The 45,719-nt window shown below is 71.2% G+C and carries 35 protein-coding genes and 1 tRNA gene; 15 read left to right on the top strand and 21 right to left on the bottom strand.

The window, feature by feature from the left end:
* Positions 1-115: 115 nt before the first annotated feature.
* The 4 genes from VGD70_RS03740 to VGD70_RS03725 all read right to left on the bottom strand — a co-directional run bounded on the left by VGD70_RS03740 (position 116) and on the right by VGD70_RS03725 (position 3,502).
* Entirely contained in the window at positions 116-703 is a 588-nt protein-coding gene (locus tag VGD70_RS03740; RefSeq protein ID WP_331078114.1) for an NUDIX hydrolase, read from the bottom strand.
* A 96-nt stretch (positions 704-799) separates the two neighbouring features.
* On the bottom strand, positions 800-1,594 hold the full coding sequence (locus VGD70_RS03735; RefSeq protein WP_331078112.1) for a hypothetical protein: 795 nt from the start codon (positions 1,592-1,594) through the stop codon (positions 800-802).
* Positions 1,595-1,772: 178 nt separating this feature from the next.
* Complete coding sequence (locus VGD70_RS03730; RefSeq protein ID WP_331078110.1) at positions 1,773-3,347, bottom strand: tyrosine-type recombinase/integrase; 1,575 nt, start codon at positions 3,345-3,347, stop codon at positions 1,773-1,775.
* A gap of 78 nt (positions 3,348-3,425) precedes the next feature.
* Positions 3,426-3,502: transfer RNA gene (locus VGD70_RS03725), tRNA-Thr, on the bottom strand.
* A 114-nt stretch (positions 3,503-3,616) separates the two neighbouring features.
* On the opposite strand from VGD70_RS03725, the gene VGD70_RS03720 reads away from it, so the two are divergent.
* Positions 3,617-5,623 carry a hypothetical protein gene (locus VGD70_RS03720; RefSeq protein WP_331078109.1) on the top strand — a complete coding sequence of 669 codons (2,007 nt, stop codon included), beginning with the start codon at positions 3,617-3,619 and terminating at the stop codon, positions 5,621-5,623.
* A gap of 208 nt (positions 5,624-5,831) precedes the next feature.
* Here the strand turns inward: VGD70_RS03720 and VGD70_RS03715 are convergent, their stop codons facing one another.
* From VGD70_RS03715 to VGD70_RS03685, 7 genes are all read right to left on the bottom strand, one after another.
* A complete protein-coding gene (locus tag VGD70_RS03715) occupies positions 5,832-7,025 on the bottom strand; it encodes a DNA polymerase III subunit delta' (protein WP_331078107.1) in 1,194 nt (397 codons plus the stop codon).
* 23 nt (positions 7,026-7,048) lie between these two features.
* Positions 7,049-9,166 carry a bifunctional MFS transporter/dTMP kinase gene (locus VGD70_RS03710; protein WP_414637883.1) on the bottom strand — a complete coding sequence of 706 codons (2,118 nt, stop codon included), beginning with the start codon at positions 9,164-9,166 and terminating at the stop codon, positions 7,049-7,051.
* A 108-nt stretch (positions 9,167-9,274) separates the two neighbouring features.
* A complete protein-coding gene (locus tag VGD70_RS03705; RefSeq protein WP_331078103.1) occupies positions 9,275-9,931 on the bottom strand; it encodes a hypothetical protein in 657 nt (218 codons plus the stop codon).
* Positions 9,932-9,975: 44 nt separating this feature from the next.
* On the bottom strand, positions 9,976-11,253 hold the full coding sequence (locus tag VGD70_RS03700; RefSeq protein WP_331078101.1) for a hypothetical protein: 1,278 nt from the start codon (positions 11,251-11,253) through the stop codon (positions 9,976-9,978).
* A gap of 19 nt (positions 11,254-11,272) precedes the next feature.
* Positions 11,273-13,996: a type I DNA topoisomerase gene (topA, locus tag VGD70_RS03695; protein ID WP_414637882.1), complete on the bottom strand. Its 2,724-nt coding sequence runs from the start codon at positions 13,994-13,996 to the stop codon at positions 11,273-11,275.
* A gap of 195 nt (positions 13,997-14,191) precedes the next feature.
* Entirely contained in the window at positions 14,192-14,788 is a 597-nt protein-coding gene (locus VGD70_RS03690; RefSeq protein WP_331078097.1) for a hypothetical protein, read from the bottom strand.
* 113 nt (positions 14,789-14,901) lie between these two features.
* Entirely contained in the window at positions 14,902-17,241 is a 2,340-nt protein-coding gene (locus VGD70_RS03685; RefSeq protein WP_331078095.1) for a sodium-translocating pyrophosphatase, read from the bottom strand.
* A 268-nt stretch (positions 17,242-17,509) separates the two neighbouring features.
* Between VGD70_RS03685 and VGD70_RS03680 the strand changes: the two genes are divergently transcribed.
* Positions 17,510-19,873, top strand: a complete 2,364-nt coding sequence (locus VGD70_RS03680; protein WP_331078093.1) for a DEAD/DEAH box helicase — start codon at positions 17,510-17,512, stop codon at positions 19,871-19,873.
* A gap of 615 nt (positions 19,874-20,488) precedes the next feature.
* Here the strand turns inward: VGD70_RS03680 and VGD70_RS03675 are convergent.
* From VGD70_RS03675 to ssd, 8 genes are all read right to left on the bottom strand, one after another.
* A complete protein-coding gene (locus tag VGD70_RS03675; RefSeq protein WP_331078091.1) occupies positions 20,489-21,118 on the bottom strand; it encodes a bifunctional DNA primase/polymerase in 630 nt (209 codons plus the stop codon).
* 199 nt (positions 21,119-21,317) lie between these two features.
* Positions 21,318-21,683 carry an Rv3654c family TadE-like protein gene (locus VGD70_RS03670; RefSeq protein WP_331078090.1) on the bottom strand — a complete coding sequence of 122 codons (366 nt, stop codon included), beginning with the start codon at positions 21,681-21,683 and terminating at the stop codon, positions 21,318-21,320.
* Between the two features lie 68 nt (positions 21,684-21,751).
* Positions 21,752-22,126 carry a TadE family protein gene (locus VGD70_RS03665; RefSeq protein ID WP_331078088.1) on the bottom strand — a complete coding sequence of 125 codons (375 nt, stop codon included), beginning with the start codon at positions 22,124-22,126 and terminating at the stop codon, positions 21,752-21,754.
* A complete protein-coding gene (locus VGD70_RS03660) occupies positions 22,126-22,329 on the bottom strand; it encodes a DUF4244 domain-containing protein (protein ID WP_331078086.1) in 204 nt (67 codons plus the stop codon). Before VGD70_RS03660 ends, VGD70_RS03665 begins: the two co-directional genes overlap by 1 nt.
* A gap of 40 nt (positions 22,330-22,369) precedes the next feature.
* Positions 22,370-23,083, bottom strand: a complete 714-nt coding sequence (locus VGD70_RS03655; protein ID WP_331078084.1) for a type II secretion system F family protein — start codon at positions 23,081-23,083, stop codon at positions 22,370-22,372.
* Entirely contained in the window at positions 23,080-23,877 is a 798-nt protein-coding gene (locus VGD70_RS03650; RefSeq protein WP_331078082.1) for a type II secretion system F family protein, read from the bottom strand. Before VGD70_RS03650 ends, VGD70_RS03655 begins: the two co-directional genes overlap by 4 nt.
* A complete protein-coding gene (locus VGD70_RS03645; RefSeq protein ID WP_331078081.1) occupies positions 23,871-25,022 on the bottom strand; it encodes a TadA family conjugal transfer-associated ATPase in 1,152 nt (383 codons plus the stop codon). The genes VGD70_RS03650 and VGD70_RS03645 overlap by 7 nt, the downstream gene beginning before the upstream one ends.
* Positions 25,023-25,910: 888 nt before the next feature.
* Positions 25,911-27,107: a septum site-determining protein Ssd gene (gene ssd / locus VGD70_RS03640; RefSeq protein WP_331078079.1), complete on the bottom strand. Its 1,197-nt coding sequence runs from the start codon at positions 27,105-27,107 to the stop codon at positions 25,911-25,913.
* Positions 27,108-27,445: 338 nt separating this feature from the next.
* Between ssd and VGD70_RS03635 the strand changes: the two genes are divergently transcribed.
* The 7 genes from VGD70_RS03635 to VGD70_RS03605 all read left to right on the top strand — a co-directional run bounded on the left by VGD70_RS03635 (position 27,446) and on the right by VGD70_RS03605 (position 36,964).
* Positions 27,446-28,279: an HAD-IB family hydrolase gene (locus VGD70_RS03635; protein ID WP_331078077.1), complete on the top strand. Its 834-nt coding sequence runs from the start codon at positions 27,446-27,448 to the stop codon at positions 28,277-28,279.
* 999 nt (positions 28,280-29,278) lie between these two features.
* Positions 29,279-31,048, top strand: coding sequence for a glycoside hydrolase family 3 protein (locus tag VGD70_RS03630; protein ID WP_414637881.1), 1,770 nt, complete (start codon positions 29,279-29,281; stop codon positions 31,046-31,048).
* A 5-nt stretch (positions 31,049-31,053) separates the two neighbouring features.
* On the top strand, positions 31,054-32,325 hold the full coding sequence (locus VGD70_RS03625) for a DUF1343 domain-containing protein (RefSeq protein ID WP_331078121.1): 1,272 nt from the start codon (positions 31,054-31,056) through the stop codon (positions 32,323-32,325).
* 16 nt (positions 32,326-32,341) lie between these two features.
* Complete coding sequence (locus tag VGD70_RS03620) at positions 32,342-34,114, top strand: serine hydrolase domain-containing protein (protein ID WP_414637880.1); 1,773 nt, start codon at positions 32,342-32,344, stop codon at positions 34,112-34,114.
* Positions 34,115-34,292: 178 nt separating this feature from the next.
* On the top strand, positions 34,293-35,210 hold the full coding sequence (locus VGD70_RS03615; RefSeq protein ID WP_331078075.1) for a MurR/RpiR family transcriptional regulator: 918 nt from the start codon (positions 34,293-34,295) through the stop codon (positions 35,208-35,210).
* Positions 35,211-35,227: 17 nt separating this feature from the next.
* Entirely contained in the window at positions 35,228-36,151 is a 924-nt protein-coding gene (locus VGD70_RS03610) for an N-acetylmuramic acid 6-phosphate etherase (protein WP_331078072.1), read from the top strand.
* A gap of 75 nt (positions 36,152-36,226) precedes the next feature.
* Complete coding sequence (locus VGD70_RS03605; protein ID WP_331078070.1) at positions 36,227-36,964, top strand: alpha/beta hydrolase; 738 nt, start codon at positions 36,227-36,229, stop codon at positions 36,962-36,964.
* A gap of 158 nt (positions 36,965-37,122) precedes the next feature.
* Here VGD70_RS03605 and VGD70_RS03600 read toward each other — a convergent pair whose 3' ends face one another.
* Positions 37,123-37,857: an oxidoreductase gene (locus VGD70_RS03600; RefSeq protein ID WP_331078068.1), complete on the bottom strand. Its 735-nt coding sequence runs from the start codon at positions 37,855-37,857 to the stop codon at positions 37,123-37,125.
* Positions 37,858-37,990: 133 nt separating this feature from the next.
* Here VGD70_RS03600 and acs point away from each other — a divergent pair, with 133 nt between their 5' ends.
* Entirely contained in the window at positions 37,991-39,979 is a 1,989-nt protein-coding gene (acs, locus tag VGD70_RS03595) for an acetate--CoA ligase (RefSeq protein ID WP_331078066.1), read from the top strand.
* A gap of 48 nt (positions 39,980-40,027) precedes the next feature.
* On the opposite strand, the gene VGD70_RS03590 is transcribed toward acs, so the two are convergent.
* Positions 40,028-40,732, bottom strand: coding sequence for a hypothetical protein (locus VGD70_RS03590; protein ID WP_331078064.1), 705 nt, complete (start codon positions 40,730-40,732; stop codon positions 40,028-40,030).
* Positions 40,733-40,803: 71 nt separating this feature from the next.
* Between VGD70_RS03590 and VGD70_RS03585 the strand changes: the two genes are divergently transcribed.
* The 5 genes from VGD70_RS03585 to VGD70_RS03565 all read left to right on the top strand — a co-directional run.
* Positions 40,804-41,538 (top strand): VIT family protein, encoded by a 735-nt coding sequence (locus tag VGD70_RS03585; RefSeq protein WP_331078062.1) that lies wholly within the window; start codon positions 40,804-40,806, stop codon positions 41,536-41,538.
* Positions 41,535-42,734: a Na+/H+ antiporter NhaA gene (nhaA, locus tag VGD70_RS03580; protein WP_331078060.1), complete on the top strand. Its 1,200-nt coding sequence runs from the start codon at positions 41,535-41,537 to the stop codon at positions 42,732-42,734. Before VGD70_RS03585 ends, nhaA begins: the two co-directional genes overlap by 4 nt.
* 37 nt (positions 42,735-42,771) lie before the next feature.
* Complete coding sequence (locus tag VGD70_RS03575; protein ID WP_331078058.1) at positions 42,772-43,308, top strand: phage holin family protein; 537 nt, start codon at positions 42,772-42,774, stop codon at positions 43,306-43,308.
* A 30-nt stretch (positions 43,309-43,338) separates the two neighbouring features.
* Positions 43,339-44,283: an alpha/beta hydrolase gene (locus VGD70_RS03570; RefSeq protein ID WP_331078117.1), complete on the top strand. Its 945-nt coding sequence runs from the start codon at positions 43,339-43,341 to the stop codon at positions 44,281-44,283.
* Positions 44,284-44,379: 96 nt separating this feature from the next.
* Positions 44,380-45,719 (top strand): alpha/beta hydrolase (locus VGD70_RS03565; RefSeq protein WP_331078056.1); only part of this gene is annotated, 1,340 nt, incomplete at its 3' end.

Genomic DNA, 45,719 nt, shown 5'->3' with positions numbered 1-45,719 from the left:
CGTGATGATGGTCGATCTCGCGTTCGCCTATGCCGCTGCTGGCGACCGCGACGCGGCGTTGGAGCACGCGCGGCAGGCCAAGCGCCTCGCCGCGCAGATCAAGTCCGACCGCCAGCTACGCCGGCTCGGTCGGCTCATCCTGCCCGCTGGCGTCGCCGGAGCCGCGTGAGGCTAGGTAGTACAGCAACGGCACCAGCGCGCCGGAGCCAAGCAACTCCTGCCGCTTGGCCAACTCCAGGACGCGGCTCAACGGCACCCACTCCAACCGGCCAACCTCCTCGGTGTCGGTCGGCTCGCCAACCTTCTCCGCCTTGCGCCACAGGTACACGTCGGTGCCCGCCGTGACCTGCCCAGGCAGTGGCTCGAAGCTGATCAGGTGCTCGGGCTCGCCAACCGGCCGCCAGCCGGTCTCCTCCTCGACCTCGCGCCTCGCCGTGTCAGCCGGTTGCTCGCCCTCCTCGACCAGACCGCCCAGCAACTCATAGCCCCACTGGTCAGTCGGGAACCGATATCGCCACAGCATCAGCACCCGGTCACGCTCATCCACGATCAAGCCGATAGCGATCCGGGCTAAGTGGACGACGTGATACTCCCACCGTTCACCGTTGGGAGCCTCCACATCGGCGAGCCCTAGTTTCACCCATCGGTTGTCATAGACCAGCCGCTCACCGTACGTCTTCCACGACCCATGCTCCTCAGTCACGTTCGGCAGCCTACGGAAGCAGCACGTTGCAGCCCAAGTTAGGTCGTTGCCGTTGCTACACCTTTAAGCCGAGTGCAAGAATTGGTCGTCAGCAACTTAGACCTGTTCATCGAGTAGCTTTAGAACAGACGATATGAGCATTATAGCGACTACAGCATTAATTCGAGAATATTGACGCTTTGAAACAGCGTGGGCGCTTGCATGTCGAGTAAACGAATAAGGAACGCGATCACCCTTATCAAGCCAATACTCTGCATAACCGCGCCAAACTGGCGCCATCGTCAGACCAAGCCGAGCCGAAAAACTATCGATATCGAGCCTATTGCCATTCTTGTGGTTCGTCACCTGTTTACGAAGACTCGCATTGAGATGCTTGCGCAGAACACTGTCGAGAAGATTGGCGGATAGCGCCTGCGAGGCAGCTGCATAGCCCCCTTGCAGCGATGCAACAGCCTGTCTCCCTAGAATTACATCACTAGCGAACCGATCATGAACGATCTCGGTTAGAACCTGCTCGCAGTCAGTCGCGACATCCTTCCAACGTCGACCGAGAATACTGCGCCGAGCACGAGCGTCCCTTGCAGCAACAAGCGCTTGCAGGATGCTTGCTCGCGGAACCCACATCAACGGAATTCCTTCATCCATTACGATAGGTAAAACGACAGATAGTCGCACGCCTTGAACACCCACCCAATTGACGGGAAAGATTCGCGTCGATACGTCGGGAAGTTTCGAAACAACTGGCACGATGAATCGCTGTATCAACTGCTGCCGGAAGCCGTCCAAGGGCTGGTGTAGCGAAGCTGCGGTTCTGCCGGTATCAACGAGCGACCTGTAATAATGCCCAATAAATCCGCTGAAACCGGAGTTAATCGTCGGTGACGCTTGCATCGAGAGCCTGACGATGGCTTCTGATAGCCCCGCAGGAACGGACGATAGCCCACTATCGGCCTCAGCGGCCTCTCCTCTCGGCGGATCGGCATCCTCAGAGCTTGTGGACGATGGCTCATGCACATCCCAATAGTGCCTCACCAGCATCAGCCGTCAAGCCGTTGCCGTATCGATCCTTCTACGTCGCTCGCCTTCGCGTTTGTAGGCTGACGACGTCGCTCTGTGCACGGCGGGTGTCCGGACTAGCGACGACTGCTCGTCGACCTCGACTGACGGTGACCAAGCCGTCCGATTTCAGTACCTTTACAGCGCGTTGCGCGGTGTTAAATGCCACGCCGTAACGGCTGGCCAGTTCCGCGAAAGGTGGGAGCGTGTCGCCTGGCTTGAGCGCGCCGCACACGATCGCGCCTCGAAGATCGGCGGCTATGCGCTTGTATTGTGTGTCCTCGGCAGCCTGGACCGTTGACTTGAGCGCGCCTGCGGGGTCGAGCGCCACGGGTAGTTCCGGCAGGCGCGTAGAGAGCGTCCCGGCCGCGCGTTGGTCGGCCTCGGATACCCAGGCGCTGTAGAAGCGCAACGTCGTCGAGCCTCCGCCGCCGTGGCCCAGCCGACCGCCGACCGTCGTGACATCCACGCCAGCGGAGATGAGTTCGGTGGCCGAGTAGTGGCGAAGCTGGTGGATGTTCATGTCCCATTCGAGAGGCTTGCGGGCGCACATGCGCGCGTAGCGCTGGCTCACAGAGTCCGGCTTGAGCCATCTGCTTCCGTCCGGGGAGTTCGAGAAGATCCGGGCGTCGCCCGGCATCTCTTCGCCAAGGCCGGCACGTTGGGCGCAACGGCGTTGGTAGGCCGCGAGCAGGCCCACAGTCGCGTCATCGATCGTGATGCGGCGCTGTTGGTGGGTCTTGGTGTCCTTCTCCCACGTCCGGCCGCCTCGCTGCGCAATGCTGGACCGGATCTCCAGCACGCCGGCACCTGGCTTGAGGGTGACGCGATCCCAGGCCAGCGCGCACAGCTCACCTCGGCGTGCGCCGGTCACCATGGCCAGCCACACGAGCATGCCCCAATCCAGGTCCTTCCAGGCTTGTGTGGCGATTTTCGCGGCCTGGTCGGCAGTCGGGGGCTTCGGATGCGGCCGGGCGGCTGGGAGCGGATCTGCCTGGCCGAACGGGTTCACGCCTAGCCAGCCCCAGCGGACGGCCCGCTTGCCGGCACCCGAGAGAACAGCGTGGATCTTCCGCAGCGAGCCGTCAGCGAGGCCCTTGCACTTGTGAGGCCCGCACTTCTCGTCGCACTTGTGGGGCCGGTCAGTGCGGTGCTCGATGTACTTGCGGCCCTGGCAGCGCGCTCGACATTTGCGGAGCACGTTGTAGAACGAATCGAGCGTCTCGCCGTTAATCTTGGCCAGGGAGACATCGCCGAGTAGGGGCCGGATATGCAGCCGGGCTAGCGACTCGTAGTTCTCCTTGGTGGTCTGCTCAACGCGCGTGAGGGCGAAATACCTGTCGAGGAGCTGGTTGACCGTCGCGCGGGTGCGGGCGTTGCGCTGCTCGTCGCGCTGGGAGAGGAGGCGGGTCAGCGCTCTCTCGGCATCGTCCTCGGCGTTTGGGCCGGCCGGAACGATCTCCTCGAGGCGGTGCCGCTTGCCGGTCACCGGGTCTGTCCCCGCGTAGATCCTCACCCTGAGTGAGCCGCTGGGGAGACGTTCGATCTCCCCGCGGCCCTTGCGCTTGGACCTAGAAGTGCTGGTCATGGGACCAGCGTAAAACACCGATAGCCCCAGATCCTGCCCCACGAATGGGGTGGATCGGGGGCTATCAGGCTCCTGACCTGGAGCCGCCTAAGGGAATCGAACCCTTGACCTGCTCATTACGAGTGAGCCGCTCTGGCCGACTGAGCTAAGGCGGCGAAGCGGGTTCAGTGTAGCGGGCGGTTGGGCGTCACCTGCGGGGTGGCGGGCTCGTTAGGAGAGCGGACACAGGTCGGGGACCGGTGACTCGGGTATCAAGGAGGCCCCTGCCGATGCGCGGACGCTCTCTCGTCGCCACGGCGTTGCCGCTCGCGGCTGTCGTGCTGGCGTTCTCGGCCGCGCCGGCGCTCGCGGCGCCGGTCACGACGCCGGTGCCGACGCCGACCGATCCGAAGTCGCCTCCTATGTCGGCGCCTGTCGGGCCCACGCCGACGGGGCACGCGGTCGGTGACTCGGGCACCGGGCTCGGCATCATCCGGGTGCTGCCGAACTCCGCCCCCACGAACGCGATCGTGTCTGGTGCGTCGGACAAGCTGCCCAAGCAGTCGGCCGCGGAACTGGGCTTCGGGCTGGCCAGCGCGCAGGCGAACTCCGAGGCCTACATCTCCTTCGAGCGGTCCGTCGCGGAGGCGGCGCCGGGCGGCATCGCCGTCCAGGGCGCCAGCCCGCAGGCACCGGGCGCGCTGGCGCAGACCGCGCCGCCGAACAATCCGCAACCCACGCACAGCGGGCTGTCGCTGCCGTCGACGCCGCTGGACTCGCTGATCACCGCCAGCGCGCTGAGCGGCCAGGTGCACGCGCGGTGGGACGACGTGCTCGGCCCGTGCGTCGGCACGATCTCCGACGCGTCCACCGAGGTCGGCAGCCTCTCGCTGGTCAACGCGATCCCGACGCTGCCGAGCGTCACCGACCTCACCGGCGTGTTCGACGCGCCGAAGCTGACCGCGCAGCAGGACCAGGCGGTCGTCAACGGCCTCAAGCAGCTGACCGGTCCGCTGAGCACGCTGGGCGGCGTGCTGTCCGGCGGCGCCAGCCCGAGGGCGGACGGCAAGGGCGCACTGCTGAGCCTGCCGAACACGCTGTCCGCGCGGTCGACGGTGCGGCTCGTGGACATCCCGGGCTCGAAGAACAAGGCCGTGCAGTCGACGTCGACGCTGCGGGTGGCGGCGCTCAAGCTGCTCGCGGGCACGCCGTTCGCGATCGAGATCCGGGTGGTCAGCCAGCCGACGCTGCAGGTGACGTCCACGGGTGACGCGAGGACGTCGACCGTGAAGTACACCGCGCCGGTGCTGGAGATCTGGCAGGGCGGCCGCCGGCTGGGCGGGCTCGACGCGGCGCACCCGTCGCTCGACATCCCGATCGGCATCCCGCTGCCGGGCGTGCCGGGCGCGGAGAAGCTGCCGATCATCGGTGACCTGCTGGCCAACGGGCAGAAGGTGGCCGACGCGGTCAGCAAGGGCCTGCAGAAGCTCGACCTCGGCGTGCTGCGGCTGGGTGTCGCGCAGCTGGACGAGCGCAGCATGCCGATGACCGACCCGTTCAAGGGCTTCCAGCTGGGCGCGACCGCGCGGATGCTGGACCTGCAGGTGCTGCCGACGACCGCGCTGGGCCTGCCGAACCTGCCGTCGGCGCTGGTGCAGGTGTCGCTGGGTGAGCAGGTGGCCCGCGCGTACGCGCCGACGGGTGGGGTGGTGTGCCTGCCGTCGGACCAGCCGGTGCCGCCGCCGACGCCGCGGCCGCAGGGCATGAAGCCACCTGGCCTCGCGTACACGACGATGGCCTACCAGACGATCCCGATGTTCTGGACCGGCACGGCGATGCTGCTGGTGGGCGTGGTTCTGGTGGCGGCCGTGCCGACGCTGCGGAACCCACGCGGCTTCGCGCCGTTGGGCGGCTTCCCGCCGCCCGACCCACCGGCCGACCCGCCCACCGACGCCGAGCCGGAGACAGCTGAGGCTCCCGAAGCAGGGCTCGCGACCGGCGAGGCGGCGGCCACAGAGAAGGTAGCGGCGCCAGAGGCCGAAGCTGACGCACCGGTAGCGGCGCCTGAGACCGAGACGCCCGACGCCGAGGCAGGTGCGGCACCAGAGGCGACGACTCCCGCGGCCGACGCGGCGGAGACCGAGGCCCCCGAAGCTGCGGCAGAAACCGAAACTGCCGAGACCGAAGGTCCGGTGGCTGTGGTGTCACCGGTGGCACGGGTGACGCCGAGCGAGGCGGCTCGGCGGCGCAGGCGGCTGCGCAAGGCCCGGTCCCGGAACCCCCGGCGACGCCGGTGACCGAAGGCGGCGCCGCGGTCAGCCGTGGCGCCGCAGGGTGACGCGAGAGGGAGACGGCTCAGACCCGGGCCCAGACTCGAGAATTCCCCACGACGCCAGACACCACAGCAACCCCACCGTCAGCCGTGGCGCCATTCGTGAGCAGGACGACGCGGCTCGTCGCCGCGGGCGGGGCCGGTCGCGGCGTTAGAGGTGGCCGCAGGCGCGGTCAGCCGTGGTGGAGGGCGGTCAGCATGGCCTCGATCGCGATGCGGGGCTTCACGTTCAGCTCCAGCGCCTCTCGACACGCGAGCACCGCCTCCAGGCGGCGCAGCGTCGACTCGGGGGACCACGACCCAGCCGCCTGGCGGGCGTCGGGCTCGCGGTCGGGGTGGTTCAGGGTCGCGGTGGCGGTGCTGGTCACCACGAGCACATCACGGTAGAAGCCGGCCAGGTCGACCAGCGCGAGGTCGATCGCGTCGCGCTGGGTTCGGGTGGCTCGGCTCTTCTGGCGGCGCTCGAGCTCCTTGATCGCCGCGGCGCTGCCTCGGGTCGCGGAGGCCGTGCCCTTGCCGGTGCCGCCGTGGCCCATCGCGGTCTTCAGCGCGTCCTTCTCGGCCTCGTCGCGGGTGCCGCTCACCTCGGTGGCGTCGGCCTCGGCGGAGCGCACCAGGTCGTCGGCGCAGGTGAACACATCCGACAGGCGGTGCAAGCTCAGCGGGATCCGCAGGACCGACTCGCGACGGTTGCGTGCCGCCTCGTCCGTGGCCAGCCGCCGGGCCCGGCCCACGTGGCCGCCGCACACCGACGCGGCCCACTGGGCGATGTCGGCCGAGATGCCGTCCCGGGTGCTGAGGACCTCGGCGATCGCCGACGCCGCCGGGGTGCGCAGGCCGAGATGGCGGCACCTGGACCGGATGGTCACGGGGACGTCGTCGGGGTGGTCGGACGGGGCGCACAGCAGGAACACCGTCCGCTCGGGCGGCTCCTCCACCGACTTCAGCAACGCGTTCGCCGCGCCCTCGGTGAGCCGGTCGGCGTCGGTGATGATCACGACCTGCCAGCGGGCGCCGGTGGGCCGGCGCGCGGAGATCTGGACCAGCGCGCGCATCTCGGCCACGGAGATCGACAGGCCCTCCGGCACGACCACGCGCACATCCGCGTGCGTGCCGGCCATCGACGTGCGGCAGCCGGGGCACTCGCCACAGCCGACGCCCTTCTCGCACTGCAACGCCGCCGCGAACGCCCGCGCCGCCACCGAGCGGCCCGAGCCGGGCGGGCCGGTGAACAGCCACGCGTGCGGCACCGCCGAGGCCGAGCCGGAGAAGGTGCCGTCGACCATCGACGCGGCAACCGCCGCCGACGCGGTGAGCACCGCGACGGCCTCGGGCTGCCCGACGACCTGGGACCAGACTGTGCCCATCACCCGCTCCGTCACGCCGACACTCACGTGCTCTCGACCTTCTGCGCCGAGTTCGCCGAGGTGACCACCGGCACCGGGGCCAGGCTGTCGCTCGGCACAAGGCTCGCCAGCCGCCGGCCGGCCAGCGCGGTCTGCACCGCGACCCGCACCCGCACGGCCACCTGCTGGGGCGTGCCGTCCGCGTCGACCACGACGTAGCGGTCGGGGTCGGCCGACGCCATCTCCGTGAGGACCCGCTGCACGTGCCAATGATGCTCGGTGGACCGGCTGCGCGTCTCCTGCAGGGTGCTCGGGTTGCGGTCCAGCAGGATCGTCACGTCCGGCCGCAGCCGCGCGGTGGCCCAGTCGGCCAGGCCCTCGAGCTCGGCCGGGTCCAGGCCCGCCGCCACCGACAGGTGCGCCAGCGGGCTGTCGACGAACCGCTCCATCACGACCAGGGCGCCGCGCTCGAGCGCCGGCCGGATCTGCCGCTCCACGATGTCGGCCCGCACCGCGGCGGCCACGAGCGCCTGGGCCCGCGCGCCCGCCAGCTGGGCGCCGGACAGCACCGCCTGCAGCCGCTCGTCGTCCAGCGCGGGGTCGTTGGCCAGCAGCACCTCCTTGGTGCCCGGCCTGCGCAGCCAGTCCGCGAGGAGGTTCGCCTGCATCGCGGTGTCGTCGACGGTGTCGCCCTCCATCGCGATCAGCAGGCCCGTCGACCGCCGCGGCTTGCGGCGGATGGCGGCCAGCAGGTCGGCGAGGATCGGCTCGCTGCGCCGGTCGTCCATCTGCCGGTAGGCGATGACGCCGACGAGCGCGGCCAGCAGCCCGGCCGCCAGCAGGACCGGGCGGGTGCCGTCGATGGTCATCGGCCGGCCCCACACGATGACGTTGCGCGGCTGCACCAGGCCGACCAGCAGCGGCGTGAGCGCCATCGCGGCAGCGAGGATGATCTTCATCAGCGACTGGTAGATCGCGTTGATCCGGCCGCGGATGGCGTCCTCGATCTGCGTGCCGATGATCGTGACACCGGTGAGGAACGCCGCGCCCGCGCAGGCGCCGACCATCATCACGGTGATCAGCGAGACGGCCAGGTGCGGCGACAGCGCGACCAGGCACAGCACGGCGCCGGCGAGCACGATCGCGATGCCAAACAGCCGGTTGTGCGGCAGCCGCCGGGCGAGCTTGGGCGCGCCGGCCATGCCGGCCGCGAGGCCGATGAACATCGCGACGAACAGCAGGCCGAACGTGGACTCGCCACCGCGGAGGCTGTTGGCGTAGAGCTTGGCCGAGCCGATCAGCGCGCCCGCGGCGGCGAACGCGCCGATCATGCCGACGAGGAGCCCGCGCACGAGCGGGGTGCTGCGGACGAACTGGGCGGCGTCGCGGGCCATCGCGACGAAGCCGAGCTTGTCCTCCTTGCCCACGCCGCGGACCGCGGGCGCCGTGTCACGGCGGGACAGCTCGGGGATCCGGGTGGCCACGATGATGGCGCTGGCCAGGTAGAGCAGGCCGTTGATCATCAGGATGATCTTGGCGATGCCGAGCCCGCCGGGGTCGGGCTGCACGTTGAGGTTGGTGGTGATGCCGGTGATGGCCGCGTACAGGCCGGCGCCGCTGATGACCGCGATGCCGTAGGTCATGACCATGCCGAGCTGGCTCGCGGTCTCGACCTGGTCCGGGCGGCGCAGCAGGTTGGGCACGGCCGCGTCCTTGGACGGGATCCACATCATCGCGCAGCAGCCGATGAGGAAGTTACCGATGAACAGCCACACCGTGGAGCCGACGACGGCGATGGAGATGAACAACGCGCAGCGCAGCACGTCGCAGATCACCATGATCTTGCGGCGGTCGAAGCGGTCCGCGAGCACCCCGCCGAGCGGCGCGAACAGCAGGCCGGGCAGCAGCTGGGTGAGGACGACGCCGGCAAAGGCGAAGCTCTGCGCCTGGTAGCCCTCGGTGAGCTTGGTGACGAGACCGGTCAACGCGAGCAGCGACAGCCAGTCGCCGATGCTGCACAGGTAAGTGACGCCCCACAACCGGCGGAAACCGCGGATGGCCAGCACGCTGCGCACGCGGTGGGTGATGGACGCGTTCGACTCGGTCGGCACCCCGGCGCCGCCGCGTCGATCTGTACTAGCGCCCCCGCTGATACCCGCCACCCCATCTCCACGCAGCCCGCGAAACCAGCGTAGCCGGGTCACGAGCACGTCCGGATGATCGAACGGTAGTAGGTGACCGGGCGCACCGTACGCCCGGGTACGCGCCGGTCAGCCGAATATCGAGGAGATCGTGTCGATGAAGCTCGCGACGAACACGATCGCGATCACGGCGATCACCAGGAGCAACAACATGATGAGCGCGACACCCGCGGCGGAGGACCTGTCCCTCGGTCCCGGCACCGGCTTGAGCCGCCGGCGCGCGAGCCCGCGCGGCACCCGGATGCGGCGGGTCCGCTCCGCCAGGCCCGCGGCCGGCAGCACCCGGGCCGGCATGATGGCGCGCGGCGGGCCGGACCGCTGCGCCGGGATGCCCGCCGGCGGCGTGACGCGGGTGACCTGCACCTGCGTGGGCACCCGGGTGACCGGCACCTTCGCCACGGGAATGCCCACCGGCGGGGTGGGTGCCGGCTCGGCGGCCGGCGGCGGGGCCTGCGCGGGGATCTCGCCGGCGGGCGGGCCGGGCCGCTCGGTCTCCCGGTCCGCCGACGAGTCCGGCCACGGCACCATCGCGTCGAGGTTGAGCTCGGAGTCGTCGTCGAGCATGCCGGCCATGGCCTCGCGTACCGCGGAGATGTCCGGCTTCGGCGGCTCGACCACCCGCACCCGCAGCGGCTCCGCCTCGTAGCGGTCGCCGGTCACGAGGCCGGCGAGCGGGTCGGCCAGAACCGGAGGCGGACCGGGGTCCTGGGTGCCGTCGTTCGTCATGCGCAAACTCCCTGAGCTACCTGGACGTCACTCCGTGTACCAGGTTAGGCCTCTGCGGCCCGCCGAGCGAGATAGACCTGGCGAACCGCGAGGCTGACTCGAACGTCGGCGATCAGTGGATCGAAGAACGCCTTGCGGTAGTGCGGGTCGGTGGCGGCCGACGCGGTGAAGTACAGCCCGGAGAACACGGCGAGGAAAATCGAGACCTGGACCAGGGCCTTCGGGACCGGCAGCTGCAGGCCGAAAAGCGTTCCCCGGTCGAAGAACTTGTCCGGCCCGAGCCACGTGGCCACGACCGACTTGTCCACCGCCAGCGCGCCAAGCCCGACGAACAGGCAGAACACGAGCGCGGCCAGCACGGCGATCTGCAGTGCCTGGGCCACGAACAGCACCAGCGTGACGTTGGCCCGCTCGGCCCGCGACAGCGGCTGCGGCAGGGCCGGCTCGTCGCCTGTCTCAGCTCTGCCGGCCAGGCCCTCCAGCGGCGTGCCGCGCAGCTGCTCGGCGAGGTCGGGCACCCGGCCGGTGCTGGCCCGGTCGGCCATCGTGCGCAGCTCCTCGCCGAGCATCGCGGCCATGAACAGCACCGCGAGCGCGGCGAGGAGGCCGACGACGAGCCACAGCCGCCAGCGCGGGAGGGCCTCGGCGATCTGCCACATCTCGGTGGAGAAGAACGCGAACAGCACGACGAGCACCAGCAGCGGCAGCGCCCGGGTGGCCATCGTGCCGACGGCGCCGAGCTGGTACAGCGCGTTGCGCAGGCCCCAGCTGAGGATCGACCCGGCGCCGACGTAGACGGCGAAGAGGATGAGCAGCGTGCCGCTGATGTTGATCGTGAGGTCGAGCCACAGCGGCGACCGCAGGCCCGTCGCCCACTCGACCACCGGCAGCACCACCGTCGTCAGCACGAGCACCGTGCCGGCCAGCAGGAACCGGGCGTTGCGGCTCATCGTCCGCATCCACCGCCCCACGAGCCAGCCGGCCACGAACGGCGCGACCAGCGCGGCGATGGTGATCGCGAACAGGAGGAACACGTAGGCGGGGTTGCTCACCTGCCGCTCGAACTCCTTCGGCGGCACGCTGAGCAGCCTGGTGAGCAGCGAGGCCAGCGGGTCGTTGACCAGCAGGAAGATCAGCGCGGGAGTGGCCCGCTGCAGGAGCGCGGAGCCACGCAGGTCGCGCCGCACCACCAGCGGCAGGCCGCGGCGCCGGAACCACGCCTCGACCGCGCGCCGGTCGATCTCGGGCGTCCGGTGGGGCGGCTCGGTCCGCTCCGCGCGAACGGCCGCCGCGTACCGCGCGACGTGGTCCTCCCCCTGCATGGGGAGGACCGTAGCGCGCTCAGGACTTGGTCTTGGCCGTGGACCTCTTCGCGGGTGCCTTGCCGCCCGCCTTGGCCGGGGCCTTGCGGCGGGTGGTGGTCGTGCGCTTGGGCGCCGGGCCCTTCGCGCGCTTCTCCGCCAGCAGCTCGGCCGCCCGCTCGTCGGTGAGCGTCTCGACGCTGTCGGACTTGCGCAGCGACGCGTTGAACTCGCCGTCGGTGACATACGGGCCGAACCGGCCGTCCTTGACCACCATCGGCTTGCCCGACACCGGGTCGTTGCCGAGCTCCTTGAGCGACGGCGCGGACGCGGCGGCCTGCCGGCCCCGGCGCTTGGGCTCGGCGTAGAGCTTGAGCGCGTCGTCGAGGGTGACCGTGAAGAGGTCCTCCTCGTTGGCCAGCGACCGGGAGTCGGTGCCCTTCTTCAGGTACGGGCCGTAGCGGCCGTTCTGCGCGGTGATCTCCTCGCCGCTGGTGGGGTCGTTGCCGACCACCCGGGGCAGCGAGAGCAGCTTGAGCGCGTCGTCGAGCGAGACGTCCTCGATGGACATCGACTTGAACAGCGAGCCGCTGCGCGGCTTGGGCTTCTTGGCCTTGCTCGTGCCCTCGTCGTCGGACTCCGGCAGGACCTCGGTGACGTAGGGCCCGAAGCGGCCCTCCTTGGCCACGATCTCGTGGCCGGTGACCGGGTCGGTGCCGAGCGTGCGGCCCTCGACCGGGGTGGCGAACAGCTTCTCGGCGAGCTCGACGGTGAGCTCGTCCGGCGGCAGGTCCTCGGGCAGGTTGGCGCGCTGCGGCTCGCCGTTCTCGCCGTCGCGCTCGAGGTAGGGGCCGTACCGGCCGACCCGGACCACGACGGGGCGCCCGGTGCCGTCGTTGAACAGCGGGATCGAGTTGATCTCGCGCGCGTCGATGGTGTCGACCCCGGACCCGACGAGCTTCTTGAGCCCGCCGGAGCGGCCCACCGAGCCCACGGCGCCGATGTCGCCGCCGAAGTAGAACCCAGTGAGCCACTGGGTGCGCTGCTGCTCGCCGGCCGCGATGCGGTCCAGCTCGTCCTCCATGGCGGCGGTGAAGTCGTAGTCCACGAGCCGGCCGAAGTGCCGCTCGAGCAGACCCACCACGGAGAACGCGATCCAGGACGGCACGAGCGCGGAGCCCTTTTTCCACACGTAGCCGCGGTCCTGGATGGTGTTGATGATCGACGCGTAGGTGGACGGGCGGCCGATGCCCAGCTCCTCCAGCGTCTTCACCAGGCTCGCCTCGGTGTAGCGCGGCCGTGGGCTGGTGGTGTGGCCGTCGGGGTCGAGCTCGGTGGCGGTGACGCCCTGGCCCTTGGTGAGCTGCGGCAGCCGGCGCTCGGCGTCGTCGGCCTCGCCGCCCTCCTCGGAGTCGACGGCCTCGACGTAGGCGCGCAGGAAGCCGGCGAAGGTGATGGTGCGGCCCGACGCGGCGAACGTGCACTCCTCGCCGCTGGCCGCGGTGCCGGTGATCCGCACGCTCATCGTGGTGCCGCGGGCGTCGGCCATCTGCGAGGCGACCGTGCGCTGCCAGATGAGCTCGTAGAGGCGGAACTCGTCGGACTCGAGCTCGCCGGCGACCTGGCCGGGGGTGCGGAACTCCTCGCCGGCCGGGCGGATGGCCTCGTGCGCCTCCTGGGCGTTCTTGACCTTGCGGGTGTACTGGCGCGGCTGCGGGGAGACGTAGGCGTCGCCGTACAGCTCACGGGCCTGCGTCCGGGCCGCCGCGATCGCCGTCTCGGACAGCGTCGTGGAGTCGGTACGCATGTAGGTGATGTAGCCGTTCTCGTACAGCCGCTGGGCGATGCGCATCGCCCGCTCGGCCGAGAAGCGGAGCTTGCGGCCGGCCTCCTGCTGGAGCGTGGAGGTCATGAACGGCGCGTACGGCCGGCGGGTGTAGGGCTTCTCCTCGACGCTGGAGACCGTCAGCGCGGCGCCGGTGAGCGCCCCTGCCAGGCGCCGGGCCTCGGCCTCGTCGAGGCGCAGGACGGTGGACTCGGACTTGAGCCGGCCGTCCTGGTTGAAGTCGCGGCCGGTGGCCAGGCGGGTGCCGTCGACCGACAGGAGACGCGCGCCGAAGTTGCGTGGCTCGGCCTCGGCGCCTGCGTCGAGCTTGGCGGAGATGTCCCAGTACGAGGCCGGGACGAACTTCATCCGCTCGCGCTCGCGGTCGACGACGATGCGGGTGGCCACGGACTGCACGCGGCCCGCGGACAGGCCCCGGGTGATCTTCTTCCACAGGACCGGGCTGACCTCGTAGCCGTAGAGGCGGTCGAGGATGCGCCGGGTCTCCTGGGCGTCGACGAGGTCCTGGTCCAGCGGGCGGGTGTTCTGCGCTGCGGCGCGGATCGCCGACTCGGTGATCTCGTGGAACACCATCCGGCTCACCGGCACCTTGGGCTTGAGCGCCTCGAGCAGGTGCCACGCGATGGCCTCGCCCTCGCGGTCACCGTCCGTCGCGAGGTAGAGCTCGTCGACGGTCTTGAGCGCTTCCTTGAGCTCGGTGACCGTGGACTTCTTGTCGGGCGTGACGATGTAGATCGGCTCGAAGTCGTTGTCGACGTTGACGCCGAGGTTGGACCAGGACTCGCCCTTGTACTTGGCGGGCACCTCGGCCGCCTTGCGGGGGAGGTCCCGGATGTGCCCACGGGAGGACTCCACGACGAAGTTCCGGCCGAGGTACGAGGCGATCTTGCGCGCCTTGGCCGGTGACTCGACAATCACCAGCCGCCGCGGCTCCGACCCGTTCGTCCCGCCGCTTCTCGTCGACTTGGTAGTCCCTGCCACGCTTGTCCCGCTCTCTTGTCAAGCTCACTCTCAGCTCGACAGTGTGCACGTTGCTCACCGTGATACCTACCCCCAGGTGCTTGGCAGCACACTTTGCGGCGGCGGTATGCCCCTATTACCTGGGTAGCACGCTCACGCCGGCTGCCGCACACCGGATACCGCCGGCCAGTGCGATTCGGCGGCCACAGATGGTGGCCGGCCGACCAGTTCGGCGAGCCGCGCGAGCCGCCGTCGGCCGGATATTCGCAGGCCAAGCCCCCCGTCCTCAGGAGCGTAGACGACCGAGGGCAGCCCGCAGCGGGCGACCGCGGAATTCAGTGGCTCGTGCGTGTCGACAGCCCGCGGGTCGAGCCGGAGAAAGTAACTTCCGTCGATCCAGAAACCGGCGGCGAGTACCCAGAGTCGCAACGCGGCGCCGGCGAGGACGAGCCCTGCCGGGCACGCCTTGGCCTCCGCGCTCGTCCACACGGCCGCGAGACCGCTGAGGTCACGGCGGAACGCGGTGCGCACCAGGAGGCCGTCCTCGCAGGCGTAGAGGGTGGCGTCGACGCCACGCTCGGCGAGTGCCTTCTTGAGCTCCCGGCCGCGCCAGGTCTCGGGGACGGGCACGGAGAGCCGCGCGGTGACCCCGCCGAAGCTCACGAGCTGGGAAGGGCCGCACAGCAGCCCGACGAGGTCGCCCCGGGCCGGCGGGTTCGCCTCGGCGGAGTAGAACGACAACTGCGCCACCTGGCAAAGGATAGAACACCAGTTCGATCCTTGGGAACCGGTGGATCATGACGGAATCGGACGGGCCCACCACGCGCGGTGGCGTGGCGGGCCCGTCCGGGATTTCGCCTCGATCAGGAGACGCCGTTGGTGACCGGCTTCTCCGGGGCGGTCGCGTCCGCCGGGCCCGCCGTGTCGGACGGGTCGTCGGCGATCGCGGTGCCGCGCCGCTTGGACACGAACACGGCGGCCACGATGAGCACCAGCGCCACGACGGCGATGGTGATCCGCAGGCCGGTGTTGGCGTCGGCGCCGATCGAGAAGGTCACGACGGCGGGCGCGATCAGCAGCGAGACCAGGTTCATCACCTTGATCAGCGGGTTGATCGCCGGGCCGGCGGTGTCCTTGAACGGGTCGCCCACGGTGTCGCCGATGACCGTGGCCGCGTGGGCATCGGAGCCCTTGCCGCCGTGGTTGCCGTCCTCGACCAGCTTCTTGGCGTTGTCCCACGCGCCACCGGAGTTGGCCAGGAAGACCGCCATCAGCGTGCCGGTGGCGATGGCGCCGGCCAGGTAGCCGGCCAGCGGGCCGGTGCCGAGACCGAAGCCGACCGCGATCGGCGCGAGCACCGCGAGCAGGCCCGGGGTGGCGAGCTCCCGCAGTGAGTCGCGGGTGCAGATGTCCACGACGCGGCCGTACTCCGGGCGGACCGTGCCGTCCATGATGCCGGGGTTCTCGTGGAACTGGCGGCGCACCTCGTAGACGACCGCGCCCGCGGCCCGGGACACGGCGTTGACCGCGAGCCCGGAGAACATGAACACGACCGCGGCGCCGATGCCGATGCCGACGAGCACGTTCGGGCTGAACACCTCGAAGGAGAACGAGCTCGGTAGCGCGTTGAGCGACGAGCCGACCTTCGCGACCGCGTCCTGGATGGCTGTCAGGTACGAGCCGAACAGCGCTGTCGCGGCCAGCACCGCCGTCGCGATCGCGATGCCCTTGGTGATCGCCTTGGTGGTGTTGCCGACCGCGTCGAGCTCGGTGAGGATCTGCGCGCCCTCGCCCTCGACGTCGCCGGACATCTCGGCGATGCCCTGCGCGTTGTCCGAGACCGGGCCGAAGGTGTCCATCGCGACGATGACGCCGACGGTGGTGAGCAGACCACAGCCGGCCAGCGCCACCGCGAACAGCGACACGAACAGCGAGCCGGACAGCAGGAACGCGCCGTACACGGAGGCGCCGATGACCAGCGCGGTGTAGACGGCGGACTCGAAGCCGACCGAGATGCCGGACAGGATCACCGTGGCGGCACCGGTGAGCGAGCTCTTGCCGACGTCCTTGACCGGCTTGTAGTCCGTGCCGGTGAAGTAGCCGGTGAGCCACAGGATGACGCCCGCGAGCACGATGCCGATGATCACCGCGACGGCCGCGATGAGGGCCGGGCTGCCGCCCTCGCTGGCGTTCGTGGAGCCGGTGAGCTCGGAGAACGAGGTCGGCAGGAACACGAACGCGGCGACGGTGCACAGCAGCGCCGAGATCAGCGCGGAGATGTAGAACGACCGGTTGATCGCGGTCAGGCCGCTCTCGCCGACCTTGGCACGGGTGATGTAGACGCCGATGACCGCGGTGATGACGCCGAGCGCCGGCACGATGAGCGGGAACAGCAGGCCCTGCGAACCGAACGCCGTGGAGCCGAGGATCAGCGCGGCGACCAGGGTCACGGCGTAGGACTCGAAGAGGTCGGCGGCCATGCCGGCGCAGTCACCCACGTTGTCGCCGACGTTGTCGGCGATGGTGGCGGCGTTGCGCGGGTCGTCCTCGGGGATGCCCTGCTCGACCTTGCCGACCAGGTCCGCGCCGACGTCGGCGGCCTTGGTGAAGATGCCGCCGCCGACCCGCATGAACATCGCGATCAGCGCGGCGCCGAAGCCGAAGCCCTCGAGCACCTTGGGTGCGTCCCCGGCGTAGACCAGGACGACGAGCGCGGCACCGAACAGGCCCAGGCCCACGGTCGACATGCCGACCACGCCACCGGTGCGGAACGCGACCCGCATGGCGACCTCGCGGCCCCCCTGCTCGCGGGCCGCGGCGGCGACGCGGAGGTTGGCCTGGGTGGCCAGCCACATGCCGAGATAGCCGATGGAGAACGAGAACACCGCGCCGACCACGAAGAACAGCGAGCGGCCGATCCGCTCACCCCAGCCGTTGGCGGGTAGGAAGAAGAGCAGGACGAATACGATCACACCGAAGACGAGCAGCGTGTTGCGCTGCCGCTTCAGGTATGCCCCCGCGCCCTCCTGCACTGCCTTGGCGATCTCCTGCATCTTCGAGGTGCCCTGGCCAGCGGCCAGCACCTCCTTGAGCAGCACGTAGCCAACGGCGAGGGCAGCGAGAGCGATCACGGCCACCACGACGACGACGCCGCGGTCACCGCCGGTCAGCGGCGGGCCTTCCGCTAGGTACTGCCAGGACATCGGTCCTCCAGGTACTTCTGCCTGATATGGGCGCGGACACCGGGCGCCGGTACTGGGCCACGGCATCGTCCCTGATCGGGACGGGTGCGCCACCAGGTGTTGATGGGACGTCGGCGGAGTCTATTGGTTGGACTTCCGCGCTCCGCGAGGCATCCCGCCAACTGCGATTTCGGCAACGTCGCAGGCTGCGCGCATGATCGATTAAGAGTATCGATCCAGTCGGTTCGCTTCGACGGCCCCGACCCGGCGTCGCGGGGTTGTCGGTGCCATGTGCGAAGCTCGGTTCGTGGGTACGCAGGCAGGTGCACAGCGTGGCCGTCGGCTGCTCGACAGGGTGCTCGCCGGCGTGCCGAGGGGTGAGAGCCCGCTGCGGCACGTGCGCGAGTTGCCGGAGCGCCCGGAGACGTCGGTGCCGTGGCCCGACTGGGTGTCCGCCGGCCTGCGTGCCGCGTTCGCGGAGTGCGGGGTGTCCTCGCCGTGGGCGCATCAGGTCGAGGCCGCCACGCACGCCCGCGAGGGCCGGCATGTCGTCATCGCCACGGGCACGGCGTCGGGCAAGTCGCTCGCCTACCAGGTGCCGGTGCTCACCGCGCTGGCCGCCAACCCGCGCGCCACCGCCCTGTACCTGTCCCCCACCAAGGCGTTGGGCGCCGACCAGCTGCGGTCCGTCGCCGCACTCGCCGTGCCCGAGGTGCGCGCGGCGAGCTTCGACGGCGACACGCCGCTGCCGGAGCGCGACTGGGTGCGGGCGCACTCGCGGTGGGTGTTCACCAACCCGGACATGCTCCACCGCGGGATCCTGCCCACGCACGCCAAGTGGGCGCACTTCTTCCGCCGGCTGTCCTATGTGGTCGTCGACGAGTGCCACGGGTACCGCGGGGTGTTCGGCTCGCACGTGGCGCTGCTGCTGCGGCGGCTGCGGCGGGTGGCGCAGCGGTACGGGTCGGACCCGGTGTTCGTGCTCGCGTCGGCCACGGTGTCGGCCCCGGAGGCGTCGGCCACGCTGCTGTCCGGGGTCCCCTGCGTCGCGGTCACGGCGGACCGGTCGCCGCAGGGCGCGCGGACGGTGGCGCTGTGGGAGCCGCCGCTGCTCGAGGAGCTGGCCGGCGAGAACGGCGCGCCGGTCCGGCGGTCGGCCGGGGCCGAGACCGCGCGGATCCTCACCGATCTCGTCGTGGAGGGCGCACGGACGCTGGCGTTCGTCCGGTCGCGCCGCGGCGCCGAGCTCACCGCGCTGTCGGCCCGGCACGCACTGTCCGAAGTGGACTCTTCACTGCCCGCCCGGGTGGCCGCGTACCGGGCGGGGTTCCTGCCGGAGGAGCGGCGCGCATTGGAGAAGTCGCTCGCCGACGGCTCGCTCCTCGGCGTCGCGAGCACCAACGCGCTCGAGCTCGGCGTCGACATCGCGGGCCTGGACGCCGTGGTCGTGGCCGGATACCCGGGCACGCTGGCGTCGTTCTGGCAGCAGGCCGGGCGCGCCGGGCGGGCGGGTGACAGCGCGCTGGTCGTGTTCGTGGCGCAGGACAACCCGCTCGACACCTATCTCGTGCACCACCCGGCGGCCATGCTGGACAAGCCCATCGAGGCCACCGTCATCGACCCCTCCAACCCCTACGTCCTCGCCCCCCAGCTCGCGTGCGCGGCCACGGAGCTGCCGCTCACCGACGCATGCCTGTCGGCGTTCGGCGGCGCAGTGGCCCGGAGGGTGGTCGACGACCTGGTGGCCGACGGCGTGCTGCGCCGCCGGCCCACCGGCTGGTTCTGGACCTCCCGCGAGCGGCCGCACTCCGCGGTGGACATCCGGGGCTCGGGCGGCGAGCAGATCGCGGTCGTCGAGACCGACTCCGGCCGGATGCTGGGCACGGTCAACCCCGGTTCGGCGTGCGCCACGGTCCATCCGGGTGCGGTGTACCTGCACCAGGGGACGTCCTATGTGGTCGACGATCTCGACCTGGAGTCCGGTCTGGCCATGGTCCACCGCGAGGACCCGGAGTGGTCCACCACCCCGCGCGAGCAGGTCGATATCTCGATTCTGTCCACTGTGGAGAGCCGGTCCTTCGGGGGTGCGGTCACGGTGAACCTGGGCGAGGTCGCGGTCACGGCGCATGTGGTCGGCTACCTCCGCCGGTTGCCGTCCGGGCAGGTGCTCGACCAGATCCCGCTGGACCTGCCCGAGCAGACGCTGCACACGCGGGCCGTCTGGTACACCCTCAGCGAGCCCCTGCTGGCGGAGGCCGGCGTGGCGCACCGGGACGTCCCCGGCGCCCTGCACGCGGCCGAACACGCGGCGATCGGCCTGCTCCCCCTCTTCGCGACGTGCGACCGCTGGGACATCGGCGGCGTGTCCACGGCCCTGCATCAGGACACCGGCGAGGCCACCGTCTTCGTCCACGACGGCCACCCGGGTGGCGCGGGCTTCGCCGACCGCGGCCACGCGGCCCTCGTCCCCTGGCTCACGGCGACCCGGGACGCGATCGCGGCCTGCGAGTGCCCGGCCGGGTGCCCGTCGTGCGTTCAGTCCCCCAAGTGCGGCAACGGGAACGAGCCCCTGAACAAGCCCGCCGCGGTCTCCGTCCTGGACGCGGTCCTCGGCGCCCTCACCGCACGCAAGGGCGAAAGCCCCGCCGCCTGACCGCTGTGTCCGGCACCGAGCGCTCCACTGAGGAGTGTCGCCGGTTTCGCTCGAGTGCGAGCACCCGTGCGGGCGTCAACTCGTTGTGCCGGGTTGGTGATGGGTGAGTCGGGTGCCGTAACGGCGAGCGCATCGATTCTGGCGATCCGCTGCTGACGAACCTTCGCTCTCTGGATGGAAAGGGCAACGCGCCGGGGGCCGGAGATCCGGCAGCCCCGGCGCGTCGCGTAACGCCAGGCGCGCGAGGAGCGGTCTGCTACCGCTCGGGTCGACGCGCGGTCAGTGTTCGGGCATCGGCTGGGTGTCCGTCGCTCGTGAGGGTTACGGGGAGGCGGAGCCCTCCTCGTGCGACGGCCATCCCTGGGGCCAGGTTCTCGCCGATGTTCCGATGCTGGCCGCGCCGCGGGAGATCGTCTCCTCCAGCGAGCGCCCGGCATGCTGCCCGTCCCAAGTTCGGCCGCCTGGTTGCGGGAGCGGCGCCGAACAGCGGGACGGGTTGGGTGCGGTGGAGCGGCATTTCTGCGGAACGCCCACCGCGGGCGGGCCGGGAGGGTGCTCCCGACGAGGCTTGCTGCACGGGTACCGCTGAGCGCATCCCACTCATCCCTTGGCGTGTCAGTTCGCGGCGGCGAGGCCGGTGGACCGCGAGTAACTCGCCTCGGTGGCGAGCGCGTCGATCAGTGCGTCCTGCACGGTGTTCGACTGGGGCATCTGCCAACCGCAGACCTCCGGGCGAACCCGCCAGTGGACGACGCCGTGCTGCAGCGGGGTCGGCGGGAGGGCGACGTAGCCGCCCTCGGCGTGGAGAACGACCTCACCCTGCTCGGCGAGCGGGCGGGCCAGCTTCTGTCCGGTGTGGACCAGGAAGGTCCAGCGGTCGTCCGGTGTCGCGATGATCGGCACCGGCAGGCCCACGGTGCGCAGGACCCGTGCGGCGCCGCGGCCCAGGTGCCCGGGAACCTCGATGGCGTCCAGGGTGACGCCGGTGGCGAGCAGAACGCTGTACGGCCGGCCGCTCCACCAGGTGGCGACCTGCTCCGGCTTGGTGCCGATGCGCTCCTGCCAGTCCTGGTGCACGGGATGCGGGCCGGTCTGCTCGATGCCCTCGCGGCCCGCCCAGTGCGAGCCCGCCGGATAGGTGCCCGGCAACACCGGCCAACCGCGCCACGCGAGGCCGATGGCCGTAGCGCGCAGTTCGACGCGGAACGCCCTGCGCCAACTATCCGACCAATCCATTTCCAACATGTCGGGTGCTTGCCTCCTTGTACCTCGGGCACCCGCTTTCCGCGAGGTGCCCTGCGTCTCATGTAACGGCACGACGGCTGCCGGACGAAACTTGCAGTCGACAACTGGTCGTTGTGGCACGGTGAACGAATAACGGGATAGGCACGACTGAAGCTCGATTTGCCGGTCATCGGCGGCCCCCCACACCGGGAAACGCCGTTTACCGTGTGCGGACGACCGTTCGCCCTCCGTTGACGTGCTGTTCAACGGGCCCGGCCCTGGCCCGGGCTTTTGCCGGGCCGAAACCGCTCAGCACGCCGGACGGCACCGCGACGACCTCTATTCGCGCGTCCCATCCGTCGAGCCGACAGCTACGTAGCTCGACCCCCATGCGGTCGCTGACCCAGCGGGCCTTCTCGCATGCCACCCGCTCCCCCTCGACGGCCGCGCCGGCGGCCGCGAGGGCGGCGAGGTCGGCCGCACTCTCGGCCCGGTGCCGGGTGGCGGCGGCCGCGCCGATCGACACGACGAGCATCGTGAGCACGAGGATGGCCGCGATGGCGCCGGCCGCCCAGATCGTGGCCACGCCCCGGTCCCGGTCTCGGCCGTTCGGCGGTCGGGGCAGCGTTGCCACCCTGGCAACACCTGGTCGGGTCATGAGTCGTCCTGGGTGGGCTCACTGATGGCGTAGGCCTGACCGTGGAGCTGGAGGCCGGGCAGCAGGCCGTTGACCGGAGCGGCCCGGACGTCGACCTGGATGGTGTCGTCCTCCACGGTGATGGCCACCGCCGCGTTGCGCGGGGCGATCTCCGTGGCCACCGCCCGGGCGCGGTCGGGTTCGCCCCGCGCGACCAGGCGGGCCGCCTCTCGGGCCGCGTCGATGCATCTGAGCTGGTCGATGGCCGCCGAGATGGCACCCAGCGCCAGCGCGAGCACCGCCACGAAACCGGCGAGCGCGATGGCCGCCTCGACGGTGACCGCACCCCCGTCCCGGTCGGGTTTTCGGCGGCCGCGCCTGGTCGGGGGCATCAGATGTCCACCGCGAGGGCTCGCTGGACGATCGCTGTCACGCCGGCGGCCACGTCCGCGCCGGTGACGATGGCGAACAACACCATCGCGAAGGCGGCCGCGGCCACCAGGCCAACGCAGTACTCGACGGTGGTGAGCCCGTCGTCGCCGAGCAGGAAGTCCCGGCGTGGGTGGAACGGGAGCGGAGTCGGGTGGGGGAACATTCGGTCTTCTCCTTATCTAGGTCGGCTATCTCTCTCGGGGTCAGAGCGACAGGTGGCTCGCCAGGCCGATGGCGATCGGCACGATGCCGAGGCAGACGAACGCGGGTAAGAAGCACAGTCCGAGCGGCGCGGCGATCAGCACGCCGGCTCGCTGCGCCCTGGCCTCTGCGGCGTCGCTCGCGGTGTCGCGGACGGTGGTGGCGAGGGTGCCGACGACGTCCGCGAGCGCGGTGCCGGAACGCGCGGTGTGCCGGGCGCCGCGGGCGAGCGCGGCCGTGTGCACGCAGGACATCGCCGGCGCCCAGGCGTCGACCGGGTCTGCGCCCATGGCCAGCAGGTCGGCGGTCGCGCGCAGGGCGCGGGTGGCGTCGGCCGGCAGGTCGTCGGCGACGGCGGTGACCGCGGTGGGGACCGGGAGGCCGGCGCGGAGGCAGGCGGCGAGGAGGTCCCAGGTGGCGGCCAGCGTGAGCGGATCGGGCGGGACCGTCTGGCCGCGAGTGAAACGGCGGGCCAGCCACCAGGCGGCGGCCGCGACCAGTGCGCCGACGAGCAGGCCCTTGGGCGGGCCCGTCGCCACGGCGGACAGGGCGCCGAGCGAGGCGGACAAGGCGAGGCGCAGTGCCTTCGGGCCTGGGCTGGGCCAGGTGCGCCGGGTGCCGTCGAGCCTGGTGAGCCGCGCTTTGGGGAGCGTGGCGCGGGACCAGAGCAGGACCGCTGTGGCCAGCAGGAGCAGCGCGATGCTGTTGGGGTTCATCGCGGCACCACCTGACCGGTGAGCCGCCCGCACCAGCTGACACCTGCGCACAGCAGCGCGACGCCGACGACGAGCAGCAGCTGGCCGAGGCCAGGCGTGGTGAGCACCCGCAGCGGGTGGGCGCCCATCGCCTCGCCGAGTCCGATGCCGACCGTCGGCAGGACGGCGAGGGTGGTGGCACTGGTGCGCGGGCCGGCCATGCGGGCGAGGACCTGGCGGGCGAAGCGGACCCGCTGGTCGAGGTCGCGGCTGACCGCGTCGAGGACGTCGGCGAGTGGCAGCCCGTGGCGCTGGGCGAGCGCCCACGCTCTCGAGACCCTTGCGAGGACCGCGGCAAGCGTTTGCGTGCCGCCAAGGGCCCGGCGCATGTCGCCGCCGAGCCGGGCCGCGGCGGCGATGGCCCGCATCGGTGCGGCGGCCGGCGGCTGGGCGTCCGCGGCTGCCGCTTCGGCGGCCTCGGCCGGATGGGCGCCGGCACGCAGGCCGGCGACGAGCGAGCGGAGTGCCTCGGTGAGGCCGTCGATGGCGGACAAGGAGCGGCTCAGCTCTCCCCTGGCTCGCCAGCGCCGCCAGACGGTGACCGTGGCGAGGGCCGCGGCGAGGGCGCCGCCGACACCGGCGACGAGCCAGCCCGTGACGGCCGCCGCGGCGGTGAGCGTGACCGAGCTGGGGCGCGGGGCGGTGATCCTCGGCCGGCGGCGGGTCCCGGTGAGGTTGAGGTTGCGCAGCCTGGTGGCGGCGGGGGCGCCGGTCCACGTGATGAGGGCAACCGCGCAGCAGAGCAGGCTCACCATGGCGGCTCGACCTCGCGGGCTTCGAACAGCTCGCCGAGGACCGCCTTGTCCTGGGGCCACGCGGGGATGACGTGCACGCCGTTGGCGGTGCGCTCGAGGACGCCGACCTCGTCGAGGCGGCGGGTGCCGTCGGGGTGGCGGCGCATGTGGAGGACGACCTGGAAGGCCGCGGCGAGCTGGCTGTGCAGGGCGTCGCGGGAAAGGCCGCCGAGCGCGGCTAGCGCTTCCATGCGGGCGGGGAGCTCGGCCGGGGAGTTGGCGTGGACGGTGCCGGCGCCGCCGTCGTGGCCGGTGTTGAGTGCGGTGAGCAAATCGCAGACCTCGGCGCCGCGGACCTCGCCGACGACGATGCGGTCGGGCCGCATGCGCAGGCCCTGGCGGACGAGGTCGGCGAGGGTGACCTCGCCGGCACCCTCGACGTTCGGCGGGCGGGCGATGAGCCGGACGAACTGGGGGTGGTCGGGTTGGAGCTCGCCGGCGTCCTCCACGGTGACGATGCGCTCGTGGTGCGAGACGCGGCCGAGCAGCGCGCTGAGCAGTGAGGTCTTGCCGGCGCCGGTGCCGCCGGTGACGACGAACGCGAGCCGGGCGTCGACGACGGCCTCGAGGAGGCGGTGGGTGCGTTGGTCGAAGGTGCCTCGTCGTTGGAGGTTGGCGAGGTCATGGGCGGCCCGGCGGAGGACGCGCAGCGAGAGGCAGGTGCCGTCGGTGGCGACGGGTGGAAGGACGGCATGCAGGCGGATGCGGCCGAGCGCGCCGACCGGTAGCCAGGCGTCGACGAACGGTTGGGCGTCGTCGAGCCGGCGGCCGCAGGCGAGCGCGAGGCGCTGGGCGAGGCGGCGGACGGCGTCCTCGTCGGGGAAGGTGACGTCGGTGCGGCGCAGGCCGCCGGCGCCGTCGAGCCAGACCTGGTCGGGCCCGGTGACGAGGACGTCGGTGGTGCCGTCGGCGCGGAGCAGCGGGTCGAGCGGCCCGGCGCCGACGAACTCCTGCCGCATGATGCGGAGGGCGTGGAGGACATCGGCGTCGCCGACGATGCCGCCGGCCTCCTCCCGGACGGCCCGCGCGACGACCGCGGAGGTGATCTCGGTGCCACTGCTGGCGAGCCGGCTGCGGACCCGGTCGACGAGGTTGTCGGCGCTCATGACGCGGCCCGCAGATCGGTGGGGACGCGTTGGGCGGCGCAGGGTTCGCAGGCTGTGGGGGCGTTCGGGTAGGTGGGGCAAGGGGTTGCCGAGGCTGGGCATCGCCGTGGGGGTTGGGCGCGGCCGAGTTGGACGCGATGCATGGGGAAGGGCGTCAGGCTGGTCATGACGTAGCTCCCAGGATCTGGGCGATGCGGCTGGCGGCGGTGGAGTGGCGACGGGGCGCCAGGGGCGGCGTGGTTGCCGGGCCACTCGCGGGGTTCGAGTGGGCTGGGTGAGACGGGCGAAGGAAACGGAGAGCTCGGTCCGCGGCATCGGGTGCGGGCTTCGCCGACGTTCGGCGCGGACGGAGGTTCCGGACCGTGGGTGCCAGCTCGGGGTGGGCAATGGGCAGGTAGGTAGGGCCTGCGGCCGCGAGGGTGCGCGCGGCGGTCGAATGAATCGCGCGGAAAGACCGGAGGCCGCGGCCCGCGGAGACAGGCCCGGCGAACGTTGGGACCGGACACAAGTTCCGCCGCATCGTGAATGCCAACCCAGGGTGAGTCACGGGCCGATGAGATCGGCCAGTCGCCGCGAGGGCGCGCGCGGCGGTCGAATGGACCGGGCGGAAAGACCGGAGGTCGCGGTCCAGGGAGACAGGCCCGGCGAACGTTGGGACCGGGCACAGGTTCCGCCGCATCGTGAGTGCCAACCCGGACTCGGTGATCGGCAGGCGGACAAGGCCCGTGGTGGCCGTGAGGCTGCGCGCGGCGGTCGAGTGGGTTGAGTGGGTGGGGCGGACGGACCGGAGATCGCGGTCCGCGCGGATGAGTGTGGGTGTCGGGCGCGGACTTGGGCTTCGCGGCGCACGTCGGGCTCGGGGGGTGGGTGTGTTGGTGGGCCTGGTGGTCATGACGCTGCTCGCAGGGGGCGGGAGGTCCTCAGGGGTTGGGCGGCCAGGGCTGTGAGAGTTGTTCTCGCTGCCGTCGCCAAGGGGCCTCGTGGGCGGGGGGTGAAGTCGCCTCTGTCCAGGGACTGGGACAGGTTTGGTTCGGGTCGCATCGTTGTGAGGAGGGGGGCGTCTACCGCCTTCGCGACCTGGTCCGGGTGAAGGGCGCCCGGGCAGGGGCCGCGGACCACCAGGTGGGGGCTGGTTCCCAGGTCCCTCAGGCGTTCGGCCAGTAGGCGGGCTGAGACGCAGGCCCTTACCTCGCCGGGGACGACTATTACCGTCAGGTCCGCTCGGGTGAGGGCGGCTTGGGCGGCTGGGTCGAGGGCTCTTGGTAGGTCGCAGACCACGGTCTCGCCTGCTCGGCGACCCGCCTCCAGGACCGCGGCTACCGCGTCGGGAGCGGGGGACAGGCCTTTGCGGGCGCCCGACAGCACCGTGAGTCTTGTCGTGCCTCTGGTTCTGCTCGGCAGCGCGTCGTGGAGGCTCGAGGCGGCCACTCGGCCTGCGCGTAGGTGCATGTCGGGCCAGCGGAGGCCTTGTTCGGACTCCGCGCCCAGCACCAGATCGAGGCCGCCGCCCAAGGGATCGCAGTCGATCAGGAGGGCGCTTTGGCCCGTGCGTAGCGCTGTGAGACCCAAGGCCGCCACGAAGACCGACGCGCCCGCGCCGCCTCGGCCGCCCAGTACGGCCAGGGCCCGACCTGTTGTGGGTGCGGGAGCTTCTGTCGCGTCGGCCAGGGCGCTGACCAGCCACGCCTCGGCGCCGGGGAGCTCGATGACTCTTTCGGCGCCGATCTCGACCGCTCGCTCCCACAGGCCCTTCGACGCCGGCTCGGCGGCCACGAGGACGACCGAGTCGCGGCGGTTGAGGCCCGCTTGGTCGCAGTGTTCGGCGCCGGCCGCGTCGAGCAGCACCAACGGCGCCGTCGACCAGCGCAGGCGCGCGGCCGCCGCATCGGGCACGCAGTCCAGGTCGCAGCCGGCGGCAGCCGCCAGCTTGAGCACGTCGTCGAGCAGGTCCTCGTCCTCGACGAAGGCCACCGGGCGGTTCGGGTCCACCATGCCCCCCTTGAGCTGGTCGTGGTCGCGGCGACTCCTGCCGCAATGCCACGATCGCCCGGCGCCAAGGTCCGGACAACGCTTCAAGATCGACATGTGGACAACCCGACGCGGTGTGGACAACTCACGTCGCCGGGTGCTTCGAGAAGGAGGAATGTCGGTGGGCGCGGGTATGCTCGCGCGTTTGTCTTCCGACCGAAAATGTGACTAGTAGGGACGACCCCCGCCAGGGGGGAGGGACGGGGGTCGTCAAAGGTTCAGCTCCGGGGGGTCGAGCTGAACCCATCCGGCAAAAGCCGGACTCCACCACTGTATCCCGTCACTTGGACGTCGTGGTTGCAACTTGCTCGAACCGCCACCAAACCCAGCAGACGTCGGATGTCCTGCCGGCGGGAAGCCGATCCAAAACCGCGCCGCGCTCCTATGCTGGCGAGGTGACCGAGCGCCGCGAAGTGCCTGTTGAGGCCCCCGACGACCATCCTCGGGCGGCCGCGTTCTTCGACCTGGACAAAACCGTCATCGCCAAGTCGAGCACGCTCGCGTTCAGCCGACCCTTCTTCCGGAACGGTCTGATCAACCGGCGCGCCGTGCTCAAGGGGGCCTACGCGCAGTTCGTCTTCGCCGCCTCCGGCGCGGACGCCGACCAGGTCGAACGCATCCGCGCCCACCTCACCGCGCTCTGCACCGGCTGGGACGTGGCCCAGGTTCGCTCGATCGTGGAGGAAACCCTGCACGACATCGTGGATCCGCTCGTCTACGCCGAGGCCACCGAGCTGATCGGCGACCACAAGGCGGAAGGCCGCGACGTGGTGATCGTGTCCGCGTCCGGCGACGAGATCGTCACGCCCATCTCCGAGATGATCGGCGCGACCTACAGCATGGGCACCCGCATGGTCGCCGCCGACGGCCGCTACACCGGCGAGATCGAGTTCTACTGCTACGGCGAGAACAAGGCCAGCGCCATCAAGGAGTTCGCCGCCGAGCGCGGCTACGACCTCGCCGCCTGCCACGCCTACTCCGACTCGGTCACCGACCTGCCGATGCTGGAGGCCGTCGGTCACCCGACGGTGGTCAACCCCGACCGCGGACTGCGCACGCTCGCCCTCGAACGTGGCTGGCCGATCCTCGAGTTCACCAAGCCCGTGTCGCTGCGCTCCCGGTTCCACGCACCGTCCGGCACGACCGTCGCGGTGACCGCGATCGGGCTCGGCGCCATCGCCACCGCGGGGGCCACCTGGTACGGGATCCACCGCCGCCGCAAGCGGTGAACAGCACCACCCGTGTGGCGGTACCCAGCTCCGAGCGCACCACTTATGAGCTGCGGAAAGAGGTCGCACAATACGCTCACGAAGCGTGTCCGTCGACACCTGATGGACTCTGAAACGGTGCACCCGACTGTGGTCTTGAAGTGACCTCCATCACTGGGTAGAAAGGACATGCGGAACCTCGATCGGCCAGGGTCGAAGCGGAAGAGAAGTTTCGATCACCCCGGTAGGGCTCCGTGCACGAGACACCGGGCACCCACGCGCAGCCAGCCGCGGGAGGCATGTCGTCAAGGGACTGCGTACCGGGACGCCGGACGCCGAGGCCAGGTAGGTACGACACTGTTGCACGCTTGGTAACCCGAGCGTTTCGTGCTGGGCGATTGGGCGATCCTTGCCTGCGGACTGCGCAGGCCTGGATCGCCCAGTTCAGTTTCTGGGGGGCGACCCCCCAGACCCCCACGGTGCGAGCTTCTCCGGACCCAGCGTGGTTTCGCTTCGCATCGACCAGCTTTGCCTTCGGGCTTGGTCTCGCTTCGCATCGACCAGCTTCTTGCCTTTGGTTTGGTCTCGCTTCGCATCGACCAGTTTTGCCTTCGGCTTGGTCTCGCTTCGCGTCGACCTACTGCTCTCGCTTCGCCTCGGGCGTTTGGGTTCGCTTCGCATCGACCGACTGCGCTTGCTTCGCGTCGGGGGGTTGGGTTCGCTTCGGGTCTGCATACTGCTCTTGCTTTGGCTCGGGGGTGGCTTTGGCTGTGCTTTGACCAGGGCGCGGTCGTCTTGCGGTGGGTGGGTTCACTAGGTTCTTTGGGCCGAACGCCTGCTTGCCCCTGGTCTCGGGGCGTGGGTAACTTACCGGTGCTGCTTGTTCTCGGTTAAGAGGTTACGGAGTGACCCTGCTGGCCGGCCAGGGAGGCCGTTGTGCCCATGTCCGTTGTGCCCATGTCTCGTTCATCAGCCCGTCGCACCCTGTCCGTCGCGGTCGCGGTCATCGCCTGCTCGGCAATGGTTAGCGGGGTGAGCCACGCCGCGCCCGTGCCGGGTACGCCTCAGGTCGGGTCGGACTTCGCGGTGCTCGCGCAGGCCAGGTCCCAGCTGCGGGGCATGTCGCTGGACCAGAAGATCGCCCAGCTGTTCGTCGTCTCCGTGTGGGGCAAGTCCGCCGACGAGGCGCACCCGACCAACCAGGTCGAGTACGGCGTCGACACCCCCGCCCAGGTGATCGAGAAGTTCGGCGTCGGCGGCGTCATCTACTTCAACAACGCCAGCACCGACAACGTCGACAACCCCCAGCAGCTCGCCGCCTTCTCCAACGGCCTGCAGCGCGCCGCGGTCAAGCACAACACCCACCTGCCGCTGATCGTCGCCATCGACCAGGAGGGCGGCAACGTCACCCGGCTCGAGTCGCCGGCCACCGAGTTCCCCGCCAGCATGGCCGTCGGCGCGGGCCGCAGCACCGCCGACGCCAAGACCGTGGCCACCATCAACGGCCGCGAGCTGCGCGCGATGGGCATCAACCAGAACTTCGCCCCGGTCGCCGACGTCAACTCCAACCCGCTGAACCCGGTCATCGGCGCCCGCTCCTTCTCCTCCCGCCCCGACCTCGCGAGCGACCTCGTCACCGCCGAGATCGCGGGCTACCAGAACGGCGGCCGGCTCACCGAGACCGTCTCCTCCTCCGCCAAGCACTTCCCCGGCCACGGCGACGCGTCCACCGACAGCCACACCGGCCTGCCGAACATCGGCCGGACCGAGGCGCAGTGGCGCGAGTTCGACCTGCCGCCGTTCAAGGCCGCGGTCGACGCCGGCATCGACTCGATCATGACCGCGCACATCCAGGTCCCGAGCCTCGACCCGACCGGCGTGCCGGCCACGCTCTCCAAGCCCATCCTCACCGGCCTGCTGCGCAACGAGCTGCACTACCGCGGCGTGATCGTCACCGACGCGCTCGGCATGGGCGGCGCCAACGTGTTCCCGGCCGAGGAGATCCCGGTCATGGCGCTGGAGGCCGGCGTCGACCAGCTCCTCATGCCACCCGACCTGCAGCTCGCCATCGACTCGGTGAAGGCGGCCGTCGAGAGCGGCCGGCTGACCGAGCGGCGCATCGACGAGAGCGTGCTGCGGATCCTGCTGCTCAAGCTCAAGCGGGGCATCCTCACCCACCCGTTCGTCGACGAGAGCAAGGTGACCACGACGGTCGGCACCCCGGCCAACGTCGCCGCGATCCAGCAGATCATGGACCGCACGACGACCGTGGTCCGCAACGACACCGGCCTGCTGCCGATCACGAACGTGCCGGCGAAGGTGCTGGTCACCGGCATCGGCGACACGACCTCCGGACTGACCTACCGCAGCCCCGAGTGGCTCGCCCAGAGCATCGGCAGGCGCGGCGCCACTGCCACTCCCCTGCCGACGGGCCCGAGTCCCAGCCAGGCGACGATCAACCAGGCCGTGACCGCCGCGAACGGGTCGGACCTCGTGGTGGTCCTGACCAACAACCTCAGCGGCCGGCCACAGCAGCGCGCGCTGGTCAACGCGTTGCTCGCCACCGGCAAGCCCGTGGTCGCGGTCGCGGCGCAGATCCCCTACGACGCGGGCTTCGTCGACGCGCCGACCTGGGTCGCCACCTACGGCTGGCGGGCCAACGCGATGGAGGCGCTGACCAAGGTCCTCCTCGGCGAGGTGTCCCCCAAGGGCAAGCTGCCGGTGGACATCCCGGTCGGCGGCGACCCGAGCACCATCCTGTACCCGTTCGGCACCGGACTGACCTGGTGAGCGGTATGGACCGCCGGCGCTTCCTGACGGCGTCCGCGCTGGCCGCGCCGGCGCTCACGGTGGCCGCCGCGGCCCCGGCGGCCGCCGAGCCGACGACGACCCGCGGGCACGGCGACCCGGGCGTGACCCCGGCCGCCGACCTCCTCGCCGAGGACGGCTGGAGCGAGCTCCGCGGCCGCAGAATCGGTGTGCTGACCAACCCGACGGGGGTGCTGCGCGACCAGACCCACATCGTCGACTCGATGGTGGCCGCGGGTGTCCTGCCGACCGCGGTGTTCGGCCCTGAGCACGGCTTCCGCGGCACCGCGCAGGCCGGCGGATCCGAGGGCGACTACCGCGACCCGCGCACCCAGGTGCCGGTCTACGACGCGTACGGCGCGACCGCGACCAAGCTCGCGGGCCTGTTCACCAAGTCCGGCATCGACACGCTCGTGTTCGACATCGCCGACGTCGGCTCGCGCTTCTACACCTACATCTGGAGCCTCTACACGGCCATGCACGCGTCGGTCCTCACCGGCACGTCGGTCGTGGTCCTCGACCGGCCCAACCCGGTCGGCGGCCGGGCCCGCGGCCCGATGCTGAACCCGGCGTTCGCCTCCGGGGTCGGCCGCAAGCCGATCGTCCAGCAGCACGGCATGACCGTCGGCGAGCTGGCCAAGCTCTTCGACGCCGAGTTCCTGCCGGCGGACGCGGGCGGGCGGCTGACGAGCCTCGAGGTCGCCGAGCTGCGCGGCTGGCGGCGCGACGAGCTGTTCTCCGAGACCGGCCTGCAGTGGGTCCTGCCGAGTCCCAACATGCCCACCCCGCACACGGCGCTCGCCTACCCCGGCACCTGCCTGTTCGAGGGCACCGTGCTGTCCGAGGGCCGCGGCACCACCCGGCCCTTCGAGATCATCGGCGCGCCCGGGATCGACTGGCACTGGGCCGAGGCGCTCAACGCCGCGCGGCTGCCCGGCGTGCGGTTCCGCGAGCACTACTTCGTGCCCACGTTCTCCAAGTGGCTCAACCAGACCTGCGGCGGCGTGCAGCTGCAGATCACCGACGAGCGCCGCTTCGACGCCATCCGCACGGCGGTCACCATGATCGTCACCGCGAAGCAGGCGCACCCGGGCGTGTTCGGCTGGCGGCCGGACAACTACATCGACAAGCTCTCCGGCTCCGACCGGCTGCGTCTGATGGTCGACGCGGGCGCCGGGGTCGACGAGGTGATCGACGCCTGGCGGGGCGAGCTCGCCTCTTTCGCGAACCTGCGAGAGCGGTATCTCATCTACCGGTGACTACTTCGAGGTGGCCATGTTCAGGCGAAGCGTGTTACCCGGCTGGTTGGGCGTCGCGTTGCTCGCCGCGCTCAGCGCCGTCGTCATGACGGGCAGCGCGACGGTGACCGCCGAGCCGCACGGCGGCGACCCGACCGGCCGGTTCGACCGGCCCCAGCAGGGCTTCGCGTCGCCGCGGACCGTGCTGCGGGACGGCTCGCCGCGCTCGGTCGGGCTGGACCCGGCGCCGATCGAGGAGGCGCTGGGCCGGATCGACGCGTGGACCCGGACCCACCCGACGCCGAACACCAACCACCCGCTGTACTCCGGCGCGGTCACCCTGCTCGCGCACGACGGCGTGGTCGTCAGCCGCGCGAGCACCGGCTACGCGGTGCGCTACGCCGACGGCGCGGGCACCGAGCTGGCCGACGCCGACAAGGTGGCGATGCGCGACGACACGATCTTCGACATGGCCTCGGTGTCGAAGCTGTTCACCTCGGTCCTGGTGATGCAGCTGGTCGAGCGCGGCGAGGTCGACGTCGCCGCGCCGGTCGCGACCTACCTGCCCGAGTTCGGCGTGAACGGCAAGGAGTCGATCACCGTCGCGCAGCTGCTGACGCACACGTCGGGGCTGGTGTCCTGGCTGCCGCTGTGGTCGGCCTACCCGGACATCCCGGCGCGGATCAAGGCCGTGATGGACGTCGCGCCGCACAACCCGCCGGGCACGAAGTACGAGTACTCCGACCTGAACCTGATCACGCTCGGGGTCATGGTCGAGCGGCTCACCGGCAAGCCGCTCGACGAGGTGGTCGCCGACCGGATCACCCGGCCGCTGGGCATGGTCGACACCGGCTACAACCCGCCGGCCGCCAAGCTCGACCGGGTCGCGGCCACCGAGTTCCAGACCTCGCCACCGCGCGGCATGGTCCGCGGCTCGGTGCACGACGAGAACGCCTGGTCGCTCGGCGGCGTCGCCGGGCACGCGGGTGTGTTCTCCACGGCGGGCGACATGGCGATCCTGGCCCAGACGATCCTCAACGGCGGCGCCTACCGCGGGCACCGGATCCTGCGCGAGGACACCGTGGCGACCATGCTCGAGAACCACAACGAGGCGTTCCCGGGCAACGACCACGGCTACGGGTTCGAGCTCAACCAGATCTGGTACATGGGCGGCCTCTCCGGTGCGCACACGGCCGGGCACACGGGGTACACGGGCACCGACGTGGTCATCGACCCGGCGTCGCGGTCCTTCGCGATCCTGCTGACCAACCGGGTGCACCCGAGCCGGAGCTGGGGCTCGATCAACCTCGCGCGCGAGGCCCTGTGCACCGGGCTCGCGAAGGCGCTCGCGGTGGCGCCGGAGCACGGCCGGGACGCGTGGTACACCGGCATCGGGGACGCCGCACGGGCGACGCTGACGACGGTTCCCCTCCACCCAGGGGGTCCCGTTCGGGTGAACTTCGATGCGTTCGTCGACTCTGAGTCGACCGATCTTCTGGTCCTCGAGTCGAGCACGGACGGGACCACCTGGACGGCTGTCCCGCTGTCCGTCTCGGGTCGCGGGGCACCGGACGAAACGGTCAACGCGCTCTCCGGATCGGGCCACCGGGCCTGGTGGAAGGTGCGTGCTCAACTACCACACGCTGCGGAGATCACGCTGCGCTGGCGGTTCACTACCGACGCCCGGTACACCGGGCGGGGAATTTCCCTCGACGGCATCACCGTCACGGACCGTGTTCAAACGCTCCTCAACGGTGAGAAAGAACCCCACAAAGTGCAGGCCAGCGGCTGGCAGCTCAGATCACGATGAGCATGAAAAACTGGTTGAAACGCTAACAACCTGCCCCGAACCGTCGATTCCGATGTTGAGCTAGCAGCACGACATCTGAATTTTCAGCCTTTGTTGGGTAGCGTTGTCACCAGACAGCGGCTGCCGTCTTGTTGACCCACATGCCGGTTAGTAAGTTTCCCACGTGAGCGCGAGTGCCATGACCACACAACACACTGAGTCAAGTCCCCTGGTTCGTATCCGGTCGCTGCTGCCCGGTCTGGCCCGCGCGGAGCAGCGCGTCGCCAAGGTGGTTCTGGACAGCCCGTCCACAGTGGCCCGCCGAAGCATCACCGAGGTCGCCGAGGCGGCCGGTACGAGCGAGACCACCGTCACCCGGTTCTGCAAGGCCATCGGCGTCGGCGGCTACCCCGAGCTGCGCATCGCCCTGGCCGCGGACACCGCCCGATCCGAAGTGCACGCCGAGCGAGACCTCGGCGGCGAGATCGCTCCCGACGACGAGCTGGCGAGCGTCGTCGGAAAGGTCACCTTCGCCGACGCCCGCGCGGTCGAGGAGACCGCGGCCCAGCTCGACATCGAGGTGCTCGAGCAGGTGGTCACGGCGCTGGCCGGGGCCAACCGGGTCGACGTCTACGGCGTCGGCGCCAGCGCGTTCGTGGCCGCCGACCTGCAGCAGAAGCTGCACCGGATCGGCCGCATCAGCTTCGCCTGGAGCGACACCCACATCATGCTGACCTCGGCGGCGGTGCTCGGGAAGGGCGACGTCGCGTTCGCCATCTCGCACACCGGCGCCACCCAGGACACCGTCGAGGCGCTGCGCGAGGCCCGGCGGGCCGGGGCCACCACCGTGGCGCTGACCAACTTCCCCACCGCGCCCATCAGCGAGGTGGCGGACCTGGTGCTGACCACCGCCGCGCGGGAGACCACCTTCCGCTCCGGCGCGATGGCCAGCCGCATCGCCCAGCTCACGGTCGTCGACTGCCTGTTCATCGGGGTGGCCCAGCGACATCTGGCCGACTCGATGAAGGCGCTGGACGAGACCCGGGACGCGGTGGGCTCCCATCGGCTGGAGACCCGCCACGACGGTCGTCGCAAGGCGCGAGAGACCGGCAAATGATCCTTGGGGGAGGCAACATGACAGTGCCGCGCCAGGCCGTACACGTCGACTCGCCAACCGAGCGGCGCAACCCTCGTACGACCGACCTGGACCAGCTGTCCACGCTCGACCTCCTGCGATCGATCAACGCCGAGGATCGCCTGGTGCCGGACGCGGTGGCGGCCGCGTTGCCGGCCCTGGCCACGGCCGTCGACCTGGCGGCCGAGGCCCTGCGCAACGGGCACCGCGTGCACTACGTCGGCGCCGGCACGTCCGGCCGCATGGCCACGCTCGACGCCGCCGAGCTCGCGCCGACGTACAACGCGCCCGCCGAGTGGTTCGTCGTTCACCACGCCGGCGGGACGGGCGCGCTGCGCAGTGCCGTGGAGGACGCCGAGGACGACGAGGAGGGCGGCGCCGCGGAGCTGACGCGCGACGCCGAGCCGGGCGACTTCGTCCTCGGGCTCACCGCGTCCGGCCGTACCCCGTACGTGCTGGGCGCGTTGCGAGCGGCGGGCGCGCTCGGCGCCCGCACCGGCCTCGTGTTCTCCAACCCGCACGCCACCCGCCTCAACCACATCGACGTGCTCATCGAGGTCGACACCGGCCCCGAGGTCGTCGCAGGCTCCACCCGGATGAAGGCCGGCACCGCGCAGAAGCTGGTGCTCACGGCGTTCTCGACTGCCGTCATGGTGAAGCTGGGGCGGACCTACTCGAACCTGATGGTCTCGATGCGCGCCACCAACGCGAAGCTGCGAGGCCGCACGCTGCGCATCCTCCGCGAGGCGACGGGCCTCGACCTGCATGAGTGCGCCGAGGCCCTGGACGCGGCGCACGGCGACCTCAAGGTCGCCCTAGTCCACCTGCTGTCCGGAGTGGACTCCGAACGCGCGGCGGCGGCGCTGGCGGGCACCGGCGGCCATGTGCGGAAGGCCCTGCTGAGCCTGGGCGCCACCGTCTGAGCCCACCGCGTCGATCGGCGCGGTCTCTGTTCGACGTAGGGGTGAGAACACCTACCGAGGACGGAGACCGCGACCATGAGCTACGCGAACGTGAACGGGCTGGACATCTACTACGAGGTGCACGGCACCGGTGCGCCGCTCGTTCTTCTGCACGGCGGCCTGCTCACCATCGACCTCACGTTCGGCTCGATGCTGGCCACGCTCGCCGAGACGCGGCAGGTCATCGCCGTCGAGCTGCAGGGGCACGGGCACACCGCGGACATCGAGCGGGACTTCGAGCTCGCGCACCTCGCCGGGGACGTCGTGGGGCTGCTCGACCACCTCGGCGTCGAGAAGGCCGACTTCTTCGGGTTCAGCCTCGGCGGGCTCGTCTCGCTGCAGGTCGCCATGACCTACCCGGAGCGGGCCGGGCGGCTGGCCGTGGCCGGGGTGCACTTCCGGGGCGACGGGTACCACCCGGAGGTCTTCGCCATGGACCCGAACTCGAGGCGGCTACCCACCGAGGCCGAGTTCGCGCTGTTGCGGGACGCCTACCTGGCCGTCGCGCCCGAGCCGGAGCACTTCGAGGCGTTCATGGCCAAGGCGTCCGCGCTGCCGGAGAAGCTCGACTGGTCGGCCGAGGACCTCGGCTCGGTCCGGTCGCCGGTGCTGATCGTCATCGGCGACACCGACTTCGTGCGGGTCGACCACGCCGCCGAGATGCACGCGCTCATCCCCGACGCGCGGCTCGCGGTGCTGCCGGACACCACGCACATGGACCTCACCCGGCGGCCCGACCACGTGCTGCCGCTCGTGACGGCGTTCCTGGGCTAGCACGAGGTTCCTGGGCCACCACGGGGAAACGGGCCGAGAGGCTAGGGTTCTCGGCCCGTCCCGTGGGATCCCACACACACAGCGAGGAAGGGGGACTCGCAACACCCAGGGTGCGCCGAGCCGGACGAAATGGCCTGGAAGAACGCTGAATCCGCACGTCAGCGGGTCAGCGCGGCCTCCGCGATGCTCGTCGCCTCGCGAGCGCCCGCCTCGACCGCCTCGCAGCAGAGCAGCAGCCACTCGGTGAGGCCCTCGTCGGTCCCGGTGGCGAACCCGGCCGCCGCCGCGCGGTAGCGGTCGGACCGGCGCAGGAAGAACACCTCCGGCACGATCAGCCCCTTCGGGTCCAGCCCCGTGCCGATCGTCGTCAGCCGGGCCGCCGCGCGGGCGACCACGCCGTCCGCCGAGCCGAACGGGGACAGCGCCAGCAGCTCGCCGTGCACCACCGCCACCAGCACCGCGCCGGGCACCGACGTGCCGCCGGCCACGATGTCGCCCAGCAGGTCCAGCCGGCGGGTCACGCCGCGGCTGGGCCGGGGTCGGCCGAGCTGCTCGTCGGCCACCAGGTCGGCCGCGGCCAGCACGTGCAGCCGGGCCAGTGCCTGCATCGGCGCACGCTGCCAGATCGGCACCAGCGTGCCGAGCGACTCGGCGATGCGCAGCGCGCCGGCCAGGTGCGGCTCGGTGACCTCGCCGGCCTCGGGGATCTCGGGATCGCCGCCGTCGAGGGCGGCGGAGGCCCGTGCGGCTCGCACCGACGCCTCGGCCGCGGTCGCCGGCCAGCCGCGGCGGTTGGCCGGGTGCCCGTGCACCTGGTCCACCGTCTCGCGGGCGGCCCGCACCGCGTCCTCGACACCGGGCAGCTCCAGCAACGGCGCCAGCGGGTCAGTCACGCCACCGGACCCTACCGGGTGACAACCGGTCGTGGCGTCGCTGCTCAGTGGTCTGGACCTCTATGCGTGCCGTCGCCGCGTGTGATAGCACAGGGCCAGCAACTACATCCCTGGGTCGAGGAGGATCCGCATCATGACAGAGCAGCCCGGCCAGGGCCCGACGCTGGACAACTTGCTCACGGAGAGCAGGACGTTCCCGCCGAGCGCCGAGTTCGCCGAGCAGGCCAACGCGAAGGCGGACCTTTACGAGAAGGCGGGGGCCGACAGGGAGGCGTTCTGGGCGGAGCAGGCCGGCCAGCTGCACTGGGATACCCCGTGGGACCAGGTGCTCGACTGGTCGAACCCGCCGTTCGCGAAGTGGTTCATCGGCGGGAAGCTCAACGTCGCGTACAACTGCGTCGACCGGCACGTCGAGGCCGGCAACGGCGACCGGGTGGCCATCCACTGGGAGGGCGAGCCCGGCGACAGCCGCACGATCACCTACGCCGAGCTGCAGCGCGAGGTCGCCAAGACGGCGAACGCCCTGCTCTCGCTGGGCCTGCGGGCCGGCGACCGGGTCGCGATCTACCTCCCGATGCTGCCCGAGGCGATCTTCTCGATGCTCGCCTGCGCGCGCCTGGGTCTCACGCACAGCGTCGTGTTCGGCGGCTTCTCCGCCGAGGCGCTGCGCTCGCGCATCGACGACGCCGAGGCCAAGCTCGTGATCACCGCCGACGGCCAGTACCGGCGCGGCAAGCCGGCCACGCTCAAGGCCGCGGTGGACGAGGCGGTCACCCGCACGCCCACGATCGAGCACGTGCTCGTGGTGCGCCGCACCGGCATCGACGTCGAGTGGACCGAGGGCCGCGACCTGTGGTGGCACGACGTCGTCGACGACAAGCCCGACACGCACGAGGCGGAGGCGTTCGACGCCGAGCACCCGCTGTTCATCCTCTACACCTCGGGCACGACTGGTAAGCCCAAGGGCATCCTGCACACCTCCGGCGGATACCTCACGCAGGTCGCGTACACGCACCGCGACGTCTTCGACGTCAAGCCGGAGTCCGATGTGTACTGGTGCACCGCCGACATCGGCTGGGTCACCGGGCACAGCTACATCGTGTACGGCCCGCTCGCCAACGGCGTCACCGAGGTGGTCTACGAGGGCACGCCGAACACCCCGCACGAGGGGCGGCACTGGGAGATCGTGCAGAAGTACGGCGTCACGATCTACTACACCGCGCCCACGCTGATCCGCACGTTCATGAAGTGGGGCAAGGACATCCCGGCCAAGTTCGACCTGACGTCGCTGCGCGTGCTCGGGTCGGTCGGCGAGCCGATCAACCCGGAGGCGTGGATCTGGTACCGGGAGAACATCGGCGCCAACCGGACGCCGGTCGTGGACACCTGGTGGCAGACCGAGACCGGCGCGATCATGATCTCCCCGCTACCCGGGGTCACCTCTGCCAAGCCGGGCTCGGCGCAGGGCCCGCTGCCGGGCATCTCCGCCATGGTCGTCGACGACCAGGGCAACGAGGTCGGCAAGGGCGGCGGCGGTTACCTGGTGCTCGACCAGCCGTGGCCGTCGATGCTGCGCGGCATCTGGGGCGACGAGGAGCGGTACAAGGAGACCTACTGGGCCCGCTTCGCCGGCCAGGGCTTCTACTTCGCCGGCGACGGCGCCAAGTACGACGCGGACGGCGACATCTGGCTGCTGGGCCGGGTCGACGACGTGATGAACGTGTCCGGCCACCGGATCTCGACCACCGAGGTCGAGTCCGCGCTCGTGTCGCACCCGACGGTGGCCGAGGCCGCGGTCGTCGGCGCCACCGACCCGACGACCGGTCAGGGCATCGTGGCGTTCGTGATCCTGCGCGGCGGGGTCGGCGAGGACGAGGCCAAGGGCGAGCGGGCGATCAAGGCGCTGCGCGACCACGTGGCCAAGGAGATCGGCCCCATCGCGAAGCCGCGGCAGATCATGGTCGTGCCGGAGCTGCCGAAGACGCGCTCGGGCAAGATCATGCGGCGGCTGCTGCGGGACGTGGCGGAGAACCGCCAGATCGGCGACGTCACGACGCTCGCCGACTCGTCGGTGATGGACCTGATCTCCGCCGGCCTGAACAAGGGCAGCTCGGACGAGTGAGGCAAGGCGACGGCCCGGTCACCGGATGCGGTGACCGGGCCGTCGGCGTCAGTAGCGCTCGGTGAGCTCCTCGTCGGCCCCCGGGCCGAAGTTGGGATGCGGTCCCGGTGGCGTGGCCGGCGGCGGTGAGCCCCACGGGTGGGTGCCGTAGCCGGGCTGGCCGACGGGCGGCGGCGGGCCGGGGAGCTGGTGCGGCTGCTGCGGTCCCCGCGCCGGCGGCCATGGCTGCACCTCGGGCGGCGCCTGCGGCTGGGGCGCTGCCTGCTGCTGGGGCGGCGCCTGCTGCTGCCACGGCTGCGGCGGCTGGGGAGCATATGGACCCGGTGGGCCGTACTGGCCCGGCTGGCCGGGCCGGCCCTGCGCCGGCGTGTGCGCGGGATGTGCGTAACCGGCGCCGGATTGTGCGGTCTGCTGCTGGAGGTACAGGCCGGCGGTGGTCGGCCCCTGCGCCTTCTGCTGCCGACGGCGGCGCAGGATGCCCCAGCCGGCCAGCCCGGTCAGGGCGAGCCCGCCGCCCAGCAGGGCCCACCGGCCCCAGCTGTTGAACGTCTTCTTCGCCGCCGCGTCGCCGGCCTTGATCTCGTCATAGGTCTGGGTGGACGTGACGTCACCGCCGCGGTCCCGGAACTCGCAGACCGAACCCGGATTCATGATCTGCCCGTCGCATCTGACCGTGCCGTCGTTGACCCCGACACCCGTGCTGAACGCCAGCATGGCCAGGCCGATCACCAGGCAGAAGATCCACTTCTTCATTCGTTCGCTCCCCGAGGCGTGACAGCTCGAGTCATGCTGCCACAGCTTGCGGCCGGTAGTTCAATGAGCGAATGACAGAGCTCAGCGCGGACGAGCCGGCCGAAGTGCACCCGGGCGAGCCCCACCAAGGCACCCTCGGCGAGCGGCTGAACTGGCTGCGCGCCGGTGTTCTCGGCGCCAACGACGGCATCGTCTCCGTCGCCGGGCTCGTGGTCGGCGTCGCGGGCGCGACCACCGACCGCTCCACGATCATGATCGCCGGCGTCGCGAGCCTCGTGGCCGGCGCGTTGTCGATGGCCGGCGGCGAGTACGTCTCGGTCAGCACCCAGCGCGACACCGAGCAGGCGGCGCTGCGCCTCGAGCGCTACGAGCTCGAGACCATGCCCGAGGCCGAGGAGCGCGAGCTCGCCGAGATCTACGTGGAGAAGGGCCTGTCCCCCGAGCTCGCCGCCGAGGTCGCGCGCGAGCTGACCGTGTACGACGCGCTCGAGGCGCACGCCGAGGCCGAGCTCGGCATCTCCCCGGAGGACCTCACCAGCCCGTGGCACGCGGCGTGGGCGTCGCTCATCGCGTTCACGTGTGGCGGGCTGCTGCCGCTGATCGCGATCGCGCTGCCGCCGGTGGGCCTGCGGGTGTGGACGTGTGCGGCGGCGGTGGTGGTGGGGCTGGTGATCACCGGCTGGCTCAGCGCCCGCCTCGGCAACGCGCGGATCGGCCGCGCGATCGCCCGCAACGTCGGCGTCGGCGCGCTCACCATGATCGTGACCTACCTCGTCGGCGTCCTGTTCGGCGTCACCACCGGATGACCCGGCGCCTTCCCGTCGTCGGCGAGTTCGCCCGCTACCTCCGCACGGAGACCGTCGGTGGCACGATCCTGCTCGCCGCCACCGCGGTCGCCCTGCTGTGGGCCAACAGCCCCTGGTCCGGCGGCTACCACACGCTGCGCGACACCGAGCTCGGCCCGCCGCAGCTGCACCTGAACCTCACCGTCGGCGACTGGGTCAAGGACGGGCTGCTCGCGCTGTTCTTCTTCGTCGCCGGGCTCGAGCTCAAGCGCGAGCTGGTGATCGGCGAGCTGTCCCGGCTGCGCAACGCGCTGCTGCCGGTGATCGCCGCGGTCGGCGGCATGGTCGTGCCGGCCGTCCTCACGCTGGGCGTCGGCTGGGGCGACCCGCGCATCGGGCAGGCGTGGGCCATCCCTGTGGCCACCGACATCGCGTTCGCGCTCGGCGTGCTGGCGCTGACCGGCTCGGGCCTGCCGAGCAGCGCACGGGTGTTCCTGCTGAGCCTCGCGGTGGTCGACGACCTCGGCGCGATCCTGTTGATCGCGATCGTGTTCACCGGCAGCTTCGACCTGCTCGCCGCGGGGGCCGCGGTCGTGCTGCTCGCGGTGTACTGGTTGCTGCAACGCCTGCGGGTCCGCTCGGCGTGGCTGTACGTGCCGATCGCGGTCGGCACCTGGCTCGCGGTGCACGCGTGCGGGGTGCACGCGACGATCGCCGGTGTCGCGCTGGCGTTGCTGACCCGGGTGCGGCCCGATCCCGGCGAGGACGAGTCGCCGTGCCTGCGGCTCGAGCACCGGCTGCAGCCGTGGTCGGCGGGGCTGGCGGTGCCGCTGTTCGCGGTGTTCGCGGCCGGCATCCCGATCACCGCGGACACGTTGGCACGGCTCGTCGAGGACCGGGTCGCGCTCGCGGTGATGCTCGGGCTCGTGGTCGGCAAGCTGGTCGGCATCGTCGGCTCGTCGCTGCTGGCCGTCCGCCTGCGGATCGCCGCGATGCCCTCCGGGCTCGGCAAACGGGACCTGGTCGCGGTGGCGATGCTCGGCGGCGTGGGGTTCACGGTGAGCCTGCTGATCGCCGACCTCGCGCTCGACGGCGCGGACATGGAGGTGGCCAAGGGCGCGGTGCTCGTCGGGTCGATGGTGGCCGCGCTGCTCGCCGCGGTGTTGCTCGTACGCCGCAGCCGAGCGCGCGACGCCGAGCCCGACACGGCCGAATAGCCCGCCCGGCCAGCCTGTTTGATCGGCACATGGCACGATGGCGCACGTGACCAGTGCGCACCACACCAACGGCAACGGGGCGGGGCTGCCGCGAGTCCCGTCGATCCCGTTGTCCGACGAGACGAACGGCGCGGCGGGCGAACAGTCGATCGGGAACTTGGTCAAGGACGCGTCCACACACCTGTCGACGCTGATCAGGGCCGAGGTCGAGCTGGCCAGGTCCGAGGTCACCAAGGAGATCAAGAAGGGGCTCACCGGCAGCATCTACTTCGTCATCGCGCTGGTGCTGGGCCTGCTCCTGCTCCCCTTCCTCCTCACCACGGCGGCGCTCGGGATCAACAAGGGCCTGTGGGACTGGGCCGACCCCTGGGGCGGCTTCCTGGTCATCACCCTTCTCATGGCGGTCCTCGCCGGATTCTTCGCCTGGCGCGGCGCCCGCAAGGTCCGCTCGGTGCGTGCCCCGCAGCGGACGATCGAGACCGTGAAGGACACCGCGGCGGCCCTGCGGCACCGGGGTGAGAACGGCGCGACCGCACCCGTGCCCGCCTCGGGTGACGCCGTGCGCCGTGTCTGATCGGCCGCTCCCCTGAGCACCGCGGCGGCCCTGCGCTCCCGCCCCGACCCGTCGACGGTCCGCATCGACGGGCCGTGGGTGCACCGCGACGTCCACGCGAACGGCATCCGGCTGCACGTCACCGAGACCGGGGAAGGCCCGCTCGTCCTGCTGCTGCACGGGTTCTGCGAGTTCTGGTGGACGTGGCGCCACCAGCTCACCGCCATCGCCGACGCCGGTTTCCGCGCGGTGGCGGTGGATCTGCGCGGTTACGGCGACTCGGACAAACCACCGCGCGGCTACGACGCGTGGACGCTCGCCGGTGACGTCGGCGGGCTCGTCAAGGCACTCGGCGAGCCCAACGCGCACCTCGTGGGTCACGCCTGGGGAGGCATGCTCGCGTGGACGGTCGCCGCGATGCACCCGCGGCTGGTCCGCTCGGTCAGCTCGGTGTCGGCCGCGCACCCGCTGGCGCTGCGCCGCGAGATCCGCCGCACCGCCCTGCACCGCAAGCCGACCAACCAGGCCCGCGCGCTCGGCCACCTCTTCCGCGCCCAGCTGCCGCTCGCGCCGGAACGCTGGCTCACCCGGGACGGCGCGGCCACCGTCGAGACCCTGCTGCGCCGCTGGTCTGGTCCTCAGTGGACTGTCCAACCGGGATTCGACGACGTCGTGACGCGGCTCCGCTCGGCCATGCGGGTGCGCGGCGCCGCGCACAGCGCGCTCGAGTACTACCGCTGGGCGGTCCGCGCGCAGCTGCGCGGCGAGGGCCGGCGGTTCAGCGAGGCCATGCAGCGCGAGATCACCGTGCCGGTGCTGCAGCTCTCCGGTGCCGCCGACCCGTGCATCCTGCCCGGCACCGTGCGCGCGTCGGCGAGCTGGGCGCACGGCCGGGTGGTCACCCGGCTGCTGGACGGCATCGGCCACTTCCCGCACCAGGAAGCACCCGCGGTCACCAACCGCGCGCTCACCGAGTTCCTCACCTCCGCCCGCTGACCCGGGGCCATCTCAGGGTCTTCCCTGAGTCCTCCCGCGCCGGCAGCGCAGATACTCGGACTCCGGGGAAATCACAGGGATGCCGGGGGAACTCGTATGAAACTGCTCCGAACAACCGCGCTGCTCGCCGCCGTCGCGGTGGGTGCCACAGTGGCGGGCGCGGTGACGGCCGTCGCGTCGCCCGGGCCGGACTGGCGACCGTGCGCGGGCAACGCCGACGTCCAGTGCGCCACGGTCACCGTGCCGGTCGACTGGTCCAGACCGTCGCGCGGCACGATCGAGGTGGCCATCGCGCGGCGGACGACCGCGCACCCGATCGGCACGCTGCTCCTCATGCCGGGCGGGCCGGGTGACTCCGGGGTCAACCGGATGCTCGGCCGGACGCCGGTGCCGCCGGAGCTGGCGGCGAGGTTCGACGTCGTGAGCTTCGACCCGCGGGGCACCAACCGCAGCAGCCCGGTCGTGTGCGACGCCGGCCTGGTCGCCAACCCGCCGGACGCGAACCCGGAGGGCGGTGCGACGTTCGCGGAGCTGTCGGCGTACTCCCGGGCGCTCGGGGACAGCTGCCGCGAGCACACCGGTCCGCTCGTGGACCACGTGGACAGCGTGAGCGTCGCGCGGGACATCGACGCGATCCGGGCCGCGCTGGGCGAGCGGCAGCTGTCGCTCTACGGGCGGTCGTACGGGACGCTCGCCGGGCAGCTGTACGCGGAGCGGTTCCCGTCGCGGGTGCGTGCGCTGGTGCTGGACAGCGTGTTCGACCACAGCCTCGCGCCGGCGGAGCTCCTCACGACCGAGGCGGCGGCCGGCGAGGACACGTTCGACGAGTTCGCCGCGTGGTGTGCCTCGTCGACGTCGTGCGTGCTGCACGGGCGCGACGTCCACGCGCTGTACGACACCTTGTACCGGCGGTCGGTGGCCGGTTCGCTGCCCGCGCCGGACGGCTCGCGGCCGGTCGGGCCGATGGAGCTGGTGAACCGGACGACAGGGTTCTTCTACGGGCCGGAGTGGCCGGCGGCGGCGGAGTACCTGAGGTCACTGGCCGACGGCGCGCCGAGGGCCGCGGCCGTCTCGTCGCCGGCGGTGACGCCGTTCCCGGCGGCGGCGTTCTGCGCGGACCACCGGATGCCGATCTCGTCGGAGCGGGAATGGCTGGCGCTGTGGGAGAAGCAGAAGCGGGCCGCGCCGACGCTGCGGACGCACTTCGCGTGGCTGCCGGTGTCGCTGTGCGCGTCCTGGCCGGCGGCGGTGCCGAACCCGCAGCACCGGCCCGACATCGAGGGCACGCCGCCGATCCTGGTGCTGAACTCCCGCCACGACCCGGCGACGCCCCACACGTGGGCGAGGAACGTGACCCGCCAGCTCGACGGCGCCGTGCTGCTCACCTACGACGGCTGGGGCCACGGCGTGATCGACAGGAGCGCGTGCACCCTGAC

Source organism: Actinophytocola sp. (assembly GCF_036402745.1).
In the GTDB taxonomy this organism is placed as follows: domain Bacteria; phylum Actinomycetota; class Actinomycetes; order Mycobacteriales; family Pseudonocardiaceae; genus Actinophytocola.
Note: the sequence above shows the minus strand (reverse complement) of the source record. Positions and strands in the feature narration are given on the sequence as shown.

What these genes read in the sequence shown, in the direction of transcription:
- VGD70_RS03735 (WP_331078112.1), bottom strand. Translation starts at nt 1,594, where the DNA reads ATGCAAGCGTCACCGACGATTAACTCCGGTTTCAGCGGATTTATTGGG.
- VGD70_RS03730 (WP_331078110.1), bottom strand. Translation starts at nt 3,347, where the DNA reads ATGACCAGCACTTCTAGGTCCAAGCGCAAGGGCCGCGGGGAGATCGAA.
- VGD70_RS03720 (WP_331078109.1), top strand. Translation starts at nt 3,617, where the DNA reads ATGCGCGGACGCTCTCTCGTCGCCACGGCGTTGCCGCTCGCGGCTGTC.
- VGD70_RS03715 (WP_331078107.1), bottom strand. Translation starts at nt 7,025, where the DNA reads ATGGGCACAGTCTGGTCCCAGGTCGTCGGGCAGCCCGAGGCCGTCGCG.
- VGD70_RS03705 (WP_331078103.1), bottom strand. Translation starts at nt 9,931, where the DNA reads ATGACGAACGACGGCACCCAGGACCCCGGTCCGCCTCCGGTTCTGGCC.
- VGD70_RS03700 (WP_331078101.1), bottom strand. Translation starts at nt 11,253, where the DNA reads ATGCAGGGGGAGGACCACGTCGCGCGGTACGCGGCGGCCGTTCGCGCG.
- VGD70_RS03685 (WP_331078095.1), bottom strand. Translation starts at nt 17,241, where the DNA reads ATGTCCTGGCAGTACCTAGCGGAAGGCCCGCCGCTGACCGGCGGTGAC.
- VGD70_RS03680 (WP_331078093.1), top strand. Translation starts at nt 17,510, where the DNA reads ATGTGCGAAGCTCGGTTCGTGGGTACGCAGGCAGGTGCACAGCGTGGC.
- VGD70_RS03675 (WP_331078091.1), bottom strand. Translation starts at nt 21,118, where the DNA reads ATGTTGGAAATGGATTGGTCGGATAGTTGGCGCAGGGCGTTCCGCGTC.
- VGD70_RS03665 (WP_331078088.1), bottom strand. Translation starts at nt 22,126, where the DNA reads ATGCCCCCGACCAGGCGCGGCCGCCGAAAACCCGACCGGGACGGGGGT.
- VGD70_RS03660 (WP_331078086.1), bottom strand. Translation starts at nt 22,329, where the DNA reads ATGTTCCCCCACCCGACTCCGCTCCCGTTCCACCCACGCCGGGACTTC.
- VGD70_RS03655 (WP_331078084.1), bottom strand. Translation starts at nt 23,083, where the DNA reads ATGAACCCCAACAGCATCGCGCTGCTCCTGCTGGCCACAGCGGTCCTG.
- VGD70_RS03650 (WP_331078082.1), bottom strand. Translation starts at nt 23,877, where the DNA reads ATGGTGAGCCTGCTCTGCTGCGCGGTTGCCCTCATCACGTGGACCGGC.
- VGD70_RS03645 (WP_331078081.1), bottom strand. Translation starts at nt 25,022, where the DNA reads ATGAGCGCCGACAACCTCGTCGACCGGGTCCGCAGCCGGCTCGCCAGC.
- ssd (WP_331078079.1), bottom strand. Translation starts at nt 27,107, where the DNA reads ATGTCGATCTTGAAGCGTTGTCCGGACCTTGGCGCCGGGCGATCGTGG.
- VGD70_RS03630 (WP_414637881.1), top strand. Translation starts at nt 29,279, where the DNA reads ATGGTTAGCGGGGTGAGCCACGCCGCGCCCGTGCCGGGTACGCCTCAG.
- VGD70_RS03625 (WP_331078121.1), top strand. Translation starts at nt 31,054, where the DNA reads ATGGACCGCCGGCGCTTCCTGACGGCGTCCGCGCTGGCCGCGCCGGCG.
- VGD70_RS03620 (WP_414637880.1), top strand. Translation starts at nt 32,342, where the DNA reads ATGTTCAGGCGAAGCGTGTTACCCGGCTGGTTGGGCGTCGCGTTGCTC.
- VGD70_RS03615 (WP_331078075.1), top strand. Translation starts at nt 34,293, where the DNA reads ATGACCACACAACACACTGAGTCAAGTCCCCTGGTTCGTATCCGGTCG.
- VGD70_RS03610 (WP_331078072.1), top strand. Translation starts at nt 35,228, where the DNA reads ATGACAGTGCCGCGCCAGGCCGTACACGTCGACTCGCCAACCGAGCGG.
- VGD70_RS03605 (WP_331078070.1), top strand. Translation starts at nt 36,227, where the DNA reads ATGAGCTACGCGAACGTGAACGGGCTGGACATCTACTACGAGGTGCAC.
- acs (WP_331078066.1), top strand. Translation starts at nt 37,991, where the DNA reads ATGACAGAGCAGCCCGGCCAGGGCCCGACGCTGGACAACTTGCTCACG.
- VGD70_RS03590 (WP_331078064.1), bottom strand. Translation starts at nt 40,732, where the DNA reads ATGAAGAAGTGGATCTTCTGCCTGGTGATCGGCCTGGCCATGCTGGCG.
- VGD70_RS03585 (WP_331078062.1), top strand. Translation starts at nt 40,804, where the DNA reads ATGACAGAGCTCAGCGCGGACGAGCCGGCCGAAGTGCACCCGGGCGAG.
- nhaA (WP_331078060.1), top strand. Translation starts at nt 41,535, where the DNA reads ATGACCCGGCGCCTTCCCGTCGTCGGCGAGTTCGCCCGCTACCTCCGC.
- VGD70_RS03575 (WP_331078058.1), top strand. Translation starts at nt 42,772, where the DNA reads ATGGCGCACGTGACCAGTGCGCACCACACCAACGGCAACGGGGCGGGG.